Origin of the sequence: Frateuria sp. GZRe12 (assembly GCF_051900535.1) — a bacterium.
Classification (GTDB): domain Bacteria; phylum Pseudomonadota; class Gammaproteobacteria; order Xanthomonadales; family Rhodanobacteraceae; genus Frateuria_A.
The window spans coordinates 111666-166457 of the sequence record NZ_JBHZGI010000004.1; the positions used below are offsets into that span (position 1 = coordinate 111666).

The following is a 54792-nucleotide window of genomic DNA, read 5'->3' on the forward strand; positions in this document are numbered from 1 at the left end:
GAGCGCGGCGAGGGCGAGTTCGTGCCAGCCCCCGGGGGTGAGGCTGCCACTGTCGGCCTCGGGATTGAGGAGGGCGAGGGCTTCGGCCGGCTTGCCGTCGCGGCGCAGTACGCGCGCACGCACCACGCGCGCCGCCTGCGGCGCTGCCTGGCCGGCACGGTTGAGGGTTTCCAGCGCGCGCGCGGCTTCACCGCGACGGGAGGCCGCTTCGGCGGAGGCGAGCAGGGCCGGACCGCGCAGCGCGTCCAGCCGGGCGGCCCGCTCCAGGTCGCGCTCGGCTTCGCCGTGGCGACCTTCCATCAGCGCGACCAGGCCGCTGCCCAGCCGCTGTCGGCTGACGCGGCGGTGCCGCCGCGACATCGCGCCGAACGGCCAGCGCGCCAACCGCCACAGCCCGGCGAGGATGGCCCAGGCCAGCAACACGATGACCAGCGCGGCCACCACGGTGGTTTCCACGCGCCAGCCGCGCAGGCGCACCAGCACGTAGCCGGGATCTTCGGACACCCAGTGCCAGCCGAACGCGGCCAGCGCCGCGACCACGATCAGCAGCAACAGCCAGCGCCAGAGCTTCACGGCCGGCGCTCCGTGCTGGATGCGCGTGCCGGCGCGTCGACCGCCTTCAGGGCATGCACGGCGCGCAGGTTGCGCAGTTCGGCCAGCGCGGCACCCAGTTGCACCGGCGCGACGGGTTTGATGCTCCCGGCGAGACTCGCCAGTTGGGCCTGCACGTGCGCGACGGCTGTATCGCCGGTATCGAACTGCGCCGCCACGCTGGCCTGGGCACGGGCAATGGCCGCGTGCGCGGCATCGACGTCGGCGGCGAGCAGCGCGGCCTGCGCCTGGGCGAGGTCGAGCGCAGCCAGTTCACGGGCGAAGCGGGCATCGGCCACCGCCAGCGGCGCGCCGTTGTCGCGCTGCACGTTGACCACGCTGCCGAGTGCGTGGCGAATGCGCGCCCACGCGCCGGGATTGGCCGCCTCCGCGGTGGCGTCCTCGCGCTTGAGCGGGAGTGTCTGGAGCGCACCGCGCAATTGCTGCAGGACATCGACCGCCTGGGTGCGCGGCACGCTCTGCTCCAGCGCCTCGCGCTCGGCGGCAAGGCTCTGGCGCACGCCGGAGAACGCGCCATCGTTCACCGCGGCCAGCGCCTGGTCGGCCAGCCCGTAGGCGGCCGCCGCGCCCTGCGCGTCATGGAACAGCACGTAGCGTTGCTGGCCCATGCGCAGCAGCGTCTCGGTTTCATCGAGCAGCATTGCGTCGTGGCCGGAAAGGCTCTTCTCCGACAGCTTGGCGACCGCGTCCTCGAGGTTGCGCACGCGCTCGGACTGGCCCAGCAGTTCCTCGCGCAGGCCGCGGTTGACCTGCTCGGCGTCGCCCAGTCGCTGGCGCAGCGAGGAGCGCTCGTCGCCAAGCGTCGCGAGCGTGTTTTCGAGGTGGCCCACGCGCTGGTCGAGGTTGTCGCTCGCGCTGCCCTGCATCTGCTGCCACTGGCGCCAGGCCACGTAGCCGGCCAGGCCCAGCGCGAGCAGGGCGATCAGCAGCGCGAGGGCGAGCGTGCCGCCACGGCGCGGGGCCGGCCTGGATGCGGGGCGCGGGACGGGGGCGGCGGCCGGAACCGGCGCGTCGGGACGATCGGAAGCGAGGTCGTCTTGGCTCATGCGCGCCATGCTAGCAGCCCGCATGGCGCGGTTCGCATGGTGGGTGTGAAGCCTGCGGCACCCTCCCGCGGGAGCGCACCGGTGCGCGATCACCATGCCTCCCGGCCGCGTACCGGCGCGCTTTTATAAGGGGCCCGCGTGGCATGCATCGCGGTCGCACCCTGAGCCGCTGCTACGAGGTCGCGGCGGCGAGGAGGTCGGCAGGAAGGGCTGACGCGGCGCGGCGCACGTGGCGAAAGCCGGCCGCGCGGGCCGCGGCTTCCAGGCGCTCGCTGCTGGCCACGGCGACGGCGCTGCACAGGCGTGCCCATGCTTCCGGCGGCAGGCCGTCATGCAGGTTGACCAGCGCCTGCGCGCTGGAGAGCAGCACGCGGGCGTTGGCGCGCAATTGCCGCACGGCATCGACATGACGGCGGTCCAGCCGTGGCGCCGTGCGGCGGTAGACCCCTACCTCGCGCAGGCGCGCGCCGCCATCGACCAGGCGTTGCTGCAGCAGGCCGCGGCCGCCGGGGGCGCCGACCAGCGCCACGCCCCGTCCCCGCACGTCGTGCAGCGCGGGCAGGCCGAGCAGGCCTTCGCTGTCCTGCTGCCGCGTGGGCGCCTGCACGATAAGGCCATGGCGGCGCAACGCGGCCGCGGTGCCCTGCCCGACCGCCAGCACCGTGGCGCGGGTGCGCAGCGGCATCAGCGCGGCGGCGAAGCGCACCGCGGCGGGGCTGGTGAACAGCAGCAGGTCGTCCTCGCGCAGGGCCTCGCGCAGTGTCGCGCGCGCATCCGCGTCGCCTGCGCGCAAGGCCAGGCCCGGCAGCAACAGCGGCACGCCGCCGCGGGCACGCACCTGGCGCGCGAAGGCCGAGGCGGTGCCGGCGGGGCGGGTGATGACAATCACGCGTCCGTCGAGATCGCCGGAGATCGAAGCGTGTGGCACCGCGCAGTCCGTGCAGCCGAGACAGGTGGGCAGTGTAAGCCGCTCGCTACACTTGGCGCTTTTCCCGCCCAAGTTTCGCGCCGTGATTGCCGACTCCCGACTGCTCGCCGACGACCTGCTCCGCTTCATCCGCGACAGGATCCCGCTCGCCCGCGCCATGGACCTGCGCCTGCATCACTACGACCAGGACGGCCTGGCGCTGTCCGCGCCGTTGGCGCCGAACGTCAACGACAAGGGTTGCGCCTTCGGTGGCAGCCTCGCCAGCGTGATGACGCTGGCCGGCTGGGCACTGGTGGAGCTGGAGTTGCAGCGGCGTGGCGAAGACTGCGACGTGTTCGTGGGCGACTCGCACGTGCGCTACCTGGAACCGGTGTGGACGGACTTCCGCGCCGAGGCGCGGCTGGCCGAGGGCGCCGATTTCACGACTTTCTTCGCCACGCTGGCCGAGCGCGGCAAGGCGCGCATCGACGTGCGCTGCGAGGTGCCCGGCAGCGGCGAGCGCCCGGCCGCCACGTTGCAGGCGCGCTTCGTCGCCAAGCGGCGGGCTGGGGCACAATGAAGGCCTGTTTCCGGAGGGAATCGCCCATGCGTCGCTACCTGTTTCCGCTGATCGCACTCGTCGCGATGCTGTGTGCCGGCTGCGCCACCGACCAGCGCAACCAGGCGCTGATCACCACGCTCAACGGCTATGCCAACACGCTGCGCTGGGCCGATTTCCAGAGTGCGCAGCAGTTCGTCGATCCGAAAGTGCGCGAGGCCAATCCGCTGACCTCGCTGGACCTGGCGCGCTTCCAGCAGGTGCGCGTGACCGGCTACGACGAGGGCGCAGGACCGGTGCCCGATGGCGAGAACCGGGTACGGCAGGTGGTGCAGATCAGCCTGGTCAACCTGAACACGCAGTCCGAGCGGACGGTGATCGATCGGCAGAGCTGGCGCTATGACCCGCAGACGAAGCGCTGGTGGTTGATGAGCGGGTTGCCGGACATCACGCGGGACTAGCGCTTTGCTCCCTCTCCCCGGAGGGAAAGGGCTTCAGAGCGCGCCACCTTTGCGCCCGTCGCCCCCCTCCCGGATAATCGCCGGTTTGCGCATCCGGCCAGGCCCGCCATGAACGATTTCCTGCACAAGCTTCCCACCTTCGTGGGCAACCACCTCGCGCTGTCGGCGCTGTTCGTGGTGATCCTGATCGCGCTGGTGGCGATGGAGTTCGGCCGCTTGCTGCGCAAGTACAAGGAGCTCACCCCCGGTGGGCTCACCCTGCTGATCAACCGCGAGAGCCCGCTGCTGGTGGATCTTTCCTCGCGCGCGGACTACGAAAAGATGCACGTGCCCGGCGCGCGCCACGTGTTGCCCAGCCAGTTCGACCCCGAGCACAAGGACCTGGCCAAGGCCAAGGACCTGCCGGTGGTGGTGATGGACAAGGACGGCCGCGGCTCGGACAGGGCCGCGCAGCGGCTGGTCAAGGCCGGCTTCACCAAGGTGTACACGCTCGGTGGCGGCGTGCTGGCCTGGCAGCAGGCGCAATTGCCGGTCGCCAAGGGCAACCGCTGAGCCGATCCTGCGGGAGCGCTTATCCGCCGATGCCGGCGCGGCCGGCAAGGATCTGCGCGAGCACGTCCGGGGCATATTCGAACGAGTCGAAGTAGAGCCGTTCGTCCGGCAGGCCGGCCTCGGTGAACATCTGCCGGCCGGCGTCGATCATCGCCGGCGGACCGCTCATGTAGACCTCGTGGCCGGACAGGTCTGGCTGGTCCTCCAGCACCGCCTCGTGCACCAGGCCGGCGCGCAGGCCCGCGGCGGCAGCCTGCTCCGGATCGGACAACACCGCGTGGAAGGCGAGGTTGGGTGTCTCGCGCGCCCAGCGCTCGGCCAGCTCGCGCAGATAGAGGTCGCCCGCGCTGCGCGCGCCCCAGTACAGCGCCATCGGCCGGCGCGTGCCCAGCGCCAGGAAGTGCTCGACGATCGCCTTGACCGGCGCGAAGCCGGTGCCGCCGGCCATGAACACCATCGGCCGCTCCGAATCCTCGCGCGGCACGAAGGTGCCCAGCGGCCCCTCGATGTGCAGCCGCGCGCCGATCGCAAGCCCCTCGTGCACCCACGAGGTGAAGCCGCCGCCGGCGACGTGGCGCACGTGCAGCTCGATGCTGGCGTCCTCCTTCGGCCCGCTGGCGATCGAGAACGGCCGGCGCCTGCCCTCCTCAAGCAGCACGTCCAGGTACTGGCCCGGCAGCCAGTTGAGCGGCACTTCTCCTGCCGCGGGCTGGAGCACCAGGCCGGTGACGTCCGGGGCCAGCGGCTGCTTGCCGATCACCTCCACGGCGAGGCGGCGGCGCGCGACGTCCTCCACCGATGTGACCTCGCGCGCCCCGATCGTCAGATCGCTCGCGGGCACCGCCTGGCACAGCAGGATCGCGTGGCGCGCCATCGCGCTGCCGCTCAACGCGACCGGCGGATTGCGCGGGTAGCCGCACTGGCCGGCCAGCAGCGTCGCCTTGCAGCTGCCGCAGACGCCGGCGCGGCACGAATAGGGCAGCGCGATGCCGGCGCGCTGCGCCGCTTCGAGCACGGTCTCGCCCGGCGCCGCGGTGAAGGTGCGTCCGGAATGCTGGAGGGTGATGGTGAACACCTGCGCATTGTCGCCGCGCGGGCCGTGGACGGACAATGCACGCTTTCCCTTCAGGCGGTCCGACCCATGGCGATCTGGAAGCAGGCACCCGATCTCGAGCGCATCAACGCGTGGAGCGACAACACGCTGATGCAGGTGCTCGGCATCCGCTTCACCGCGATCGGCGAGGACTGGCTCGCAGGCACCATGCCGGTGGATGCGCGCACGCACCAGCCGTTCGGGCTGTTGCACGGCGGCGCTTCGGTGGCGTTGGCCGAGACCCTGGGCAGCACCGGGGCGCTGCTCACGCTCGACCCGGAGCTTGAGGTGGCGGTGGGGCTGGACATCAACGCCAACCACGTGCGGGGCGTGCGCTCCGGCGTCGTCACGGGCACCGCCAAGGCGCTGCACCTGGGGCGCTCGACGCAGGTGTGGGAGATCCGCATCGAGAACGAGGACGACTCGCTGGTCTGCATCTCGCGGTTGACCATGGCGGTCGTGCCGCGGCGGGCGGTGGTGCGATGAGCTTGCTTTTCGCTCCCTCTCCCCGTCGGGGAGAGGGTTGGGGTGAGGGGGCGCTCTTGCGAAAGGCTCTCGCAAGTGCGTGCTGCTGCTTGCAGGCTACGAACAATCCTTCCCGCGAGCCCCGGCCCCTCACCCCGGCCCTCTCCCCAGAGGGGAGAGGGAGCAAGGCACGCGCATGAGCGACGCCCCGTACGCCAATCTCACCCCCGACCTCGTCCTCGACGCGGTCGGCGCCTGCGGACTGTGGCCGGACGGCCGCCTGCTCGCGCTCAACAGCTACGAGAACCGCGTCTGGCAGGTCGGCATCGAGGATGCCGCGCCGGTGATCGCCAAGTTCTACCGGCCCGGCCGCTGGAGCGACGAGGCGATCGCCGAGGAACACGCCTTCGCCTGCGAGCTGGCGGCGGATGAAGTGCCGATGGTCGCGCCCCTCGCGTTCGGCGGACGCACCCTGCTCGAGCACACCGGTTACCGCTACGCCCTCTACCCGCGCCGCGGCGGCCGCGCGCCGTCGCTCGAATCGGCCGAGCAACTGGAGTGGCTGGGACGCCTGATCGCCCGGCTGCATGCGGTCGGCTCGCGGGCGCCGTTCCGGCATCGCGAACGCGTCGACCGTGCCACGCTGATCGAGCGCCCGGCGCAGGCGGTGCTGGCCTCGCCGCTGCTGCCGCCCCACCTCGCCGATGCCTTCCGCGGCGCCATCCGTCGCCTCGACGACGCGGTGGCCGTGCGTCTGGAAGCGGTCGGTCCGGTGCGCCCGTTGCGACTGCACGGCGACTGTCATCCGGGCAACCTGCTATGGACCGATGCCGGCCCGCACTTCGTCGATCTGGACGACGCGCGCACGGGGCCCGCGGTGCAGGACCTGTGGATGCTCGCGCACGATGACACCGCGATGGACGCGCTGCTCGGCGGCTACACCTCGATGCGCGACTTCGACTACGCCGAGCTCGCACTGGTCCCCGCCCTGCGCGCCATGCGCCAGGTCCACCACGCCGGCTGGATCGCCCAGCGCTGGGCGGACCCGGCCTTCCCCGCCGCCTTCCCGTTCGCGGCCGAGCCGCGCTGGTGGGAGCAGCACGTCACCGACCTGCACGAACTGGTCGACGCCCTGGCCTGAAGTCGCAGACGGCGCGCCGCAAACGCGGCACACTCCGCGCTCCCGTCTACCGGAAACTTTGAATGCGCAGCTTCCTCTTCCGCCTGATCGGCGTTCTCGAAATCGCCGGCGGCCTGTACGGCGCCGCGGGCGCGCTGCGCCGCCTGCTGGTGATGGGCTCGACCTACGACACGCTGCACGCGCTGCTGGCGCTGATCGCCTTCGGTTTCGTGCTGCTGGCCGGCGTGTGGCTGGTCGAAGGAAGCGATCGCGGCGTGGCGTTTTCGCGCGTGGCGCAGCTGCTGCAGGTGCCGCTGATCGCCACGCCGGTGTTCAGCTATGCGCTGCATGCGGGGGCGTACCTCAACATCCACACCACCTTCCACCTGGCGCGTCCGTGGCTGGACTGGAGCTTCGGCACGCAGGGCTTCGTGCTCGCGGTGGCCGGGCCGCCGGTGTCGCGCATCGGCGTGAACCTGCTCGCGGTGGCGTCGTGGCTGGTACTGAAGCTGCGCTAGCGATGGCGCTGTAGGAGCTCACCCTGTGCGCGACCGCCATGTCCGTTGTCACGGCGTACATGGGCATGGCGGTCGCGCACCGGTGCGCTCCTGCAAGTTGTATGCGGCAGCGCCGGGTATCATGGCGCGATGAATATTCCCGCCCCGCCCGATCCCGCCGCGCCACCGCGCATCCGCCTCAAATCCGACCGCGCGCCGGGTCACCCGTGGGTGTGGTCGGCGCAGGTGTACAAGCCCGAGCAGCGCCTGCCGCCGGGCAGCGTGGTCGAGGTGGTGGACAGCAAGGACCGTTTCGTCGGCCGCGGCTTCTGGAACGGCCATGCACGCATCGCGCTGCGGCTGCTCACGAACGATCCGGCCGACGCGATCGACGCGGCATGGATCGCCGCACGCATCGCGCGCGCCGTGCAACTGCGCCGCGAGCTGTTGCAACTGGACCGCGCCAGCGACGCCTGGCGCGTCGTGCACAGCGAGGGTGACGGTTTGTCCGGCCTGGTGGTCGACCGCTATGCCGACATCCTGGTGATCGAGTATTTCGCCGCCGGCATGTGGAAGTTCCGCGAGGCGATCCACGCCGCGCTGCTCGAGCACTTCCCCGGCGCGCGGCTGTACTGGTTCGCCGAGAGCCACGTGCAGAAGCAGGAATCCTTCGACTGCCGCAGCCCCGAGCCGCCGGCGCCGGTCCAGGTGCACGAGCACGGGCTGGCCTTCCACGCCGCGCCCGGGCTGGGCCACAAGACCGGCTTCTTCGCCGACCAGCGCGAGAACCGCCGCCGCTTCGCCGAATTCGCACGCGGCCGGCGCGTGCTCGACCTGTGCTGCAACTCCGGCGGCTTCGCCGTGCATGCGATGGCCGCGGGCGCGCGCGAGGCGGTCGGCGTGGACATGGATGCGGGGATCCTGGAGATCGCCCGCGCCAATGCCGCGGCCAACGGCCTGGCCATCGACTTCCAGCAGGCCGACATTTTCGACTGGCTGCGCGAGGCCGCCGCGCGTGGCGAGCAATACGACGCGGTGATCCTGGACCCGGCCAAGCTCACGCGCGACCGCAACAAGGTTTTTGACGCGCTGAAGAAGTACTTCGCCATGAACCGCCTGGCGCTGGACGTGATCCCGCCCGGCGGCCTGCTGTTGACCTGCTCGTGCACCGGCCTGGTCGCCGAGGCGGACTTCCTGGAGATGCTGCGTCGCGTGGCGCTCAACGCCGGCCGCGAGATCCAGGTGCTGCAGGTCGCCGGCGCCGGCGCCGATCATCCCGTGCGCGCCGACGTGCCCGAAGGGCGTTACCTCAAGGCGGTGTTCTGCCGGGTGGAGTGATTTCCGCTACACGGTGGGTGGGCTGCGGCCCGCCGCCGCGTCGCCGCAGCCCTGAGCGTGGGCTGAAACCCGCCTTGGGAAACGCGTCAGGCGGGTTCCGGCGCGTGATCGGACGAGCGCCGCACCACGGGTCGGGCGCTCTTGTCGAACACCAGCGTGCTGTGTTGCTGGGTTCGCATGGCCTGGGCCTCGCGCGGGTCGACATCCAGCGCCAGGGCTTCCTCGACCAGCGTCACCGCCGCCGGGCCTTGCCGACGCCGGGTGCTGTGCGCGAAGCGGGCCTGGTTGTAATAGGCCCAGCTGGCGAACACCACGGCACAGACCAGTGCGTAGCCGAGGATCGACAGCAGGTCGGAGGTCTGGTTGGCGTAAGCCTCGGCCGACAGCTCCACCCACGCGGTACGCAGGCCGGCCAGCCACGCCACCAGCGTGATCACCGGCAGCCACAGGTAGAGCCAGAGCATCCATGCCACAAGCGTGACGAAGGAGGAGAGCGCCCGCTGCGCCGGCGTGCGCTGGCGCTCGTTCTGGATCACGAAGCCTTCGGCTTTCATCGCAGTCCCCGGTCCGGGCTGACCCACACCGCGCGCACGCCGCGGCGCTTGAGCAGCGCCTTGGGGAACGCGACCACCGTGGTCAGCGTGTTGATCACCCAGTAGGCGATCGGATACCAGATCATCCAGTAGTAGTTGCGCCCGATACGCGCCTCGTAGCGCCGGTCGATCACCAGGCTGAGCAGGAACTGGGTCAGGCAGGTCAGGCCCAGGATGACGCCGTGCCAGCGCGGCAACAGGCTGGGTACCGCCAGTTCGGGCGGCACCGGCATGAACTTGCCCAGCGCCCACAACGCGACCACCGCCAGCATCAGGTAAGCCCACACCAGGCTGAGCACGTACTCCATCGCGACCGGCCACATGCGCCGGCGACGCCAATTGAACAGGCCGCCGGCATAGCGCAGCAGCACCTCGCTGCCGCCCTGCGCCCAGCGCAGGCGCTGGCGCCACAGACCATGCAGGGTTTCCGGCGTGAGCAGCCAGCACAGTGCGTTCGGCTCGTAGCGCACGTCCCAGTGGCGCATCTGCAGGCGCCAGCTCACGTCGATGTCCTCGGTGACCATGTCGACGTTCCAGTAGCCGACGTCAAGCAGCGCGCGTTTGCGGAACGCGGCGATCACGCCCGAGACGGTGAAGATGCGTCCGTACACGCGCTGGGCGCGCTTGATCAGGCCGATGATCGAGGAGAACTCGCCGACCTGCAGCTTGCCCAGCAACGTCGAGCGGTTGCGGATGCGCGGGTTGCCGGTGACCGCGCCCACGCGCGCGCTTTCTAGCAGGTGGCGCATCATCCAGTGGGCGGCGTGCTCGTCCAGCAGGGTGTCGCCGTCGATGCACACCAGGAACTCGTGGCGCGCGGCGAGCGCCGCCATGCGCAGCCCCATCGCCTTGCCCTGGTTGCTGGCGAAGTGGATCACCCGCAACTGCGGCACTTCCCCGGCGAGGGCGTCGAGCTGCGCGCCGGTGTCGTCGGTGGAACCGTCGTTGACCGCAATGATTTCGAACTCGGGCCAGCGCTGGCGCGCCAGCTGCTCGATCGTCTCGCGGATGTGCGTGCCCTCGTTGTGGCAGGGCACCAGGATGCTGATCGGCGGCTGTGCGGGCAGCGGCTGGGGTTCGGTGCGCGGCGGCTGCCGGCGCTCCCAGCGCAGGTAGTAGATGATGCTGCCGCTCATCCACAACATCGACATGATGAGCGGGTAGTAGAAAGCGAAGTCGAGCAGCACCGACAGGGCGTGATGCGTCGTGTCCACGATCAGCGCTCCTTGTACGGGTAGGTGGCCGAGGAGATGCCCGGGCGGATGCGCTCGAGCTGCGGATGGTCGGCAGGGAAGTCGTCCGGGTAGTAGCCCAGGTGCAGCGCGCCGTGGACCTGCAGCAGGCGCATGCGCGCGAGCAACGTGGCGGCGTCGATCGGCTGGCGCGTGCGCCAGTCCTGGGCGGCCAGCTCGAACACGGTCTTCTCGCGCGCGCCCGGCACGGCGGCGACGGCGGCGGCGAGGCGCTCGAACCAGGCCCGGGAAGGCTTGGCCACGTCGAGCTGGGGCATCGCCATCAGGCCCACTTCGTCATAGCCGGCCACTAACGCCGGCAGCGACTGCGCGAACCAGGCCTCGGCCTTGCCGTCGAGCACCGGCGCGGCGAACAGGTTGCGCGCCGTGCGCAGCTGCGGCCGCCAGCGCCGCGCGCGCTCGATCAGCTCGTGCGTGTAGTCGACCAGCCATGCCGTGCGCGCGGCGCCCGCCGGCGGCGCGTCGTGCAGCCGGTCGGTGTCGCGCAACAAGGCATCGTCGGAGAACAGCAGGCCGTCGAACTTGGCGTGGCTGGCCAGATCCTCGTAGAGATCGCCGATCCATGCGCGCACGACCGGCTGCGAAGGATCCAGCCGCGCCACGTCCTTGCCGTCGCCGGCAAGCGCCAGCGACGCCACCGGATCGCCCGCCCGCGGGCGGAACGCCAGCGCCGGCATCCAGGCGTAGACGTGCACGCCGGCGCGGGTCTGCAACTGCCAGGCCACGCGCGAGAACAGGTCCGCGCGCATCGGCAGGTGGCGGTTCGGGAAGTACAGCGCGTCGGCCACGCCGTCGCCGTCCGGATCGGCATAGGCCTGCAGCCAGACCTGGTCGACGTCCATGCGCTTGATGCGGTCGAGCAGCTGCGACAGGTTGCGTTCGCGCTGCGCCGGATCCGGGTCGTAGACGTAGTCGAGGTCGACCTGCACCACGCGGCGCGGCTCGACGTCATGCGTCGGCATCAACTGCCAGGCCAGGTCCGCCACGCCCGGATCACCACCCAGCAGCAGGCGCGGCAGGGTGCGGTCACGGGCGGGGTCGGGCACGGCGTCGGAGAGCGTCAGCGACATCGCCATGCCGAGCGTCGCGGCGATTTCACGCGCGGGACGATTGAAAGCGCCGTAGGGCCAGACGATCGCGTGCGGCGACTGGCCGGTGTGTTCGCGGATCAGCGCCGCGCTGCGCGCGAGGTCCTCGGTGATGCGTTCGCGCCACGCCGCCTCGGTTTCGTAGCTGCCGGCAGCCGGGTCGTAGCGGCGCGTCACCGCCGAAGGCAGCAGGTTGCCCTGCGGGTTGCCGACGATGCCCTCGTGCAGCGCGTCACTATGCGAGGCGATCTCGACCAGGCCCGAGCGTTGCATCTCGCGCACCTGCGCCCAGGTCACGAAGCAGGAGGCGTCGCAGTCACGGCCGTTGTAGTCCAGCCGGTCGCCGGGCGCCGTTTCGATCCAGCCGGTCACCAGCGCCAGCAGCGCGGGGTAGCGGTAAGCCTGCAGCAGCGGATAGACCCGCGTGTAGAAGCTTTCCAGCCCATCGTCGAAGGTCAGCAGGAACGCCTTGTCCGGCAGCGCCGGACCGCCCTGCGCGGCGGACCGCACCTGGGCGGGGCTGACCGCGGTCCAGCCGTTAGCGTGGAGGTACTCCAGGTGCCCGACCAGGTGATCCAGGCTGGTCGCGTCCGGGTCGGTGGTCGGCCCCTGCGCGGGATCGTGGATGTCGTGGTAGCTCAGGATGACCAGGCGGCCGGCATGCGCGGGGACAGCCAGCAGGAGCAACAGGGCGAGCATCAGGTAACGCATGTCACTCCCCCCAATGCAGGGTCAGTTCGAGCGTGGCGCGCGTCTCGCGGCGGCCGTCGTAGGGCTGGCTGTGCCAGCCCAGCCGCCAGCCGAAGCCGAGCCCCTCGTGCGGTTGCCAGGCCTGCCCATAGCCGACGTCGGCGACCCAGCCGGCGGACTGGCCCTGTTGCGCGTAGCTGCCGACGGCGAGGTCGACCAGCTGGTGCCAGGTACGCCCATAACGCTCGGCCAGCACGTGGTCCAGGTGCGCGGTGACGGTGGCGGCACCGTCGCGGCGCGGATTGAAGTAGGCGGTGTCGTCCCGCGTGTTGTGCGAGGCGTACAGGTCCGCGCCCAGGTCCAGTTGCAGGCGCGGACGGGTCAGCACGCGCCCGGTGACGCCCACGTCCGCCGCGCGGCGGCGGTTGCCGTCGCTGAAGTTGGCCGCCTGCACGCCCAGCCGCGCGGCGAGCAGCTCGTTCGCGCGCCACTGGACCGTGCTGTCCAGCGTGCTGCCGTGGACGCCGTAGTAGCGGGCGCGCAGCGGGATGTCGGCGCCGGAGCTGCTGGCGTCGGTGCTCCACGCCCAGTGATCGCTGATCGCCCAGTCGAAACCCGCTTCCACCGCGGTCGGGTCGTCGCCGGTGCCGCGCGTGGGCAGCGCCTGCAGGTAGGCCTGCACGCCGCGCCACTGGCCGCGCACGCCCAGCCCGGCGTCCGTGCGGTGGGCGTCGCCCTCGGGCAGCGAGGCCTGCGCGTGGCGGGCGATGGCGTAGATGCGCCAATGATCGGCCAGCAACGGCGAGGCGAGCGTGGCGAGGGTGTCCTGGTCGCGGTCGCCGTAGTCCGGCGTATTGCCACGGCCAAAGGTCTGCGCGGCGTCGAACTGCCAGCCGCGCTGGCGATCCCAGGCGCGGCGCGCGCGCTGTACCTGTGCGTCGCGCGGGTAATGCGCCTCGAGGTTTTCGAGGCCGGGTTCGACGCTGTCGAAATCGCCCAGGTCACGGCGGGTTTCCAGCTGGCCGAGGCGCACGCCGATGTCCTGCGGATCCAGCCCGCGGGCGATCGCCAGGTCCGCCCCGGCGCGGCGCGGCCAGCCGCGGCTGCGTTCGTTGTTGCCCAGTTCGCGCCGCCAGTTCGCGCTGGCCGGCGCTTCGTGCACGCCCGCGGCCAGGCGTGCGTTGGCGTCGGCCAGCAGGCCGGCGTAGCCGCGCAGCAACGCGGCGTTGAGGTCGTCCTCGCTGCGGTGCGGGTTGGCCGCCGGCCCGGATTGGCCCGGCTTGCGCAGCCACACCGGCTGCGCCGCGGCGGCGCTGTCGATGGTCTGCTCCGCCTTCGCGTATTGGCCAGCTTCGCTGTAGGCGTACATCAGCACGATCGCCGGATCGGATTCGCCTTCGGGAATGGTCTCCGGGGTCGCCGGACCCGCGCGCCCGAGCAGGCGCGCGGCTTCTTCCGGCCGCTGGCGGTCGAGCATGGCCTCGGCCAGCGGACGCAGTACGTAGGCCGGCAAGGTGTCGCGTTCGGCGGGGCCCATCGCGTCGTAGGCGCCAACCGCTTCGGCACTGCGACCGGCGGCCTGCAGGGCGACCAGGCGGTCGAGGCGGGCGCGGTGGACAACGGACGGATCATTGCCGTGGCGGGCGATCACCGCGTCGAGCTGGCGCACCGCTGCATCGGCCGCGGCGTACGGGTCGGCGTCGGGCGGGACCGGATCGCGCACGGCGCGGCGGGCGCGCTGGGCCGCCACGTCGGCATCCAGCCGGGCCAGGAGCACGGGATCCGCCGGCAGGCGCTGCGCCAGCTCGCGCGCGCGGCTGACCGCGCCGGCATCGGCCAGGATCAGCACCTGTCGGCGCAGCAGCGCCTCGTCGCCGGGGTGGTCGCGCAGTGCGTCCTCGCACAGCGCCAGCGCGCGGATCCAATGGCCTGCCTGGCGCAACTGGTCGATGTTCGCGACGGCGGCACCCGTGGCGCTCCCGCCTGCGATGGCGGGAGCGGCCGCCAGCGCCGTCCACACTGCGGCGGCGAGCGCGACACGCAGGCCGCCCACCGGAATGGGGCCTCGAATGGGCATTGCCGTTTTTCCCCCTGCTCCTGTCCGGCGCCGGCCTCACTGGCCGCTAACCGAAGGCGGATCGATCTGTTGGCGCGCTTTTGTGAACTCTATCACGCTAGTGCGATTTCCCAGCGTGTATTTGGCCATCCAGACTTCTGCTGCCCGGGAGACCGGCCGGATGCGTGCCCGGCCCGCGGCTCAACCGTCGTGGGGGATGCGTCCGCGCAGCGATGGGGGCTCCCAGGGCCCGGCCTGCGCGATGAGCTCGCGCGCGGCATCGACCTGGCCCCACACGTTCCACAGCAGCACCCCGCGCACGCGCCCGCCGTCCAGGTAATAGACCACACCCTTGCGATGCGGCTCGCTCCAGTCCTCGACCAGGTGCAGGCGCGCGTCGAGCAGGCCGACCGCCTCGTAGCCGAGGTCGAACAGGTCCGAGTAAAAATACGGCAGGGTCGCGTAGTCGCCGCCGGCGTCGGCCATCGCGCGGCCGGCATGCGTGCCCATCTCGACGGCGGCGTTCTCGTGCTCCACGCGCAGCCGGCGCCCGAGCGACGGGTTGTAGAAATTGGCCATGTCGCCGGCCGCCCAGATGTACGGATCGCTGGTGCGCAATTGCGCATCGACGACCACGCCGTCGTCGACCGTGAGGCCTGCCTGCGTGGCCAGCGCGATGTCCGGCGTCACGCCCAGGCCCGCGACGACCGCATCCACGCGCAGGCGCCGGCCATCGGACAGCACCAGTTCGACACCGTCCTCGCCCGCGCTGCCCTCGACTACCCTGGCCCCCGACAGCAGCTGCACCCCATGCTCGCGGTAGTAGTCGTCCAGGAACGCCGCCAGCGTCGGCGGATACCTGCCGCCGCCGATCGAGGCGCCCGGAAAAATCATCGTGACCTTGCAACCGGCGCCACTGAGCGAGGCGGCCAGCTCGCTGCCGATGAAGCCACCACCGGCCACCGCGATGTGTGCACCGGCCACGGCGAGACGGCGCAGGCGCCGGTAGTCGTCGGCCGTGCGAAAGGCAACGACCCGGTCGCCTGCAAAGGGCAATTGCCGCGGCGTGGCGCCGGTGGCCAGCAGCAGACGGTCATAGCGGTAGTGGTCGCCGTGGTCGTCGCTCGCGCGGCGGCTGGCCGGATCGATCGCCTGCACGTGGCGCCCCAGATGCAGCTGCGCGCCGGTGGCTGCGGTGCCCAGGTCGATCGATTCGAGCGATTTGTCGCCCTTCCACAGCGCCTTGGACAACGGTGGCCGCTCGTAAGGCGGCGAGGTTTCCGCACTGACCAGGCCGATGCTCGCCGAGGCGTCAGCGGCGCGGATCGCCTTGGCCGCCGCATCGCCGGCCATGCCGCCACCGATGATCAGGTAGTCGTACGCGTGCTCCATCGTGCGTCCCCGTGGCCCGTCGTCTTCCCATCATGCGCCCGTTGCGGCGGCGCGGGCAGAGCCATGGTGCAAAGCCCGCGTGCACACCGCCTTGATCGATGCGCCCGCCACACTGCGGCAGATGAACACGCGCCCCAGCGAACCCGATCCGGCCCTGCGCGCCGAGGTGCGTGCGGCTGGCCTGGTCTACGTCAGCGATGCGCAGCCGGGCATCCGCCGGCTGCGCCGGGGCAAGGGCTTCGGCTACCGCGACGCCGACGGCCAGCCGGTCACCGACCGGGCCGAACTGGCGCGCATCCGTGCGCTGGCCATCCCGCCGGCCTACGAGGACGTGTGGATCTGCGCCAATCCCGACGGCCACCTGCAGGCGACCGGCCGCGACGCACGCGGTCGCAAGCAGTACCGCTACCACCCGAACTGGCGCGAATTGCGCGATCACGGCAAGTTCGACCGCATCCTCGCCTTCGGTGCCGCGTTGCCGCGGCTGCGCCGGCGCGCCCGCAAGGACCTCGCGCTGGCCGGCCTTCCGCGCGAGAAGGTGCTGGCGCTGCTGGTGCGGCTGCTGGACGAGACACTGATCCGTGTCGGCAACGAGAGCTACGCGCGCGACAACAAGAGCTACGGCCTGACCACCCTGCGCTCGCGCCACGTGCGCGTGGCGCGTGGCCGGCTTCGCTTCTGTTTCCATGGCAAGAGCGGCCAGGAGCACGAGATCGAACTGGACGACCGGCGCCTGACGCGGATCGTCCGCCGCGTGCAGCAGCTGCCCGGTCAGCGGCTGTTCCAGTACATGGACGACGCGGGCGAACGCCAGCCGGTCGATTCGGGCATGGTCAACGATTACCTGCACGACGCCTGCGGCGAAGCCTTCAGCGCCAAGGATTTCCGCACATGGGGCGGCACCGCCCACGCCGCCGGCGTACTGGCCTGCACGCCGCTGCCAGAAAAGGGCGGCGAGCGTGCCCGACGCCATGCGCTGGTGGAGGCGATCAAGCAGGTGGCCGAGATCCTGGGCAACACGCCGACGGTCTGCCGCAAGTCCTACATCCATCCGGAGGTGTTCGAGGGCTGGCGCGACGGCAGCCTGCACCGTGCGATCAGCGAGGCCTGCGCGGCAAAGCCGCGCGAACTGGAAAAGGCGACCCTGCGCTTCCTGCGGCAGCGGTTGAAGCCGAAGCGTCGCGGCAGTTGAGACGGGTGCGCGTAAACTTGGCTCCGTAGCTTGCCGGAACCTGCCATGCCCCTCGCCGACGTACTCTTCGCCCTCTTGCTTCTGGTCGCCCTCGCCATCCTTGCGTTGCAGGTGGTGCTGTTGCGCCGCGGCCGTACCGATGACGGCCTCGCCATCCGCCTGGACGCGCTCAGGAGCGACGGCGAGCGCCTCGAACGCGTGCTGCGCGAAGAGCAGCGCGCCGGGCGCGAGGAACTGCAGCAGGGCTTCGACCGCTTCCGCGGCCACGTCGCGGAGCAGCTGGCCGACGTGTCCCGCCAGCAGGCCGAGCGCATCGATGGGTTCGGCCAGCGCCTGGAAGGCCTCACCGTGCGCACCGACGCCGGCCTGCAGGGGCTGGCGCAGCGGCTCACCGAGGACGCCCGCAAGAGCCGCGAGGAAGTGGGCCTTACCCTGGCCCGCGCCAGCGAACAGCAACGCCAGCAGCTGGCCGCGCTCACCGCCGACAACGAAAAGCGCATGGGCGAGGTGCGCTCGACGCTGGAGGTCAAGCTCAAGGCGCTGCAGGACGACAACGCCGCCAAGCTCGAGCAGATGCGCGCCACCGTCGACGAGAAACTGCAGAGCACGCTGGAAACACGCCTCGGGCAGTCCTTCCAGCTGGTATCGGAGCGGCTCGAAGCCGTCCAGCGCGGCCTGGGCGAGATGCAGAGCCTGGCCAGCGGCGTCGGCGACCTCAAGCGCGTGCTGAGCAACGTAAAGACCCGCGGCATCCTGGGCGAAGTGCAGCTCGGTGCGCTGCTTGAACAATTGATGACGCCGGAACAGTACGAGTCGAACGTGGCGACCGTGCCGGACAGCAAGGAACGGGTCGAGTTCGCCATTCGCATGCCGGGCCAGCAGGACGGCGGCGTGCTCTACCTTCCGATCGACGCCAAATTTCCTGTCGAGGACTACCAGCGCCTGCTCGATGCCCAGGAAGCGGCGGATGTCGAGGCGGCGGCCGTGGCCGGTCGCGCGCTGGAAATGCGCGTGCGCGAGGAGGCCAAGCGCATCAAGTCCAAATACGTCGCCGCCCCGCATACCACCGATTTCGCCGTTCTGTTCCTGCCCACCGAGGGCCTGTATGCCGAGGTGATCCGCCGTCCCGGGCTGTTCGAGATGCTGCAACGGGAGCACCGTGTGGTGGTCGCCGGTCCGACGACACTGAGCGCGCTGCTCAACAGCTTGCAGATGGGTTTCCGCACGCTGGCGATCGCCCAGCGCAGCTCCGAGGTCTGGAGCATCCTCGGAGCCGTCAAGACGGAATTCGGCAAGTTCGGCGGCATCCTCGAATCGGCGGTCAAGCAGGTGGACACCGTCCGCAACACCTTGCAGAAGGCCTCCGGCAAGACCACGACCATCACGCGCAAGCTACGCGGCGTGGAGACGCTCTCGGGCGAAGTCACCCAGCAGTTGCTTGGCCTGGCGCCCGAACTGGACGACGTCGAGGAAGATGCGGTCTGACACGGTCGGCGCCCTCTTCCCGATGGCGGGCTCCAGGGCGCAGGCAGGCTTTACACATGGTCAGCCGGCATCGCATGGCAGCGGACGTTAAACTGTCTCGTCCGCAAGCCAAGGCAACCGCATGAGCGTTCCGAGCAATCCCAACGACGTCACCCAGGCCCAGGCCGAGGAAGCGGTCCGCACGCTGCTGCGCTGGGCCGGCGACGACCCCACGCGCGAAGGCCTGCTGGACACGCCGCGCCGCGTGGTCAAGGCCTACCGCGACTGGTTCTCCGGTTATTCCGACGATCCGTCCGAGTTCCTCAAGCGCACCTTCAAGGAGGTCGAGGGCTACGACGAGATGGTGGTGCTGCGCGACATCGAGTTCGAGAGCCACTGCGAGCACCACATGGCGCCGATCATCGGCCGCGCCCACGTGGGCTACCTGCCGACCAACCGCGTGGTCGGCATCAGCAAGCTCGCCCGCGTGGTGGAGGGCTACGCGCGCCGCTTCCAGGTGCAGGAAAAGCTCACCGCGCAGATCGCCAACTGCATACAGGAACACCTCAAGCCCGCCGGTGTGGCGGTGGTGATCGACGCCAGCCACGAATGCATGACCACCCGCGGCGTGCACAAGCGCGGCGTGTCGATGGTCACCAGCCAGATGCTCGGCGCCTTCCGCGACGACGCGCGCACCCGCGCGGAGTTCCTGCAGTTCATCGGGATCCACGGCGCGCGCTGATGCGGTGGGCAGCCCTGGCCATGCTGCTGGCGCCGCTCGCGGCGCAGGCGCAGGAGACGCCGGGCGACTACCTGCGCCTGTTCGATGCCGATGGCGATGGGCGCATCGCGGTGCAGGAGTACGTCGACTACCTGGCGAGCGGCTTCCGCGCGATGGACACCAACGGCGACGGGGTGCTCGATGCGAGCGAGCTGCCACCCGGGCCGCGCCGCATGCCGCGCACGCTGGCCGCGTTCCAGGCCGACCTGCGCGCGCAATTCCACCGCTCGGACCGCAACCACGACGGCTTCCTCAGCGCGCGTGAACTGGCGCAACCGCCCGGGTAGCGCACGGCAGAACCCGTCCCCAAGCCCCTGCCTTGAAGGCACGTTGCGGCGGAGCGATTGCGCCCCCCCCTTTCCGGTAGGGTCAGGGATGGGTTTTCCCGCCCTCCCGAACCCTGCATCCACCGCATCCCATCGTTGCCGCGCACGCAGCAATCGGGCCGCACCGATGCGCTATCGTGCGCGCTTCACTCGCCGGCGACCCGCGCATGGATTCGAACCACACCGCACTGAGCGACACGCGCCGCCGCGCGGCGGTGGCCTTCATCTTCGTCACTGTGCTGCTGGACATGCTGGCGTTCGGCATCGTCATTCCGGTGCTGCCGCACCTGATCGAGCAGCTGGCCGGCGGTGGCATCGCCAGGGCCGCCTGGTGGGTGGGCGTGTTCTCCACCGTGTTCGCGGTGGTGCAGTTCGGCTTCTCGCCGGTGCAGGGCGCGTTGTCCGACCGGTTCGGGCGACGGCCGGTCATCCTGATCTCCAACCTGGGTCTGGCCATCGACTTCGTGGTGCTGGCGCTCGCGCCCACGCTGTGGCTGCTGTTCGTCAGCCGCGCGCTGCTGGGCATGACCGCGGCGAGCTTCACCACCGCCAACGCCTACATCGCCGACATCACGCCGAAGGAAAAGCGCGCGGCCGCCTACGGCGTGCTGGGTGGCGCGTTCGGGCTCGGATTCATCGTGGGGCCGGGGCTGGGCGGCTTCCTCGGCGACATTTCGCTGCGACTGCCGTTCTGGGTCGCCGGCGGACTGGCGCTGTGCAATTTCCTGTACGGCCTCTTCATCCTGCCCGAGTCGCTGCCGAAGGAACGGCGCACGCCGCGCTTCGAGTTCCACAGCGCGCATCCGTTGGGCTCGCTCAAGCTGCTGCGTCGCCATCCGCAGGTCCTCGGGCTGGGCGTGGTGATGTTCCTTGTCTACCTCGCCCACTACGTGCTGCAGACCACGTTCGTGCTGTACGCGGACTACCGCTACGGCTGGGGCCCGCAGGCGGTGGGCTTCGTACTGATGCTGGTGGGCGCCTGCGACGGTTCGGTGCAGGCGTTCCTCACCGGCAGGCTGACCCCGCGCTTCGGCGAGCGGCGGGTGCTGCTGGCGGGCCTGGCCTGCGGCATCGGCGCGTTCCTGCTGATGGGCGTGGCGCAACAGGGCTGGCTGTTCCTCGCCGGCATTCCGCTGATGGCGCTGTGGAGCCTGTCCGGGCCGCCGATCCAGGCGATCATGACGCATCAGGTCGATCCGTCCGAGCAAGGGCGGCTGCAGGGCGCGATCACCAGCCTGGGCAGCTTCGCCGGCATTTTCGGGCCGTATTTGTTCGCGCAGGTGTTCGCCTTCTCGATCGCACCTACCTCGCCGCTGCACTTGCCCGGCCTGGCGTTCGTGCTGTCGGCGCTGCTGCTGGTCGCCGGGGCCATCATCGCCGCGCGCGTGACCGCGCATACCGCGCCGCTGGCGCGTGCCGCCGATGCCCATTCCCCTGACGCGGCAGGCGCCCCGGGCGCGCTGCCACACGATCCCACCCACTGACGCAGGAGTTTTCCATGACGCTTTCGATGTACCAGGCCTCCGTTCCCGTGTTCGTGCGCGCGCTGTCCAACCTTGCCCACGTGCTGAAGAAGGGCGAGGCGCATGCCAAGGCCAAGGGCGTGACCGACGAGGTGCTGCTGAACACCCGCCTGATCCCCGACATGCTGCCGCTGGTCAAGCAGGTGCAGATCGCCTGCGACATGGCAGCACGCGGCACCGCCCGGCTGGCCGGCGTGGAACCGGCCTCGTTCGAGGACAACGAGACCACGCTAGAGCAGATCCACGCGCGCATCGGTCGCGTGATCGACTACGTGCAGGGCTTCGACGCAGTCAAGATCGACGGCAGCGAAGGCCGCGAGATCCACCTGAAGATGCGCAACGGCGAGATGGACTTCAAAGGCCAGGATTACCTGTTCGGCTTCATCCTGCCGAACCTCTACTTCCACTGCACCACCACCTACGTGATCCTGCGCGAGGCGGGCGCGGAGCTGGGCAAGACCGACTTCATCGCCGGCGCGCAGCAGTAAGTTTCCACCAGGCGCGACGGCACGCCGTCGCGCCTGGCTGAACGAAGGCGATGCGCCAATTTTCCGGCATGTCGCGAAGCGTGATCGTGTTCACACTCATCATCGGCCCGTGGCGCGAGCCCTGCTTATCCCTGCGCGAGTTTCCACCCTCGAGCAGATCATGGACAGTTTCTACGAATGCATCATTTGCGGCGGCCCGCAGCACGGGCTGGTCTACAAGCGCCCGCTGAACTCCCGCCATTCCACGCCGCTGGCGGTGGTCACCGACGATGGCCAGCTGTGCACGCCCGCGGCGCGCAAGTTCGGCTCGCGCGTGGTGTTGCTGCATCCGCAGGCCACCGGCGAGCAGTTCCGGACCATTCTCGCGGCGTAAGTGGCGTGTTGCGTCACTACCACCCGGCGACGCGACGCCGCCGGTTTGAACGGCTGATGGCACCGGCTGCCGCCCCGCGTCACTCGCGCTCGCCTTGTTCCCACGCACCCGACGCACGGACAATACGCGGCCCGGCGTAAACCCGACCGCATCCGGTCGCGCCCGCCGCCATTCGTGCGAGTCCCATGCTGCGACTGACCGACCTCAAGCTCCCGCTCGACCACGCGCCCGAGGCGCTGGCGAAGGCGGTGCTCGCGCGCCTGGATCTCCCCGCTTCGGCGCTGCGCGGCATCGACGTGTTCCGGCGCGGCTACGACGCGCGCAAGCGTGGCGCCATCGCGCTGGTCTACACGCTGGACGTCGACGTGGCCGACGAGGCGGCGGTGCTGGCGCGCTTCGCCGGCGACCGCCACGTGCAGCCCACGCCGGACACCCGCTACCACCCGGTCGCGCAGGCCCCGGCACGGCTGGAGCACCGGCCGATCGTGGTCGGCTTCGGCCCGTGCGGCATCTTCGCCGCGCTGATCCTGGCGGAGATGGGCTTCCGCCCGATCGTGCTCGACCGCGGCAAGGCGGTGCGCGAGCGCACGAAGGACACCTGGGACTTGTGGCGCAAGCGCAACCTGCATCCGGAATCGAACGTACAGTTCGGCGAGGGCGGTGCCGGCACCTTCTCCGACGGCAAGCTGTACAGCCAGATTTCCGACCCGCACCACCACGGGCGCAAGGTGCTGGTCGAGTTCGTCAAGGCCGGCGCGCCGGAGGAAATCCTTTACGTCAGCAAGCCGCACATCGGCACCTTCCGCCTGGTCACGATGGTGGAAACCATGCGCGGTACGATCCAGTCGCTCGGCGGCGAGATCCGCTTCGACCAGCGCGTGGAAGACCTCCTGGTCGAGACCGCCGCCGACGGCACGCGCCAGGTGCGCGGCGTGCGGCTGGCCGATGGCGGCGAGTTGCGCTCGGACCACGTCGTGCTGGCGGTGGGCCACAGCGCGCGCGACACCTTCGAGATGTTGCATGCGCGCGGCGTGTACCTGGAGGCCAAGCCGTTCTCGATCGGATTCCGCATCGAGCATCCGCAGTCGGTGATCGACCGCGCGCGCTTCGGTCCGCAGGCCGGTCATCCGATCCTCGGCGCGGCCGACTACAAGCTGGTTCACCACGGCAACAAAGCCGGACAAAGCGGGCGCTCGGTCTACAGCTTCTGCATGTGTCCGGGCGGCACCGTGGTGGCAGCGACCTCGGAAGCCGGACGCGTCGTCACCAACGGCATGAGCCAGTACTCGCGCAACGAGCGCAACGCCAACGCGGCGATCGTCTGCGGCATCACGCCGGAGGATTTCGCGCCTTACGGGGAGGGACCGCTGGCGGGCATCGCGCTGCAGCGGCACTGGGAGTCGCACGCGTTCGCCATGGGCGGCGGCGACTACAGCGCGCCGGCGCAGCGCGTGGGCGATTTCCTGGCCGGCCGGCCCACGCGCGAACTGGGCGAGGTGCTGCCCTCCTACAAGCCCGGCGTGCAACTGACCGACCTCGCCACCGCGCTGCCCGACTACGCCATCGGCGCGATCCGCGAGGCACTGCCGATGTTCGAACGGCAGATCCGGGGCTTTGCCATGCACGACGCGATGCTGACCGGCGTGGAAACGCGCACGTCCTCGCCGGTGCGGGTCAAGCGCAACGACGATGACTACCAGAGCCTCAACACGCGCGGGCTGTTTCCGGCCGGCGAGGGCGCGGGGTACGCGGGCGGGATCCTGTCGGCCGCGGTGGACGGCATCCGCGTGGCCGAGGCGGTGGCGCTTGCGATCACCGGATCGGGCCCCCGCGCGACCTGAAGCCACCGCCCCGAAGGGGAGAGAAAGCAGAAGCGTGGGCGCAAACTCAGTCGGCGCAGCCTTGCCCGAGCCACTTCCCGATCGGCGCCGGGTGCCCGAGCAGGTAGCCCTGTCCCAGTTCGCAACCCATGCCCAGCAGCGCCTCGCGCTGCATCGGCGTCTCGATGCCTTCGGCGATCACCTGGATGTCGAGTGCGCGCGCCAGCGCGAGGATCGCGGCGACCACGGTGGTCGCGGTGGTGTGCTCCTCCTCGCCCAGCGCATGCACGAAAGCGCGGTCGATCTTGAGCATGCGCAACGGCAGCGAATGCAGGTAGCTCAGCGAGGAATAGCCGGTGCCGAAGTCGTCCAGCGCCGCGCCCACGCCGATCGCGCGCAGGCGCTCGAGCATCGTGCGGACCTGCTCGGGGTTGTCCAGCAGCGAGCCCTCGGTCACCTCCACGATCAGCCGCCACGGCGGCAGCCCGGTGCGTTCGAGCAGGCGCACCAGGCGTGCGTCGAAGTCGCGGTGGCGCAGGTGCAGTGCCGACACGTTGAAGGTCAGGAAGGTGTCCTTGTCCTCCAGCTTGAGGAACCGCTCGCAGCCGCGCTCGAACAGCCGCCAGTCGATCGATTCGATGTGCCCGCTGTCATGCGCCACCTTGAGGAAATCGGCCGGACCGAGCACGCCGAGCTTCGGATGGTTCCAGCGCAGCAGCGCCTCGTAGCCGACCACCGCGCCATCCTCCAGCCGGCAGAACGGCTGCAGGTACGGCTCGAACTCGTCACGCTGCAACGCCTGGCGCAATTCGCCTTCCATGGTCAGCACGTCGATGACGTTCTTGGCCAGCGTCTCGTCGAACAGTTCGTAGCGCTTGCGGCCCTGGTCCTTGGCGCGGTACAGGGCGATATCCGCGTCGCGCAACACTTCGTCGGCGGTGACGTAGGTGCTGTCGCCGATGGCGATGCCCATGCTGGCCGAGGGCGCCAGCTCGCGCCCGGCGATCTGCATCGGCACGCCCAGCGCATCGAGCACGCGCTGGGCCACCGCCACCGCCGCGGCGGGAATGTCGATGTCCTCCAGCAGGATCGCGAATTCGTCGCCGGAGAGCCGCGCGACCACGTCGGGCTCGCGCACGCAGTCGTGCAGGCGGCGCGCGATCTCCTTGAGGAACGCATCGCCGGCCAGGTGGCCCAGGCTGTCGTTGATGACCTTGAAACGGTCCACGTCCAGGTACAGCAACGCGCAGCGGCGGCCCGGCTCGCGTTGCAGGATGGCCAGCACGCGTTCGAGCCGGTCGCGCAGGAAACCGCGGTTGGGCAGTCCGGTGAGCGCGTCGTGCATCACCTCGTGCTTGAGCTGGCTCTGCACGCGCTCGCGCTCGGTGATCTCCTGGCGCAGTTCGGAGGTGCGCTCGGCCACGCGCTGTTCCAGTTCGGCGTAGGCGCGCTGCAGCGAGACCGCGGCACGGCGGCGGTGGATGCTGTTGGCGATCTGCAGCGCGGCGAAGGTGAGCAGCTCCTGGTCGGCCTGGTCGTAGTCGATCGACGCCGTATAGCTTTGCACCGCGACCAGGCCGATCGCCTCCTCGTCGACGCGCAGCGGCACGCCCAGCCAGCACACCGCCGGGCGTCCCACGCGAACCAGGTCGACTTCATCCCGACGCGCGAGCTCCAGCGTGTCCTCGTGGAAGGCCAGCAACGGCTGCCCCTTGCGCAGCACGTATTCGGACAGGCCGCGGCCCAGCGGACGTTCCTGCGCCTTGCGCACGCCGGCGTCGACGTAATAGGGAAACACCAGTTTCTTGCGATCGTCCGAGAGCAGCGCGATGAAGAAGTTTTCCGCGTTGATCAGCTCGCCGACCACGGCATGCGTGCGTTCGTAGAACTCGTTCTCGTCGATGTCGGCGGTGGCCAGCTGCGCGAGGTGGAACAGCGCTGCCTGCAGCCGTTCGGCACGCTGGCGCTCGAGCACCTCCTGCTGCAGTCCGCGGTTGGCCTCGGCCAGCTCCTGCGTGCGCAGGCGCACGCGCTCCTCCAGTTCGTCCTTGCTCTGCTTGCGCTCAAGCGCCGTGAGCACATGGCTGCCGACGAACTCCAGCAGCGTGCGGTCTTCGTCGGAGAAGCCGATGCCGGCCTGGTAGCTCTGCACCACCAGCGCGCCGTGCACCTGGCCCTCGCGCAGCATCGGCACGCCGAGCCAGTCGACCGCCTCCGGACCGGACGGCGCGAAGGTGCCGGTCACCTGCCGGCTGATCTGGTCCAGGCTGCCCATCAGCGCCTTGCCGCCGGTAAGCAGGTGCCAGGTCAACGAGTTGCGCATGCTTTCCAGCGACACGTCGTGGCTGGTGTCCGGCGCGTCGGTGTCCTCGGCGTCGGCGTAGTAGAGGAACCGCATCGTGCCGTGCTGCGGGTCGCTGCGCACGATGAAGAAGTTCTCCGCGTACATCAGCGTACTGACGATGCCGTGGAGACGCTTGAGCATCTCGGGCATGTCCAGGTCCGAGCCGGCCAGGTCGGAGATGGCGAACAGCGCGCGCTGCAGTACTTCCGAGCGCACCAGTTGCTTGTGCGAGTCCTCCAGGTCGGCCAGCTTCAGCGCGCGCTGCAGGTAGGGTCCGGCCAGCTCCAGGAAAGGCTCGAGCAGGCCGAGCAGCGACTCGGTCGGCTGGGCGCGTTCCAGTTCGAGCATCAGGAACGCGCGCTCCTGGGGCAGCAGGCGCAGCAGCAGCTCCTGTCCCTCGCGTACCGGCGCCCGCCCGTTCGATGCCAGCAGCGCCCGGGCGCGGCCAATGCGCCCGTAATCGGGCAGCCGGCCGCTGCTGCTGTAGGCCCGCGGCAGGCCGCTGCCGGCCCAGGCCACGACGGCGTGGCGACACCCGGCCAGGTGCTGCGCGAAGGCGGCGACGACGGTGGCGACTTCGGCGGGCGTGGTCGCCTCCACCAGCCGGACCAGCCAGGCGGACTCGCCGCCCTGCGAGGGCTCGAGCGGCGTGGGGCGTGGGAAATTCATGCGCACGCCCCACGCCGCGTGGGCCGGTCGCCATCGCCACCGGCCCGTTCGTGCGCCCCTGCCTTGCAACAGCGCCAGTTCATGGGAATGCCGTAACGCCCCCGGTTCCTGCCCATACTCGATGCATACCACAAGATCGACCGGCGCGAACCTATCTTGAGCGGCGTGCATGCGGCGCATCGCGACGGCGGGGGTTGCCCGCGCGGGCTAGAATCACGCAATGCTCACCGATGCCACCAAGGACGCGATCCGCGCCGCCTACGCGCGCCTGAAGGAAGGCCTTCCCGGCTTCCGCCCGCGCGCCGCCCAGGGCCGGATGATTGCCGAGGTGGCCAAGGCGCTGGCGACAGAGGGCGGCGCGGCCGTGGTCGAGGCCCCGACCGGCACCGGCAAGTCGATGGCCTACCTGATCGCCGGCATGGAAGTGGCGCGCGCGCAGAAGAAGAAACTGCTGATCGCGACCGCGACCGTGGCTCTGCAGGAGCAGTTGGTCGAACGCGACATCCCGCTCTATCTCAAGCTCGATGGCAGCGAAGCGAAAGTGGCGCTCGCCAAGGGCCGTGGCCGTTACCTGTGCCCGCGCAACCTGGCGATGGCGCGCCAGAGCATGGGCGCGGAGGCCAGCCAGCTGGGCCTGGGCTTCGATGCAGACCTGGCGCTGTGGTCCAAGCCGCCGGCCGAGCGCGACAAGCAGGCGCTGTCCAAGCTCGCCGGCGCCTTCGAGCGCGGCGAGTGGAGCGGCGACATGGATGCCGCACCGGAGCCGGTCGGTGACTTCCTCAAGCCGATGCTCACCACCAGCGCCGGCGGCTGTACCGGGCGCAAGTGCATCCACTTCCTGCAGTGCCCGTTCTTCGCCGCGCGCCGCGCGGTGGCCGATGCCGACCTGATCGTCGCCAACCAGGACCTCGTGCTCGCCGACCTCACCATGCCCGGCGAGGACGAAGGCTGGGGCGGCGTGATCCTGCCCAAGCCGGCCGAGACGCTGTACGTCTTCGACGAGGCGCATCACGTGCCGGCCAAGGCGATCGACCGCGGCGCGGCCGAAGTCTACCTGGGCGCCAGCGTGCGCCAGTTGAGCCGCCTGGCGCGGCAGGTGCACGCGGCTTATTCGCTGACCGACAAGGAATCGCTGGGCAAGCTCACGCTCGACGCCGGCGATGCGAAGCTGCAGGAGCTGAGCGACGGCCTGGAGGAACTGGAGAAGGCGATCCGCCTGGCCTGGCTGCCCGACCCGGCCGAAAGCGAACCGATGTACCGCGGCTCGCTCGGCCAGTTGCCCGCGGACTGGGTGCTGCACGCGCAGGCACTGCACGCGCAGACGGCCGAGATCCAGCGCTGGCTGACCGCCGTGCGCCGCGCCGTGGTGGAAATGACCGACGGCGGCCCGACCCAGGAAGCGCTCTCGCGCGAGCTGGGCATGGCACTCGAACGGCTGGACCGGCTGGAGCGCACCTGGCGCGCGTGGGCCGGCGACGATGCGGAGAACGCGCCGCCACTGGCGCGCTGGGTGACGCTCGCCGGCGACCAGCAGCTGGTCTGTCATGCCTCCTCCGTTTCCGCCGGTGGCCTGCTGCGGCATGTGCTGTGGAACAACGCCAGCGGCGTGGTGCTGACCTCGGCCACGCTGAGCGCGGGTGGCAACTTCCGCGGTTTCGCCGATGCCACCGGGCTGCCGGACGACGCGGTGACCCTGAGCCTGCCATCGCCATTCGACCTGGCCGCGCAGGCGCGCCTGGAAGTGCCGGCGATCGACGTGTTGCCCGACGCGCGCGAGGCGCACGCGCAGGCGATCTGCGACTGGCTGGCCGCTCATCTGGACTGGAACGCCGGCAACCTGGTGCTGTTCACCTCGCGCGCCAAGCTCGATCGCGTGCTGCAACGGCTGCCGATCGACAAGGTGCGCAAGGTGCGTGCGCAAGGGTCGCTCGGCAAGGCGCAGCTGATCGCCGAGCACATCGCGGACGTCGAGGCGGGCAAGGGCAGCACGCTGTTCGGACTGGCCTCCTTCGGCGAGGGCCTGGACCTGCCCGGCAAGCTGTGCGAGACGGTGGTGATCACGCAGCTGCCGTTCGCCGTGCCGACCGACCCTGTCGGCGCCACCTATGCCGAGTGGCTGGAATCGCGCGGGCGCAATCCGTTCCTGGAAGTGAGCATCCCGGAAGCCACGCGGCTGCTCACGCAGTATTGCGGTCGCCTGATCCGAAGCGAGACCGACCGCGGCCGCATCGTCCTGCTGGACCGGCGCGTGGTCACCAAGCGTTACGGCGCGGGCATGCTGCGCGCGCTGCCGCCGTTCCAGCGGGTGATCGAGCGCGTCGCGTAGGGTGGACTTTAGCCCATCGGGAAGAATCTTCTGCTGGCGCGAGCGCGGCCCGTCGCAGGCGTAGTGATCCTTTTCGCCAGATGGCTTCGATTTCGCTCCGTCACGCTCAAAGCGGACGGCCTTGTTCGAAACCATCCGTGGCGAACGTAGGCGCGCGGCGTCGGCGTCGAAGCACCGCCCGCAAGCTCGCGTCCGGCGCTGGGCGGACGCCCGCCCTACAATGCCGCGATGCCCATCCTCCGCCTGCACGACTGCCCCGCGCGTCCCTGGAAGAACGGCCTTGGCCGCACCCGCGAACTTGCCGTGGAACCGCCCGCCGCCGGCATGGACGACTTCCTCTGGCGGGTGAGCGTGGCCGAGGTCGACAGCGCCGCGCCGTTCTCCGCCTTCGCCGGTGTCGACCGCACCATCGTGCTGCTGGAGGGCGCGGGCTTCGCCATGGCGCTGGACGATGGACGTACGCATGCGCTGACCGAACCGTTCGCACCCTTCGGTTTCCCCGGGGAGGCGCGGGTGACGGTGGCGCTGGCCGGCGGCGCCACCCGCGACTTCAACCTGATGGTGCGACGCGGCCGCGTGCGCGGTCGCGTCGCGATATGGCGCCGGGCCGATGACGTCCGGGTGCTGGCGGAAACGGTGCTGCTTTACTGCGCGCGAGGGCGGCTCGAACTGGACGACGACGTGCTGCAACCTGGCGATGCCTGGTTGCGTTCGGCCACGATTCCGGCGCATTCGCACTTGGCGCCCGGGGGCGTGGTACTGGCGGTGAACGTGTCGCCCGTCGGTTGAGCGGCGCACCGTGCGGTGATGCCTTCGTCACGACAGCACGCCACGGCGCGCCTATGATCGTTCCCCGAACCCGGGGAGAAGCGCGATGCAGCTGATGATCTACGGCCTGTTCGTCTTTCTTGGCATCCACGTGGTGCCGCTGGTCTTTCCGCGCTGGCGCCGTCGGCAGATCGACCGGTTCGGCGAACGGACCTGGAAAGGCGTGTTCGCGCTGGTGGCGCTGGCCGGCCTGGTACTGACCTGCATCGGTTTCGGCCAGGCCAGGCGGCTGCCGCTGGCGCTGTACACGCCACCGCCGTCGATGGATCACCTCAATGCGCTGTTCACCCTGGTCGCCTTCGTGCTGGTCGCGGCCGCGTACGTGCCGCGCAACCACATCAAGGCGGCACTGGGCCACCCGATGCTGCTGGGCGTGGTGGTCTGGGCCTCGGGCCATCTGCTGGCCACCGGCCTGCTGCATGACGTCGTGCTGTTCGGCGCGTTCCTGTCCTGGGCGCTGCCGATGGCCGTCTGGTTGCGCCAGCGCGATCGCCTCGAGGGTGTCGACTATTCTGCCGGTACGCTGCGCGGCGATGCGGTCGCGGTGGTGATCGGCGCGGTCGCATGGGTCGTGTTCGCGTTCTGGCTGCACCGCTGGCTGATCGGCGTCGATCCGATGGCCGGCATGCACTGACGGGTGCCGCCAGTCATCTACGCACCGGCGATCGACCGCGCTAGAGTGCCCCTCTTCCCGCCACCACCCGAGGTCCGGTCATGGTCGGTTTCCTGCTCTGGTTGCTGCTGCTGGTGTTCTGCTGGCCTTTGGCGCTGCTGGCGCTCGTGTTGTGGCCGATCGTGTGGTTGATCTCGCTGCCGTTCCGGCTGGTGGGCATCACCCTGCACGCGGTGTTCGCTTTCCTCGGCGCGCTGCTGATGCTTCCCGCCCGCGTGCTGCGCGGTCGCCCCGCCTGACATGGACAAGCCGTTCGCACCGGCCTGCGAACGCAACCGCGAACCGATCCTGGATGTCCTGCGTGAAGCTTTCGCGCAGTGCACGCGCGTGCTGGAGATCGGCAGCGGCACCGGCCAGCACGCAGTGCACTTTGCCGCCGCCATGCCGTGGTTGAGCTGGCAGTGTTCCGACCGCGTCGACAACCTGCCCGGCATTCGCGCCTGGCTCGACGAGGCCGCGTTGCCGAACACGCCCGCGCCGATCGAGCTGGACGTGGCGGGCGGCTGGCCGTCCGCACGCTACGACGCCGTGTTCAGCGCCAACACGCTGCACATCATGGGCTGGGCCGAGGTTGTGCGTTTCTTCGCACACCTGCCAGGCGTCACCACCGACGACGCCGTGCTGGCGATCTACGGACCATTCAACCAGGACGGGCGCTACACCAGCGAGAGCAATGCCGCCTTCGACCGCTCGCTCAAGCTGCGCGACCCGCGCATGGGCCTGCGTGACGCCGCCGCGGTCGATGCCCTGGCGCAGGCCGCGGGTTTCGCGTTGCGGGAAGACCGCGCGATGCCCGCCAACAACCGTTGCCGCGTGTGGCGCCGGCAAAACGGCGCCGCGCACGATCCCGTGACGGGCGGTTGATGGCGCGCGCTTGACGCGGGGTTGATCGCCGCGCGTGCTTCATGGGCGGGCCTTCGTCGTCCGGGGAGCCCATGCAACAACACACAGGCAGGCGATCGTCGCCACGTCCAGCGCGCGCCGCCGTCACTGCGGCACGTGGCGTCGAGGCGGTGCCGTGGGTGGACCTGGAGCGCTTCATCGGACGTTGGTACGGCGTGGCCTGGCTGCCGCTACCGTTCCAGCGCCGCTGCATGGCTGAACTCACGCTGGAATACGCACCGCGCGACGACGGCCTGGTCGCGGTGGTCAGCGCCTGCCGTGACCAGGACGGCAGGCTGAGCGAAACCCATGGCGTGCTGCGCCAGCCCGAGCCGCTGCGCGAACCGGCCAGGATGCAATTGCGCTTCGCCCCGGCATGGCTGGAACGGCTGGACTTCGTGTGGCACGAGCATTGGGTGATCGGCCTCGACCGCGATTATCGCTGGGCGGTGGTAGGCGAACCACGGCGGCGCTACTTGTGGATCCTCGGCCGCGAACCGCGCATGGACTACCAACTGGCCGAAGAGCTCAAGGCGATGTCGCGTCGCATGGGCTACGAACTGGCTCCACTGCTCGTCTCGCGTCAGCGGTCCGACTGAACCGCCGGCGCGCGTTGCATTTTTTTCTCCAGACGTCAGGATGACCGGAACGTTCTTCCGGTGGACTTCTGCGAAACGTGCGCGCCGTCGACACTCTCACCCCGTGCCCTTGCGGCAACGCCGCCGGTTACGCGCACTGTTGCGGGCCGCTGCACGAAGGCACGCCCGCACCGACCGCCGAGGCACTGATGCGCTCGCGCTACAGCGCCTACGTGCTCAAGCGCGAGGATTACCTGCTGGCCACCTGGCATCCGAGCACGCGCCCGGCGCACCTCAAGCTCGCCGCCCAGCAGCCGGCGCCGAGCTGGCTCGGGTTGTCGGTCAGGCGCCACGACGATGGCGGACTCGAGGCCGTGGTCGAGTTCGTCGCCCGCCTTCGCTATGGCGGCGGGCGCGCGCAACGCCTGCACGAGGTGAGCCGGTTCCTGCGCGAGGACGGGCGCTGGTATTACGTGGACGGCGAGATCCTCGCCTAGGCAGCGCGACGTCGCGGGTTCCTGCTGCGTGCGACAACCTTGCAGGAGCGCACCTGCTAGGTGTTACGGCGGATTCAAAACCCCGCGACGCCCGCCGCATGAAGCCGCGCGGCGAGCCGCCCCACTTCCGGATGACGGAAGAACGCCTGCAACCGCGCGGCTCGACCCGGACCTACGCCCGGTACCTTCTCCCATGCCGCTGCATCCCGCGCCGCCAGCGCGGGCCAATCGGTCAACACGGCATCGCCCGCCGGCGGCACGCCCAGCGCGCGCAGCCAGGCGTCGAAGCCGGCCGCGTGCGTGCCCTCGAACGCCTGCGCCAGATGGGCGGCACGCGCGGTGCCGATGCCCGGCACGGCGGCCAGTTGCGCGGGCGTGAGCGAAAGCCAGTCGATCAGGCCATGCACCAGCCCCGCGTCGACCAGCGCCTGCCAGGTCGTCTCGCCCATGCCGTCGATGCGTAGGCCTTGCGGCCCGCCGAGCCATACCAGCCGGGCCAGGAACTGGCGTTCGCAACCGGCGCCCGGGTGCCAGCAATCCAGCCCGTCGCGCGTGGTATCCGGGGGCACGGCGACGGCGGCGCGTTCGCGGGTGCGCCATACGACGCCGTCGAAGCGGGGGATGGTCAATCCGGCGAGCGAGAGCGCGACCTGGTCGCCCGGTCGCGCGTCAAGTTTGCGCCAACGGTCCAGCGATCCGACGCTGACCCGCCGCACCGTGCGGTCGTCCAGCACCACCGGCTCCAGTTCCAGCACCACGGCGATACGGCCGCGCCGGCCACGGCGGAAATCCACCGCGCGCACCGTCGCCAGTGCCTTGGCAGGTGGGTATTTCCAGGCGACCGCCCAGTCCGGCGGCGCCGGCTGCCAGTCCGTGCCGCGCGGTCGGTGGCCCTGGCGCAGCACGGTACCGTCGGTCGCAAAGGGCAGCGCCTGCTGGTACCAGCGCTCGCGCCAGCGACGGACTTGCGCGAGGCTGGCTACCGGCTGCGTCAGTGCCGCGCTGGCGCCCAAACCCATCGCTTCCAGTCCGGCCAGGCGCGCGCGCATGTCGGCCGGTCCACTGGGCCAGTCCCACACGAACAGCCCGATGTGCGCCGCGGCGTCGGCGTCCAGCGGCTCGCGCGCAAGCGCGCCGGCTACGTCCGCACGCGCTCGCACACCGCCGTCCGTGGCCTGCCGGTGCCCAGGCAGGCGCCAGACCAGTTCGCCCTGGAGCACCACGCGCGGCGGCGCGCGAGGAAGGCGTTTCGGAACAGCCGCGATCCGTCCGACGGCGGCGGTCCAGTCCGATCCGTGCAGGCCGTCGCCACGGCTGACCGCCTGGCGCAGCCGCCCGTCGACATACAGCAGCGTGACGGCTAGGCCATCGGCCTTCGGTTGTACCCACAGGTCGTGGTTGCCGCGCTCACGCATCCATGCCTGCACGGCAACGGCGTCGGGGAGCTTGGCCAGGCCTGTCTGGGCGATGGGCGCGCGCACCGGCCCGGTCGCATCGGCCAGGTGGGCCAGCGCCGGTGGCGCCTGTCCGGGAAAGCAGGCGCGCCAGTTTTCGTAGCGGGCGAGCGCCTGGTCGTAGATCGTATCGTCGACCGGCGAGCGGCCTGCGGTGCGGTAGGCGTGGTTCCAGTGGTCGAGCTGGTCGTGCAAGGCATGCAGCTCGCGCGCGGCGCGCGGCGCGTCCCAGGCTGGGCAGGCGCCCAGGCACGGCCTGACCAGCAGGCAGGCGGCCAATGCCCACCAGCGCCATCCATGTCGCATTGACGGTTCCTTCGTGTGTGGTGAGTCCGACACGGTAGCGGTGCGCCAGTAGTCGGCGCAGTGGCGAGGGGCCGTTCCGTCGCGTAGGACGCGCCCGATCGGCAGGTGGGCGATGCCGCAGGGAGCGGTGAGGGTTCGGGCGAGCCCCGGCCCCTCACCAACCTTTTTTTCTGAGGGGAGAGGGCTTCAGATCGCGCGGGGCTGATGCCCGTAAGGCCGCGGCGCGACCTTCCTGGAAAGGCTCACCAGGCCACGTCGCTTTGGCCGTCCGGACGTCCGTCCGGTCCGAACCGCCGCTCGATGATCCGTCCGGAACCTGCGTGGCCGATCAGCACCACCGTGCTGGCGCGGGTGCCATACGCGGGACCGCGGATGAAGGCGGCCGAGAGCGAGCGTTCGCGCTCGCGGCCGATGCCCGTGTCGGGCAGTTGCTCATCGGACGCCGGTCGTTCGTCCGCCAAGGCTGCAAACAGCGGCGCGACGTCCTCCTTGCCTTCGTCCAGCCAGGCCTGCAGCCGCGCCATCAACTGGCGCGTCTTCGGCCAGGGCGTGTTGAAGTCGGCGTTGGACAGTCCATGCAGGCCCGGCGTCACCGCCTGCACGCGCGGCGCGGGCCGGTTGCCTAGATAGAAGCCGGCGTGCGCGTCGAAGGTGAGCAGGTTGAACGGGCGATAGCCGGCCGCCATTCCGCCCAATGCGCGCGCGTGCGCGGTGGCGTCGGGCTGGCCACGCAACCAGTCGGTCACCAGCAGGCCACGCGAGAGCCCGACCTGCGGCAACCGCGGGTCGCGCACATTGGTGACCACGCCGCAACGCCCGCCCGTGCTCACGCCGAGCCAGGTGCCGCCCGCCTCCAGGTCGCGCCCGGCGATCACCGGCATGTCGTCCCAGCGGGCCAGCGGAGCGCTCGGGCGTGCGTGGTATTCGTCGCGATTGCCCGCCAGCACCAGCCGCCAGCGTGGGTGGACATTCCAGGCGAAGGCGATCAGGCACATGGGACGCTCGCTCGATGACAGGAAACCCATTGTCACCCGATGAAAAAAGACGCGCCGGAAAACCGGCGCGCCCTGTAATGCCCGCATGCGGCCTTACATCTTGTACTTCACGCCCACCGTGTAGAACCGCCCGACCATGCCCATCTGCGACCACGTGGGGTTGTAGTTGATGCCCGCGTAGTTGGCCGGATCGAACGGCGCGCGACGATCGAACGCGTTCAGGACCGACGCGTAGACCGAGAAGTGGTCATTGAAGTCGTAGCTCCCGGTGAGGTCGAACTGCGTCCATGCACCGACGTGGCAGCTCGGCGGGAACGGATCGCCGTTGTCGTCGGTCGAGATGCAGCCCTCGCCCGCATCCGGCGACTCCATGCTGATGCCGCTGGTGTAGTACAGCGTGCCGGTGATCGTGGCCGGCCCGAACATGAAGCTGTTCGACCAGGTCGCGCGGTCACGCGGCGTACCGGCGCCCGAGGACACCGCATACACGCCGTGGGTGCCGACGAAACGCTGCACCGTACCGTCCTGCAAGGTGAGGTTCCATTCGAAGATGCGCGTGGCGCTGAACTCGCTGCGCAGCTTGAGGTTGCCGCCGAAGTCGAAGTTGCCCACCAGGTCCAGGTCCACGCCCTTGGTCTGCAGCGCGTTCTGGTTGACGTAGGGCGCCTGCACCACCACCGGCTTGGGCAGCAGCGTCGGATGCTCCGGGTCGGGCACGTCGGGGATGATTGCCGAGCCCGGGGGCAGCGGCTGGCCCGCGAAGTAGGCGTCCAGCACCGCCTGCGGGTCGAACTGCCCGATCACGCCCGTCTTCTTGATGTCGTAGTAGTCCACCGAAGCGCTGAACTGCTCGGTGGGCTGCCACAGCACGCCGAAGGTCCAGCTCTTGGATTTCTCCGGCTGGATGTCGGGATTGCCGATGGTGTCGAAGGCCAGGCCGTACGGACGGGTGTAGGCGTCGCTGCCATGGGCCGCCACGTAGTCGTCGGGCAGGTTGTAGGTGGCGAAGCCTTCCGATTCGCTCGAACCGTTCTCGGCGAAGCTCGGTGCGCGGAAGCCCTTGGACCAGGTGCCGCGGATCGCCAGCGATTCGATCGGCTTCCACTTGAAGCCAACCTTCGGCGAGAAGTTGCTGCCGAAGTCGGAGTACTTGTCGAAGCGGCCGGACACATCCACTTCCAGCGATTCCAGGAAGGGCGCATCCAGTTCGACGTAGACGCCCTTCACCGTGCGCTTGCCGAACGTGTGAGCCACGCCCAGGCCTTGTGCCGACAGGCCCGGATTGAGGTCGGGATCGGACTGTTTCTCGCGCCGCAGGTCGATGCCGGTGGCCAGGCCCAGCGAGCCGCCGGGCAGGTCGGCCAGCAGGCGCGTGAGGTGGAAGTCCAGCGACTGCAGGTCCGTGGTCGACTTCTTGTGCAGCACCGGCGCGAGCTGGGCCAGCAGCTCGGGCGAGTTCTGCGTCGGGTCGATGAAGTTGTAGGTGCCGTTGTTGACGGCACTGATCAGCGCGGCGTAGTTGAGGAAGCCGTAGTTGTTGACGTCCAGCGAGCTGTGATTGAGCACCAGCGCGCTGTCGTAGTTCCACTCGCCCCAGATGCCGTGGATGCCGCCGACCAGTCGCACGTTGTCGTTGACGGTCTTCGCCCCGCCGGGGATATCGCCGAAGGCGTAGGTGATCAACGCGGGCTGATTGGGGAACGGGTTGTTCGGGTTGTCCGAACCGTCGGGCAGCGTCGCCGGCAGCACGATCGAACGCGTGTTCACCGGCGTGCCAGCGCGGATCTGCGGCGGCGTGGCGGCGGCCTCCACCTTGTTGTGGTAGTAGCTGCCGCTGACGTAGGCCTCGCTGTTGTCGCCCACCTTCACGGTCAACCGGCCGTAGACGCCGGCGCGCTCCTGCTTGGGCGCCAGGTCGATGTAGTCGGCGATCTGGTTCTGTTCGCAACCGCTGCCCAGTTCGTTGGTCACGAGCCTCGAGCCCGGCCCGCACGGGCGCAGTGGCTGCCATAGCGCACCGTCGACCGCGGTCCCGGTCTGTTGGCCCCCGGGGCCGGGAACGCCCGGGACCGCCGGCTGCACCATGCCCCAGATCGAGCCGGTGTTGAAACCGGGCTGGCCCCAGTTGAGGTCGCTGCCGCCGCCGGGGCTGAGGTCCGTGGTGTTGTAGGGATAATCGCGGTCGCGCGCCCAGATGCGGTCGTCCTTCTGCGCCTCGATGCCGCCGTAGGCATTCCAGCCGTTCTTCTGCAGGTCGCCACCACCGAACAGCAGGGTGATGCGCCGGGTGGTGCCGCCGCCGCGCTCGGACGTGCCGATCTCGGCGGTGCCCTCCAGTCCCTTGTAGTTCTGCTTGAGGATGATGTTGACCACGCCGGCGATGGCGTCGGCGCCGTACAGCGAGGACGCGCCGTCCTTCAATACGTCGATGCGCTCGATCGCGTTGACCGGGATCGTGTTGAGGTCGACGAAGGTGCGCTGGCCGTCATCGGCCAGCGGGTAGTTGGTCGAGCGGCGGCCGTCGACCAGCACCAGCGTCGAGTTGACGGTCAGGCCACGCAGGGCGACACCGGCCGAACCGGCGGCAAAGCCCGCGGTGAAGGCGGTCGGGATCGAGCCGCTGTTGTCGGCCGAGATCGCACGCACCACGTCGCTGACGGTCTTCAGGCCGCTGCGCTCGATCTGCGCCGCGGTGATCACGGTGACCGGCGAAGGAGTTTCCACATCGATGCGCGGGATCGCCGAACCGGTGACGGTGATCGTCTGCAGTTGCTGTGCTTGTTGCGGGCTGGCCTGCTGCTGGTCCTGCGGCGGTGGCGCGGGGACGGGCGTGTCGGCAGGCGGGGTGGTCTGTGCGTAAACGGAACCCAGGGGCGTCAGCAGCAAAGCCAACGCCGTAGCGAGCTTGTTCGCTTTCATGACTCAATCCTCGGTTGTGGGGGTGCGCAATGCGCCCGAGGACTGGTGGTGTGTTGCGCACCGCCAGCACTGCAGGCGAGGGGAATTGCGCAGCGGCAGTCTTCCACTTTCCCGTGGCGCTTACAAGCGTTTAACCCGGCCTATCGGTTTTCGACACAAGTGGCCTCCGTTGGCACGCCGTATGCCTGTATGGACGGCCATTTGCAGGCTTCCAGGCGGCTGTGTGCACGGACGTCCATACCGCCAGACGCTCACAGCTCCAGGCGCAGTCCAAGCGACATGCTGCGGCCCGGCGCCGGTTCGTAATAGCGGCCATTGCCGTCGTTGACGATCACGGAGCCGACGATGCGCCGGTCGAACACGTTGTCCACCCGCGCACTCAGGTGCAGCCGCGTGCGTCCCAGCGCCACGCCGAAGCCGAGGTCGACGCCCGTGCGCAGGTAGCCCGGCGCCATGGCGCTGTTGCGGTCGTCCACCGGCACCGCGCCTGCGCCGTCGAGTTCGATGCCGCCACGCCAGCCGAGCTCGCCGCCGTGCTCCAGGCGCAGCGAGCCGTAGCGCCGCGGCACGCCCGGAATGCGCGTACCCGCCGGCACCGGCAGGTCGGGTTCGAGGCAGGGCGTGCCGGCACAGGCGAGGAAGCTGCTGCGGAAGCGCGCGTCCAGCCAGGTCATGCCCAGCCGCAGCCGCCAGCCCGCGCCAAGATCGCCATCGACCGCCAGCTCCGCGCCCTGCCTGCGGCTGCGGCCCACGTTGCGGTAGGTCGCGCGGCCATCGTGGTTGCTGGCCACCGCCAGTTCGTCGCGGCTGTCCGCGCGGAACAGCGCAAATTCGATGGCCGGCCCAGCGTGGGGCTGCCACTTCAGGCCCAGCTCCTCGTTGCGGCTGCGCACCGGCGCCAGGCCGAACGCCAGTCCCGCGCCGCCATCGCGCCGGTAGCCCAGTTCATTGAACGTAGGCGTCTCGAAGCCCGCGCCGTAGCTGGCGTACAGCCGCAGCTGCGCACTGGGCCGGTAGACCACGCCCGCCACCGGCGTGATGGCGCGATAGCGCACCTGGCCGCTGTCGTCCGGATTGGTGGCGATCACGTAACGGTCGCGCGCATGGAAGGCCACTGCGCTGTGGCGCGCGCCGAGCAGCAGCGACCAGTGTTCGGCGACATGCCAGTACAGCTGCGCGTACTGGTCGAATGCCTGCACGCGGTCGCGCTCGTCGCGGCGGAGCGTACCCGCCACGCCGAGGGTGTCGCCGACGAAGTTTTCGTAGCCACGCCGGTGCTGGTCCTGCCCGTCCCAGCTCGCGCCCAGCACCCATTCCAGCGGCCGACCCAGTGCCTGGCCACGGTGGGTCCAGCGCGCGTCGACGCCGCCGTAGCCGCCGGCCAGGTCGATCACGCCGCCGGCGCTGAGCGGGCTTTGCTGCGCGGCGGCTGGAATCGACAGGACCTGCGTCACGGCGCGCTGCCCCGCATAACCCATCAGGCGCACGCCATTGCTCGCGCCCTCGGCGCTCCAGATCGCACCCAACTGTTGCTGTTGCACGCGCTTGCGCGTGTCGAAGGCGAGCGCCGCGTCCACCGCCTGGTGTGGATCGGCGTGCCACTGCGCGCGGGTGAGGCCCAGCGGATCCTGCGCCTGCGGTTGCGCCAGCGTGTTGAGCACCAGGGTCAGCGTGCGGCCGGCGCCCAGGTCGAACCCCAGCCGCGCATTACCGGAGGTGCGTTGCGCGCGGCTGTGCGCGCGGTAGCCGTCGGTACGGAAGTGGCCCAGCGCCACGTTGTAGTCGAACGGCGCGGAGACGCCGCGCGCCTGGGCGCCCAGGCGCAGGCTGGCGTCGGCGCCCGCCCAGGCTTCCAGCGCGCGCACCGGCACCTGCCCGCCCTCGGCGCTCCACACCTGCACCACGCCGCCGGAGGAGTTGCCGTACAGCGCCGAGAACGGCCCGCGCAGCACCTCCACGCGATCGGCCGCGGCCAGCGCGATGTGCGATAGCTGGCCTTGCCCGTCCGGCATCGTCGCGGGTATGCCGTCGACGTACAGCCGCACGCCGCGCACACCGAAGCTGGCGCGCGCGCCGAAACCCCGGATGGAGAGTTGTTCGTCCTGCGCGTAGTTCTGCCGGTCGCGCGCCAGCACGCCGGGCACGCCGACCAGCGCCTCGGAGAGGTTCACGCCCGGCTTGCCGCTGGCGCCGGTGGCCACCGGCACGCGGGACAAGGCGGCGGGCAGATCGAACGGCGGGATGTCCAGCCGCATCGCCTGCACCGGCACCGGCGGCAGCTCGGTCACCGTCTGCGCCGCCAATGCCCACGACCAACTGGCGCCTGCGAGCGCGATCCATGTCCGTCGTTTGCTCATCGCACCGCCTGTCCGCTGACGAACGGCCATGGTAGCGGCCGCCCGTGCAGGCGCTGTCGCCGCGCGGGACGTAGGCGGGAACCGCAGGTGCCCCATCGCGGCCGCCCTACGACGCGTCCGCTTCGGGGATAATCGGTCCCCATGCGCCGACCCGCCCTTCGTGCCCTCGTCCTCCTGTTGACCGTCGTTGCCCTGGCCGCCGTCGTGCCCGCGATGGCGCGGCAATCCTCTCTCCACAAGCAGGCACAGGCCAAGCAGCAACTGGCCGAGCTGCGCAGCCGGATGGAAGCCCTCGCCCGGGAACAGGCGCAGACCGCCGCGCGCCGCGACAGCGCCAACGCCGAACTCGCCCGCCAGGCCGACGCATTGGCCGATGCCGCCCGCGCCCTGCGCGAAGCCGACACCGCGCTGGCCGCCAAGCAGCAGGAACTGGACCAGCTCCAGCAGCAGCGCGCCGAACTCGAACAGCGCCTGGCCGGCCAGCGCGCGGCCATCGCCGACCTGCTCCGCGCCACCTACACGCTTGGCCGCGGCACCGACCTGCGACTGCTGCTGGGCGACCAGGATCTCGCGCAGATCGCGCGCACGCTCGCCTATTCGAAATATTTCCAGCAGGACCGTGCCGCGCGCGTCGCCGCCTTGATGGGCGAGCTCAGCCATCTGCAAGAACTGGAGGCGCAGATCACGGCCGAACAGCAGGCCCTGGCCGCCACCCGCGCCGAACGCGCGGAAAAGGCCCGGACCTTGACCAGCCAGCGCTCCGCGCAGCAGAAGCTGGTGGCCCAGGCCAACGCCAAATACAAGGACGAGACCCAGCGCCTGGCGGCGATGAAGCAGAACGCGCAATCGCTGGACCACCTGGTCGACAAGCTGCAGCGCGCCATCGACGACGCCGCGCGCGAGGCCGCCCGCAGCGATCGCGCAAGCCCCGCCGCACCCAGCCGCGCCGGCGGCAAGGCCGACATCCGCGGCAACCTGCCCTGGCCGGCGACCGGCCCGGTGGTGAGCTACGGCAACGGCGTGCTGATCAAGGCCGACGGCGGCAGCGAAGTGCATGCCGTGGCGCGCGGCCGCGTGGTCTATGCGGCGTTCCTGCGCGGCTACGGGCTGCTGGTCATCCTCAACCATGGCGATGGCTGGCTGAGCATGTACGGCAACAACGAAAGCTTGCTGCACAGCGTCGGCGACCAGGTCGAGGTGGGCGAGGCGATCGGCACCGCCAGTCCGACCACCGGCGTCAACACCGGCGTGTATTTCGAACTGCGTCACAAGAACAAGCCGGTCGACCCGCGCGGCTGGCTGGCCAAGCGGCGTTGACGCCCTTCTTTCCAAGCCACAGGCTAGTTTTGGAACGACCGCGCGATCGCGCGGTCGAAATCCGCCGGATACCCAGGAGTCTTCGCATGCACCCCATCCCCCGTGCCCTGGCCTGCGCCGTGACCGCCGCACTGGCGTTCGCGCCGCTGCACGCACAGCAGGCCCCGGCCGCCGCGGCGAGCACCGCGGTGCCCGCCAGGGCCGCCAGCGCGCCCGATCCGGTCGACCTGGACGACGTGCGCAACTTCAGCCGCGTCTATGAGGTGATCCGCCAAGCTTACGTCGAACGCGTCGACAACAAGACGCTGATGAAGGCGGCGATCAGCGGCATGCTGAGCGGGTTGGACCCGCACAGCGAATACCTGGACAAGCAGGGCCTGCAGCAGCTTTCCGAGGACACCACCGGCCAGTACAGCGGCCTGGGCATCGAAGTGCTGGAAGTGGACGGCACGCTGCGCATCATCGCGCCGATCGACGACACCCCGGCCGCGCGCGCCGGGATCAAGCCCGGCGACACCATCGTCAAGATCGACGGCAAGGCGGTCGATCCGGACAACGTGGACGACATGTTCAAGCGGTTGCGCGGCGAGCCCGGCAGCAAGGTCACGCTCTCCATCCTGCACGAGAACAGCGACCAGCCCGTCGACATGCCGCTGGTGCGCGAGCAGATCTCGGTGACCAGCGTGAAGCTGCGCGAGCTGCAGCCCGGCTACGCCTACATCCGCATCAGCCAGTTCCAGGAAGACACCGCCGACGACCTGGAGCGCAAGTTCGCCGATTACGTGGCCAAGCACGGGCAGCCCAAGGGCGCGGTGCTCGACCTGCGCTCCAACCCCGGCGGGTTGCTCACCTCGGCGGTGGCGATCGGCGACGACTTCCTCGACGCGGGCGCCATCGTCAGCACGCGCGGACGGCTGGCCGATGCCAACATGAAATTCGACGCGCACCCGGGCGACCTGCTGCAGGGCGCGCCGATGGTGCTGCTGGCCGACAACGGCACCGCTTCGGCGGCAGAGATCGTCGCCGGCGCGCTTAAGGACAACCATCGCGCGTTGATCGTGGGCCGGCGCACGTTCGGCAAGGGCGTGGTGCAGACCGTGCTGCCGCTGGATGCCGACCACGCGGTCAAGCTCACCACGGCGCGCTACTACACGCCCAACGGCACCTCGATCCAGGCCGAAGGCATCAAGCCGGACATCGCGCTGGCCGAGCTCACCGTCAACCAGGCCGACAGCGAGCCGGAGCTGATCAGTTCGGAAGCCGACCTCAAGCACCACCTGGCCAACGAGAACACCGCCGCCGCGCAGGACATCGACAACGACGGCAGCGCGGACAATGCCAAGCTCGCTACCCAGGACTACACGCTGGCGCAGGCATTGAACATCCTCAAGGGACTGGCGCTGGGGCATCGCCCCGGCACCGCGCAGTAATGCTTTAGCTCCCTCTCCCCTGCGGGGAGAGGAGCCCTAGTCCGAGGCCTCGCGCGGCTTGACCAGCCAGCGCACCGCCAGCACGCCCAACTCGTAAAGCAGGCACATCGGCACGGCCAGCATGATCATCGAGGTGATGTCCGGCGGCGTGATCACCGCGGCGATCGCGAAAGCGCCCACGATGGTGTAGCGGCGTACGGCGCGCAGCTTGGCCACGTCGACCACACCCACCGCGGCCAGGATCACCACCGCGACCGGCACCTCGAAGCACAGGCCGAAGGCGAAGAACATCAGCATCACGAAATCGAGGTAATGCGTGATGTCGGTCATCATCTCCACGCCCACCGGCGTCACCGCGGTGAGGAAGCGGAACGCCGCCGGCAGCACCAGGAAATAGGCGAACGCGCAACCGACGTAGAACAGCACCAGCGCTGCCAGCAGCAACGGTCGCGCGAGCCGTTTCTCGTGCTTGTACAGGCCGGGGCTCACGAACGCCCACAGCTGATAGAGGATCACCGGCATGCTGATGAACAGCGCGGTGTCGAAGGCCAGCTTCAAGGGCGTGATGAAGGGACTGGCCACCTCGGTGGCGATCAGGTGGGCGCCCCGCGGCAGGTGCGCCACCAGCGGCGCGGCCAGCAGCGTGTAGAGCCGGTTGGCGAACGGAATCAGTGCCAGCAGCACGATCAACACCATCGCGACGGCCTTGAGCAGGCGCGAGCGAAGTTCGATCAGATGCGAAAACAGGCCCTGCTGCAGGTCGACCTGCGGCTCGGGCTCAGGCGATGCCATGCGGATGTTCCTTCACCGGGGCGTGCTCGGGGTCATCGGCGAACAGGTCGCCAGTGCGCGTGTCGCGCTCGGTGGGCGGCTCGTCGGCCGGGTCTGCGGGTTCGCCGGGCAGCCGGGCGTGTGCGGGCTCCGGATCGGCCTCGGTGGTCGGGGTCGGGGTCGGGGCCAGTGCGGCCTTCACCGAACCGACCGCCTCGCGCACCTCGCGCGCGGTCGCGTTCATCTGCGTCTGCGCGGCCTCGGCGCGCGCCGCAGCCTCGCGCGCTGTGCGCTTGATTTCCTCGATCTCGAGCTCGCGCTCGACTTCGGTGCGCACGCTGTCCCAGGTATTGCGCACACGGCGAATCAGCGCGCCGGCGGTGCGCGCCGCGCCAGGGAGCTTCTCCGGGCCGAGCACGAGCAGCGCAATAAGCGCCAGCAGCAGCATCTTGCCGAAGCTGATCTCGATCATCGCCGCGCCACCGCGCGCTTACTTGGTTTCGCTGGTGTCGCGCGCCTTGCTGGCGGTGGCGTCCGAGGCCGGCGGGTCGGCGCGCAGCTGCTCCTGCGCCTTGCGCTTGGCCTCTTCCTCATCGTCCTCGCCCTGCATGGCCTTCTTGAAGCCGCGCACGGCGTTGCCCAGATCCGGGCCCATCTTCGCCAGCTTGCCGGTGCCGAAGATCACCAGCACCACGACGAGCAGGATGATCCAATGCCAAAAACTGTCCAGACCCATGACTTCAAACCTCTGACGGACTGTGCCGAAAACCGTTGGGGTTGCCAGCTGGTATGCCGGCAACAGGATCAACGCGCAGTGTACTCCTCGAGCTGGTCGCGGAAGTCCACGACCGGGCCCGGCACGTTGGCGACGCCGCCTTCGAAGATGCGCCGCGGCGTGATGCCGGAGCCGTACACCGCCTCGTTGGCGTCGTAGTCGATGCGCAGCACCGAGCCGTCCAGCGCCACCCCGGCGAACAGGCCGCGCGAACGCGAGTAGGAATAGATCTCCGCCTTCATCTGCGCATCGGTGGCGGCGCTGGCGGTGCGGCCCACCGGGCCGGCCGCGGCGGCAGCATCGGCGCCGAGGGTGAACTTGCCGTTGACGATCGAGTCCACGCCGCGCTGCGTGCGGAACACCAGCACCACGTCGGTCGAGGACACGCCCGCCTGGAAGCCCACGCTGCCGCCGGTCAGGGTGATGAAGCTGGGATTGGACCAGGTACCGTCCCCGCTGCGTACCGAGATCAGTCCCTCGCCGCGGCGGCCGCCGAAGATGAAGCCGGCCTTGACCATGTCGGGGATCACCGCGATCGCCTTGGCGTTGCCCAGCAGGTCGTTCGGGATCGCCTTGTCCGGCGCCTGCATGATCTCGTGCAGCACGCGCACCGCATTCTGCGCGCGCACCAGCGGCGGGTCCTCCGCGCGGGCGGCCATCGCCGGCAGCAGCAGGGTCAATGCGATCAGCGAGCTACGACGCAATGCCTTGAACATGGAGAACTCCTTGCGCAGGGGGGAACGAGGGGTGTGGCGCGCCGGGGGCGCGTCCGGCGGCTTGTGGCAGACTCCACCGCCTGCACGCCGCCGATGCCTTCGATGCCACAGCGCGACCACTATACCGGCCCTTCAGACCACGCCCCTGACCGAAACGTTCAGCCGGGCGCGACCGGCGTGCTGCTGGTCAACCTCGGCACGCCGGAGGCGCCGACGGCACGTGCGCTCAGGCCCTATTTGGCCGAGTTCCTCTCCGACCGCCGGGTGATCGACTACCCGCGCTGGCTCTGGTGGCCGATCCTCCGGGTGATCCTGGCAATCCGCCCGCGCCGCTCCGCGCATGCCTATGCGCGGATCTGGACCGAGGCCGGCTCGCCGCTGCGCGTGCTGAGCGAATCGCTGGCCAACGCGTTGCAGGCGGAGCTCGGCGGCCAGGCGCGTGTCGCGCTGGCGATGCGCTACGGCGTGCCGTCCGTGGCAACCAGGATCGCCGAGCTGCAGGCTGCCGGGGTGCGCCGGCTGCTGGTGCTGCCGCTGTATCCACAGTATTCGGCCACCTCCACCGGCTCGGTAATCGACGCGGTGGCCGACGCGCTCAAGCAACTGCGCTGGCCGCCGGAACTGCGGGTGGTCAACGACTACCACGACGACCCGGCGCACATCGACGCGCTGGCCACGCGCATCGAGCGCTGGTGGGAAACCAACGGCCGCGGCGAGAAGCTGCTGCTGTCCTTCCACGGCATTCCCGAACGCTACGTGCGCCTTGGCGATCCCTACCTCACCCAGTGCCGTGCCACCGCGTCGCGGCTGCGCGCGCGACTGGGCCTGGACGAAACGCAGCTGCTGCTGAGCTTCCAGTCGCGCGTGGGCCGCGAGCCGTGGCTGCAGCCCTACACCGACGCCACCGTGCGCCAGCTCGCCGCAGACGGCATCAAGCGCCTGGACGTGGCCTGCCCCGGGTTCGCCGTGGACTGCCTGGAGACGCTGGAGGAAATCGCCATGCAGAACCGCGATTTCTTCCTGGCCGCCGGTGGGCAGGAGTTGCGCTACATCCCCGCGCTCAACGACTCACCCGAACAGGTTGCGAGCCTGGCCGCGCTCATCCGACGCCACGTGCAGGGTTGGCCGGGTTTCGCTTCGTAGCGTCCGGCGGGCGAAAGAGCATACCCAAAACACATCCGGAGCCCGCCCCCAGAACGAACGGGCGACGCGTCACCCGTGCGTCTGCTGCAAGCCGAGCCAGTGTTCGATACGCACCAGCACGCCGGCCATCGGCGTGCGCAGCAGCAACGCACCCAGCGCCAGGCCCAGAGCATCGGCGGCCAGGTCCCACACGCTCGCATCCTCGGGATTGTGCGGCCATTGCGCCAGTTCGATCAGCAAGCCGAACAGCAGGCAGGCGGCCGCCACGCCCAGGCGCGGGCGCGGCCGGTGGTAGAGGTTGCCCCACCAGCCCATCAGGGCTGCAAACGCGAGCATGTGCAGCAGCTTGTCGCCCGCGGGCAGGGCCAGCGCCATGGCCGTGAGATGGCGCGTCGCCGGCAGCAGGGCGATGGCCGCCACGGCGACCATCAGCAGCACGCCAAGCACGACCCAGCCGCGATGCCAGCGCAGGGGCGCCACCTCCCGCATCAGTGCGTTCACAGCCGTCCGCCCTGGTCTGCGGCGAGCAGCTCGGCGGCCAGCGGCAGGGCGGGCAATCCGCGCGCGAACAGCATGGCCTGGAAGCGCTCGCCCATCTGCTCGGGCATGGTCAGCCGGCGCACTTGTTGCGCCAGGCGATGGCGGGCGAAGTCGTCGCCGGCCTGTGCGTGCGCATGCTCGAAGACCGACTGCAGGCCGCTGGCCAGCAGGAATTGTGCCTGCGGCAGGTACGCCGCCACGCCGAAGCCGGCGCTGTTGCCGGCCTCGGCCAGCGCGGTGAAATCGACCGATGCGGTCAGATCATTCAGGCCCGGGAAATGGAACGGATCGCCGTGCGCGTGGTGGCGGTAGTGCGCCATCAGCGTGCCGTCGCTGCGTTCGGGCAGGTAATACTCGCGGCGCACGTAACCGTAGTCGACGAACAGCATCAGCCCCATCTCCAGCGTGCCGGCGACCGCCTGCACCCAGTACGGCAGTTGCGGCAGCACTTCGGAGCGGTAGCCGTCCTCGAAGGGGCGCCCCAGGTCGCGTTCCAGGTGGCGCACGGCGCCGGCGACCAGCGCGTCGGCCGGACGGTCGGTCCGCATCAGCCGGCCCTCGCCATCCAGCGCGACGTGTTCCTCGTAGACCTCGCCGGCGCGCAGGGTGAAGCGGGTGGTCGGCAGCGCATCGACCACCTCGTTGGCGAACAGCACGCCGCGCCACGGTTCCTCGGGCGGGCGGTCGAGCCACGCCACGCGGGCATTGAGTTCCGCCGGCAGCGCGGCGGCGAGGCGTTCGCGCTGGCGCTCGCGCAGGTCGGCGCTGGGTTCCAGGATCAGGTAGCGACGCGGCGGCGTGCAGGCCTCGGCGAAAGCGCGCAGCAAGGCTTCGGCGAAGGCGCCGCTGCCGCCACCGAGCTCCAGGAAATCGGCCTGGTCGCCCAGCATCGCCAGTACCGGTTGCACCGCGTTGGCGACGCAGCGCGCGAACAGGTGGCCCAGTTCCGGCGCGGTGACGAAATCGCCCGCCTCGCCGAACTTGGTCTTGCCGGCGCTGTAGTAACCCAGGCCCGGCGCGTAGAGGCAGCGTTCCATGTACTGGGCGAACGGCATCGGCCCGTGCGAGACGATCTGCTCGCGCAGGAGCTGCAACAGGCGGTCGGAGTGCGCGCGCTCGTCGGCGCCGGGATCGGGGAGTCGTGAAGCCATGCGGTCAGGTGCTTGGGTTAAACCGGCAGGGTAGCCGATGCCGTGTCAGTCCAGCGGCAACGCACGTCGGATGGGCGGTCAGAAATCCTTCTGCAGGCTCAGATACACGGCGCGCCGCGGCGCGAACTGCGGCGCGCCCACGCCGATACCGCTGCCGTCGCGCAACTCGTAGCTGCGATCGAGTGCGTTGATCAGCGCCAGCCGGGTGTTGAGGTCACCGAAACGCCCCACCGTGAAGTCGCGCGCCACGCTGAGGTTGAGCTGGAAGTACGCCGGCAGGTGATCGCCGTTGGGCACCGCGCCGTCACGCCGCAGGCCGCTGCCGAACAGGTAGTCCGCGCCGACCTGCGTGCGCTCGCCGAGCGCGTAGCTGATGCCGCCGGAGGAGGCCAGCGTCTGGTCGTGGTCGAGGTGGACGTAATGCTGGGCGATGTAGGCCAGGTCGGCCGGATCGAAGTTGTACTGGCTGGTGATGATGCCCTTGCCCACCGCCCGGCTGGCCGCGAGGTTGAAGTAGGCCGAGACCGGTCCGGCGCTGTAGTCGGCGGTGAATTCGACGCCCTTGACCCGGCCCTTGGCGAGATTGAACGTCGAATAGACCAGCGCCGAGCCGAACTGGCCTTCGTCCTGCAAGCGGTCGACCTTGCGGTAGTAGGCATCCACGCCGAGCGTCCACGGCCCAAGCACCTGCTGCACGCCGGCGTCGAAATAGTCCGAGCGCTCGGCCAGCGGCGTGTTGTTGCCCAGGTCCGGCACCGCGTTGGTGGTGCCGTCGAAGCGGGCAATGTTCTCGCTGGTGATCATCTCGGTGGCCGGCGGCGTGAAGTAGCGCGCGTAGCCGGTGTGCACCACCGTGTCGTCGGTGGCCTGCCAGGCCAGTCCGACGCGTGGGCTGAGCTGGCTCTCGGTACGCTCCAGCCGGTAGCGGTCGCCGCGCAGGCCCAGGTTGAGGGTCCAGGCCTCGCCCAGGCGCCATTCGTCCTGCACGTAGGCGGACCACGTCTTGGCCGTGAGACGATTCGCGTCGAGGATTTCGATCGGCGTGGTGCTGATCTGCCCGCCCTCGGCGTCCGCAGGAAACACCCGGGCGTCGTTGCCGCTGCCGGCGCGTTCGAAGCTGCCGTAGAGGCCGTAGCGCAAGGTATGGACATCGCCCAGCGGCGTGGCGAAGTCCGCTTGCAACGTGCTGGCGCGGTTGCTCCGGGTGACCGCCGAGGCCACGCCGTTGAACATCAGCTCGCCGGCACGGTCCGGCGTGTAGGCCACATCGGTGTAACGCTGGCCGAGCGATACCTGGTAGCCGGTCTGGCCGAGCTTGCCTTGCAACGCGAGCACGCCGAAGCGCGTGTTCTCGCGTTGGCGCGCCTCGAGCAGGGAGGAGTCGAACGTCGTGCGGTCGAGATAGCCGAACTGCGGCCGCTGGCCGGGCACGTTGGGGATTTCGAAGCGGTTGTTGGCGGTACCGAACAGGAAGCTCAACCGCGTGTCGGCGTCGATCAGGTAGCTGACGTCGCCGAAGCTCTTGAGCTGGTTCGTGTGGTCGTGGATCGGTTTGCGGCTGGGGGCCGGGTTCTCGATGCCGGCGTCGCTCTCCAGGTGGTTCGCGGTGAAGAAGGCACTCCAGCGGTCGCTGCTGCCCCACAGCGCGACATACGGGTTGAGCGTGCCGAACGAGCCGCCGGTGACGCCCACGCTTCCGCCGTTGCCGAGCTGGTGGCCGCTCCTGGTGGTGATGTCGACCACCGCCGCGGTGCGCAGCCCGTACTGCGCCGGCAGCGCGCCGTCGAGCAGCTTCATGCTCTGGATCGTTCGCGCATCCAGCGTCTGGCCGAAGCCGGAGATCGACTCGGGAATGATGACCCCGTTGATGCGGTACTGCAGGTTGCCGTGGTCGCCGCGCACGTGCAGGCCGCCGTAGGAGTCCTGCACCACGCCCGGCGCCTGCAGCAGCACCTGGTTGACCGGCGTGGCCGCGCCAAGCGGCAATTGCGCGATGGCCTGCTGGTCGAACACGTACTGGCTGGAGCCGGTATCGGGCGAGAGCGCATTGCGCGACAGGTCCAGCGCCGCACTGACATCGACCGTGCCGAGCTCGCGAACCTGCTGCGGGGCCGGCGGCGCCCCGGCATCGCCGCTCGTGATGTCGCCCGGCGTGGTGGCGGCGAAGGAGGGGCTCAGGGCGCAGGCGAGGCTCAGGGCAAGCAGCGTACGGGGCATCGGCAGTGTTCCGGTGAAGTTGGCGAGTGATGTTATAATGTAACATTTATTGCATCATCCGCCCCGGGCCGGAGGTCATGCCTCATCGCCGCATGCACCATTCACGACCGCTCACCCACACTGGACCTCCCGCCTGCAGGAGTACCCATGGCCGACTCGCCGACCCAGGTTCCCGCCGTGCCCGCGCCGATCGAGCACGGCCGCATTACCGCGGCGATCCTCGATTTCGCCAGCCAGATTCCCGCTAGCCACGTCCACCGGGGCCTGCACCCGGAGGCGAAGGCGCGCGAACTGGCCGCCCAGGCCTCGCGCAAGGCGGCGCTCACGGCCGGCTCGCTGGCCCTGCCGCCGGGGCCGCTCGGCTGGCTGACGGTGTTGCCCGAACTCGTGGCGATCTGGCGCATCCAGGCACAGATGGTCAGCGACATCGCGGCGGCCTTCGGCCAGCACGCCAGCCTGGGCCGCGAGCAGATGCTGTGGTGCCTGTTCCGCCACACCGCGGCGCAGGCGTTCCGCGACCTGGTGGTGCGCATGGGCGACCGGCTGCTGTTCCGCCAGCTTTCGGCCACGCTGGCCGAGCGCGTGGCCAGACGGATCGGCGTGAGCCTGTCCCAGCGCGCGGTCGGCGCCGGCATCTCGCGCTGGTTGCCGGTGATCGGCGCCGCGGGCGTGGGCGCCTACGCCTGGTACGACACCCGCAGCGTGGCGCGTACGGCGATCGACCTGTTCGGCAGCGGCACCCTGGTACGCACCGAGCCGTTGGCGGTGCCGGATGACGGGACCGGGCCGGACGATGTCATCGAACCGGACGTCCCGCCATCGCCGTGACGCCCGGCTCCCTTTGCGGCAAGCTCGCCACATGAGCATCCAGCACCCCCGCCCCGTCGCACTGGTCACCGGTGGTGCCCGCCGCGTCGGCGCCACGATCGCCCGTGCGCTGCACGCGGCCGGTTACGACCTCGCCCTGCACTACCGCCACTCCGCCGACGAGGCTGCCGGGCTGCTGCGGGAACTGGAACGCGCGCGCACCGGCAGCACGCTGGCGGTACAGGCCGACCTTGCCGCGGTCGAGCGCCTGCCTGCGCTGGTGGAACAGGTGCTGGGGCGCTTCGGGCAGCTCGACGCGCTGGTCAACAACGCTTCGGCGTTCTTTCCCACGCCGGTGGGCAGCGCCACGGCAGCGCAGTGGGACGAACTGTTCGCGTCCAACGCACGGGCGCCGTTTTTCCTTGCCCAGGCCGCGTGGCCGGCGTTGCGGGAGTCGCGCGGGGCAATCGTCAACCTGGTGGACATCTATGCCGAGCGCGCGCTGGCCGACCACCCGATCTACGTCATGGCCAAGGCCGCGCTGGCCGCGATGACCCGCACCCTGGCGCAGGACATGGCGCCCGAGGTGCGCGTCAACGGCGTGGCCCCTGGCGCGGTGCTCTGGCCGTCCGAAGGCAAGGACTACGACGACCGCACCGCGATGCTCTCGCGCACGCCGCTCCAGCGCGCTGGCGCGCCGGAGGACGTCGCCTCCGCCGTGCTCTGGCTGCTGCGGGACGCGCCCTTCGTCACCGGACAGATCATCCGCGTCGATGGCGGCCGCACGCTGACGGTGTAGGTACCGTTTTTGGCAGGAGTCCGACGGTAGGCTCCTGCGAGGGGCAAGCGCCTTACTTCTTCGGGCGGAAGGCGCCCTGCAGCAGCGCCGGCTCGAAGCCCGCACCGCTCTCGCCGACTTCGGCATAGCGGTACAGCGCCGCCGCGTAGATGCCCTGCAGCGAAGCCTGCACCAGGCTCAGCAGCACCAGCGCGACCGCCACCACGACCACGGCCACCACCACCGCCGGCATCGAATGCAGTGCGAAGGCGCCGCCGACCAGCAGCGCGCCGACCAGCACGGCGAGGAAAGTCATCAGCCCGAACGCGGCGCCCAGGCCCACGGTGCCGATCAGATTCTCGCCCCAGGTGCGCTTGAGCAGTTCCACGCTGCGCTTGACCGCGTCGACCGGACCGACCGACTGGCTCGCCAGCACCGGCACCACCAGGAAGGTCGCCACCGTCCAGGCCAGGCCGAGCAGTCCGGCCACCAGCCGACCGACCAGGCCCAGTCGCTCCTGCAGCGCGCGCAGGAACAGGCCCACCGTGGCGGCGATCAGCGCATAGCCCAGGATGCTGGCCCAGCGCGAGCCGGCCAGCGCCAGTCCATTGGACAGGCTGGTCGGTTCGCCGCGCAGGTGGCGCAACGCGCTGCCGGCCAGCGCGGTGTTGAAGAACACGATGACGAAGTATTGCACCAGGTAGAAAGCGAACATCAGCAACCAGGTCGCCGCCGACCAGTGGTCGCGATCGAGCGTGCGGCCGTCGCTGGCGATCGCCGCCAGCGCCACCGGCACCAGGAAACTCGCCGCCACCACCAGCGAGCACAGCCCCGACAGCAGGGGAAAGGCCAGCAGGGCCTTGTCCGACCGCAACACCGCGGCGCTCGCCTTCATCAATGCCCAACTGCGCGCAAACTTGCCGGCCATGCATTTCCCCCTTCGATCCGTGAATATTGGGCGCCTTTCTAGCACCGGCTCCACGCGCGCAACAGTGGCTCCAAGCCTGCAGAAGCAACCTTGGAGGCCACCGCGCCCGGCCGGCCGCGCCCAAGGGCGCTCCTACAGGCGAGTCGGCGCGAGCGGTTCGCTTTGCTGCGGGAACGCCGCCCACAGGTCGGCCATGCTGCGTCCGTCCAACGGATGGAGCAGGTCGGGCGCGATGTCCGCCAGGGGCTTGAGCACGAAGGCGTGGCGCAGTTCCTTGCGCGGGATCTGCAGGTGACCGGGACCTTCGAGCACGCGCTGGTCATAGAGCACGATGTCCACGTCCAGCGTGCGGTCGGAATAGCGCGGCACGTCGCGACGGCGGCCGTGGCGATCCTCCAACGCGTGCAGCCAGTCGTTCAGCACCTCGGGTTCCAGCTCGGTGTCCAGCGCCACCGCGAGATTGATGAAATCGTTGCCCTCGAAGCCCACCGCACGGCTGCGGTAGGCCGGCGACACGTCGATCGCGCCGAAGCGCGCGCGCAGTTCGTCCAGCGCGGCATGCAGGTGACGCTCCGGTTCGAGATTGGAACCCAGGCTTAGATAGGCGCGTCCCATCGCTTCGGCTGCCTACTGCGGTCGCGTACCGCGCTCGATGCGCACGCCGACCGAATGGGCGCCGCGGACGGCGCCGGGCTTGGACAGCTTCAGGCGCACCCACGCCACGCCGAACTCCTCGCGGATGGTCGCCGCGCAGCGCTCGGCCAGTGTCTCGACCAGGCCGAAGCTGGAGCTGCCGACGTAATCGATCAGCCGCTTGGAGACGTCCTTGTAGTTGAGCGTGTGCGCGATGTCGTCGCTGGCGGCGGGGATGGTGTTGTCGAACGCCATCTCGATGTCGAACGCGAGCGTCTGGCGCACACGCCGCTCCCAGTCGTAGATGCCGATCACCGCGTCGATGCGCAGGTCTTCGATGAAAACGATGTCCATCGCGCCAGTCTAGGGCATCGCTTTTCGTCCTACACCGGCTGCAGGCTTTCCAGATCCCAGCGCGGCGATACACGGACCGACTCGTCCTGGCCCTGGCCCGCCGCCAGCCGGATGGCGCCCGCCAGGGCGATCATGGCGCCGTTGTCGGTGCAGAACTGCAGCCGCGGGAAGTAGGTGCGGAAACCGTCCTTCTCGCCGGCGGCCGCCAGCGTTTCACGCAGGCGCCTGTTGGCGCCGACGCCGCCGGCGATCACCAGCCGGTGCGTGCCGGTGGCTTCCAGCGCGCGGCGGCACTTGATCACCAGCGTGTCGACGATGGCTTCCTCGAAACCGCGCGCGACGTCGGCGCGGGTCTGATCGGACTGGTCGGACTGCTTCCAGGCCAGCAGCACCTGGGTCTTCAGGCCCGAGAAGCTGAAATCCAGCCCGGGCCGATCGGTCATCGGGCGCGAGAAGCGGAACGCGCCGGGGTGGCCCTGTTCGGCCAGCTTTGCCAGCGCCGGACCGCCCGGATACGGCAGGCCCATCAGCTTGGCGGTCTTGTCGAAGGCTTCGCCGGCGGCATCGTCCAGGGTGTCGCCAAGCAGGCGGTACTGTCCGATCGCGCGCACCTCGACCAGCATCGAATGGCCGCCGGAGACCAGCAGCGCCACGAACGGCGGCTCGGGCGGGTCGGGCTCGAGCAGCGGCGCCAGCAGGTGGCCTTCCATGTGGT

General features: G+C 70.0%; 52 protein-coding genes (2 of these 52 running past the window's edge). 27 read left to right on the forward strand and 25 right to left on the reverse strand.

Annotated elements, in window-relative coordinates; all coding sequences use genetic code 11:
* From ACFWZ4_RS10945 to ACFWZ4_RS10955, 3 genes are all read right to left on the reverse strand, one after another.
* On the reverse strand, nucleotides 1-573 hold the beginning of the coding sequence (locus tag ACFWZ4_RS10945; RefSeq protein ID WP_439704714.1) for a heme biosynthesis HemY N-terminal domain-containing protein. The gene continues 684 nt to the left of window position 1, outside the view; the window shows 573 of its 1257 coding nt (coding positions 1-573); the start codon lies at nucleotides 571-573; its stop codon lies off the left edge, out of view.
* Nucleotides 570-1658, reverse strand: a complete 1089-nt coding sequence (locus ACFWZ4_RS10950) for a uroporphyrinogen-III C-methyltransferase (RefSeq protein WP_439704715.1) — start codon at nucleotides 1656-1658, stop codon at nucleotides 570-572. Before ACFWZ4_RS10950 ends, ACFWZ4_RS10945 begins: the two co-directional genes overlap by 4 nt.
* 172 nt (nucleotides 1659-1830) lie before the next feature.
* On the reverse strand, nucleotides 1831-2586 hold the full coding sequence (locus ACFWZ4_RS10955) for a uroporphyrinogen-III synthase (RefSeq protein ID WP_439704716.1): 756 nt from the start codon (nucleotides 2584-2586) through the stop codon (nucleotides 1831-1833).
* A gap of 82 nt (nucleotides 2587-2668) precedes the next feature.
* On the opposite strand from ACFWZ4_RS10955, the gene ACFWZ4_RS10960 reads away from it, so the two are divergent.
* The 3 genes from ACFWZ4_RS10960 to ACFWZ4_RS10970 all read left to right on the forward strand — a co-directional run bounded on the left by ACFWZ4_RS10960 (nucleotide 2669) and on the right by ACFWZ4_RS10970 (nucleotide 4137).
* Nucleotides 2669-3145, forward strand: a complete 477-nt coding sequence (locus ACFWZ4_RS10960; RefSeq protein WP_439704717.1) for a YiiD C-terminal domain-containing protein — start codon at nucleotides 2669-2671, stop codon at nucleotides 3143-3145.
* A 26-nt stretch (nucleotides 3146-3171) separates the two neighbouring features.
* Nucleotides 3172-3585 carry a hypothetical protein gene (locus ACFWZ4_RS10965; RefSeq protein WP_439704718.1) on the forward strand — a complete coding sequence of 138 codons (414 nt, stop codon included), beginning with the start codon at nucleotides 3172-3174 and terminating at the stop codon, nucleotides 3583-3585.
* A 108-nt stretch (nucleotides 3586-3693) separates the two neighbouring features.
* On the forward strand, nucleotides 3694-4137 hold the full coding sequence (locus ACFWZ4_RS10970; protein ID WP_439704719.1) for a rhodanese-like domain-containing protein: 444 nt from the start codon (nucleotides 3694-3696) through the stop codon (nucleotides 4135-4137).
* 19 nt (nucleotides 4138-4156) lie between these two features.
* On the opposite strand, the gene ACFWZ4_RS10975 is transcribed toward ACFWZ4_RS10970, so the two are convergent.
* Complete coding sequence (locus tag ACFWZ4_RS10975) at nucleotides 4157-5248, reverse strand: 2Fe-2S iron-sulfur cluster-binding protein (protein WP_439704720.1); 1092 nt, start codon at nucleotides 5246-5248, stop codon at nucleotides 4157-4159.
* A 30-nt stretch (nucleotides 5249-5278) separates the two neighbouring features.
* Here ACFWZ4_RS10975 and ACFWZ4_RS10980 point away from each other — a divergent pair, with 30 nt between their 5' ends.
* From ACFWZ4_RS10980 to ACFWZ4_RS10995, 4 genes are all read left to right on the forward strand, one after another.
* Nucleotides 5279-5716, forward strand: coding sequence for a hotdog fold thioesterase (locus ACFWZ4_RS10980; RefSeq protein WP_439704721.1), 438 nt, complete (start codon nucleotides 5279-5281; stop codon nucleotides 5714-5716).
* Between the two features lie 175 nt (nucleotides 5717-5891).
* Nucleotides 5892-6836, forward strand: a complete 945-nt coding sequence (locus tag ACFWZ4_RS10985; RefSeq protein WP_439704722.1) for a serine/threonine protein kinase — start codon at nucleotides 5892-5894, stop codon at nucleotides 6834-6836.
* 62 nt (nucleotides 6837-6898) lie between these two features.
* Nucleotides 6899-7333, forward strand: coding sequence for a hypothetical protein (locus ACFWZ4_RS10990; protein WP_439704723.1), 435 nt, complete (start codon nucleotides 6899-6901; stop codon nucleotides 7331-7333).
* Between the two features lie 129 nt (nucleotides 7334-7462).
* Nucleotides 7463-8650, forward strand: a complete 1188-nt coding sequence (locus tag ACFWZ4_RS10995) for a class I SAM-dependent rRNA methyltransferase (RefSeq protein ID WP_439704724.1) — start codon at nucleotides 7463-7465, stop codon at nucleotides 8648-8650.
* An 86-nt stretch (nucleotides 8651-8736) separates the two neighbouring features.
* Here ACFWZ4_RS10995 and pgaD read toward each other — a convergent pair whose 3' ends face one another.
* From pgaD to ACFWZ4_RS11020, 5 genes are all read right to left on the reverse strand, one after another.
* A complete protein-coding gene (pgaD, locus tag ACFWZ4_RS11000) occupies nucleotides 8737-9204 on the reverse strand; it encodes a poly-beta-1,6-N-acetyl-D-glucosamine biosynthesis protein PgaD (RefSeq protein ID WP_439704725.1) in 468 nt (155 codons plus the stop codon).
* Nucleotides 9201-10457 (reverse strand): poly-beta-1,6-N-acetyl-D-glucosamine synthase, encoded by a 1257-nt coding sequence (gene pgaC, locus ACFWZ4_RS11005; protein ID WP_439704726.1) that lies wholly within the window; start codon nucleotides 10455-10457, stop codon nucleotides 9201-9203. The genes pgaD and pgaC overlap by 4 nt, the downstream gene beginning before the upstream one ends.
* Before the next feature lie 2 nt (nucleotides 10458-10459).
* Nucleotides 10460-12295, reverse strand: a complete 1836-nt coding sequence (gene pgaB / locus ACFWZ4_RS11010; RefSeq protein WP_439704727.1) for a poly-beta-1,6-N-acetyl-D-glucosamine N-deacetylase PgaB — start codon at nucleotides 12293-12295, stop codon at nucleotides 10460-10462.
* A gap of 1 nt (nucleotide 12296) precedes the next feature.
* Nucleotides 12297-14351 (reverse strand): poly-beta-1,6 N-acetyl-D-glucosamine export porin PgaA, encoded by a 2055-nt coding sequence (pgaA, locus tag ACFWZ4_RS11015; protein ID WP_439704728.1) that lies wholly within the window; start codon nucleotides 14349-14351, stop codon nucleotides 12297-12299.
* A 180-nt stretch (nucleotides 14352-14531) separates the two neighbouring features.
* Nucleotides 14532-15722, reverse strand: coding sequence for an NAD(P)/FAD-dependent oxidoreductase (locus tag ACFWZ4_RS11020; protein WP_439704729.1), 1191 nt, complete (start codon nucleotides 15720-15722; stop codon nucleotides 14532-14534).
* Between the two features lie 121 nt (nucleotides 15723-15843).
* Between ACFWZ4_RS11020 and ACFWZ4_RS11025 the strand changes: the two genes are divergently transcribed.
* The 8 genes from ACFWZ4_RS11025 (at nucleotide 15844) to ACFWZ4_RS11060 (ending at nucleotide 23710) form a co-directional block, all read left to right on the forward strand.
* Entirely contained in the window at nucleotides 15844-16914 is a 1071-nt protein-coding gene (locus ACFWZ4_RS11025; RefSeq protein ID WP_439704936.1) for a DNA topoisomerase IB, read from the forward strand.
* 45 nt (nucleotides 16915-16959) lie between these two features.
* Entirely contained in the window at nucleotides 16960-18399 is a 1440-nt protein-coding gene (gene rmuC, locus ACFWZ4_RS11030; protein ID WP_439704730.1) for a DNA recombination protein RmuC, read from the forward strand.
* 121 nt (nucleotides 18400-18520) lie between these two features.
* Nucleotides 18521-19120 (forward strand): GTP cyclohydrolase I FolE, encoded by a 600-nt coding sequence (folE, locus tag ACFWZ4_RS11035; RefSeq protein WP_439704731.1) that lies wholly within the window; start codon nucleotides 18521-18523, stop codon nucleotides 19118-19120.
* On the forward strand, nucleotides 19120-19446 hold the full coding sequence (locus tag ACFWZ4_RS11040; RefSeq protein WP_439704732.1) for an EF-hand domain-containing protein: 327 nt from the start codon (nucleotides 19120-19122) through the stop codon (nucleotides 19444-19446). Before folE ends, ACFWZ4_RS11040 begins: the two co-directional genes overlap by 1 nt.
* A gap of 206 nt (nucleotides 19447-19652) precedes the next feature.
* A complete protein-coding gene (locus ACFWZ4_RS11045; protein ID WP_439704937.1) occupies nucleotides 19653-20969 on the forward strand; it encodes a TCR/Tet family MFS transporter in 1317 nt (438 codons plus the stop codon).
* 14 nt (nucleotides 20970-20983) lie between these two features.
* The gene (locus tag ACFWZ4_RS11050; RefSeq protein ID WP_439704733.1) at nucleotides 20984-21496 is read left to right on the forward strand and encodes a DUF1993 domain-containing protein; all 513 of its coding nucleotides are present in this window, start codon (nucleotides 20984-20986) and stop codon (nucleotides 21494-21496) included.
* Between the two features lie 160 nt (nucleotides 21497-21656).
* Nucleotides 21657-21869, forward strand: coding sequence for a hypothetical protein (locus tag ACFWZ4_RS11055; protein ID WP_439667138.1), 213 nt, complete (start codon nucleotides 21657-21659; stop codon nucleotides 21867-21869).
* Nucleotides 21870-22054: 185 nt separating this feature from the next.
* Nucleotides 22055-23710 (forward strand): NAD(P)/FAD-dependent oxidoreductase, encoded by a 1656-nt coding sequence (locus tag ACFWZ4_RS11060; RefSeq protein ID WP_439704734.1) that lies wholly within the window; start codon nucleotides 22055-22057, stop codon nucleotides 23708-23710.
* Between the two features lie 46 nt (nucleotides 23711-23756).
* Here ACFWZ4_RS11060 and ACFWZ4_RS11065 read toward each other — a convergent pair whose 3' ends face one another.
* A complete protein-coding gene (locus ACFWZ4_RS11065) occupies nucleotides 23757-26702 on the reverse strand; it encodes an EAL domain-containing protein (RefSeq protein ID WP_439704735.1) in 2946 nt (981 codons plus the stop codon).
* 220 nt (nucleotides 26703-26922) lie between these two features.
* Between ACFWZ4_RS11065 and dinG the strand changes: the two genes are divergently transcribed.
* The 7 genes from dinG to ACFWZ4_RS11100 all read left to right on the forward strand — a co-directional run bounded on the left by dinG (nucleotide 26923) and on the right by ACFWZ4_RS11100 (nucleotide 32486).
* On the forward strand, nucleotides 26923-29028 hold the full coding sequence (dinG, locus tag ACFWZ4_RS11070; protein ID WP_439704736.1) for an ATP-dependent DNA helicase DinG: 2106 nt from the start codon (nucleotides 26923-26925) through the stop codon (nucleotides 29026-29028).
* 228 nt (nucleotides 29029-29256) lie between these two features.
* Entirely contained in the window at nucleotides 29257-29817 is a 561-nt protein-coding gene (locus ACFWZ4_RS11075) for a HutD/Ves family protein (RefSeq protein WP_439704737.1), read from the forward strand.
* Between the two features lie 85 nt (nucleotides 29818-29902).
* Entirely contained in the window at nucleotides 29903-30490 is a 588-nt protein-coding gene (locus ACFWZ4_RS11080) for an NnrU family protein (protein WP_439704738.1), read from the forward strand.
* Between the two features lie 80 nt (nucleotides 30491-30570).
* A complete protein-coding gene (locus ACFWZ4_RS11085; RefSeq protein WP_231321914.1) occupies nucleotides 30571-30768 on the forward strand; it encodes a hypothetical protein in 198 nt (65 codons plus the stop codon).
* Between the two features lies 1 nt (nucleotide 30769).
* The gene (locus ACFWZ4_RS11090; protein ID WP_439704739.1) at nucleotides 30770-31393 is read left to right on the forward strand and encodes a DUF938 domain-containing protein; all 624 of its coding nucleotides are present in this window, start codon (nucleotides 30770-30772) and stop codon (nucleotides 31391-31393) included.
* Between the two features lie 71 nt (nucleotides 31394-31464).
* Complete coding sequence (locus ACFWZ4_RS11095; RefSeq protein ID WP_439704740.1) at nucleotides 31465-32010, forward strand: lipocalin family protein; 546 nt, start codon at nucleotides 31465-31467, stop codon at nucleotides 32008-32010.
* 77 nt (nucleotides 32011-32087) lie between these two features.
* Complete coding sequence (locus ACFWZ4_RS11100) at nucleotides 32088-32486, forward strand: YchJ family protein (RefSeq protein WP_439704741.1); 399 nt, start codon at nucleotides 32088-32090, stop codon at nucleotides 32484-32486.
* A 74-nt stretch (nucleotides 32487-32560) separates the two neighbouring features.
* On the opposite strand, the gene ligB is transcribed toward ACFWZ4_RS11100, so the two are convergent.
* The 4 genes from ligB to ACFWZ4_RS11120 form a co-directional block, all read right to left on the reverse strand.
* Nucleotides 32561-34246, reverse strand: a complete 1686-nt coding sequence (gene ligB / locus ACFWZ4_RS11105; protein ID WP_439704742.1) for an NAD-dependent DNA ligase LigB — start codon at nucleotides 34244-34246, stop codon at nucleotides 32561-32563.
* Between the two features lie 242 nt (nucleotides 34247-34488).
* Nucleotides 34489-35241 carry an NRDE family protein gene (locus tag ACFWZ4_RS11110; protein ID WP_439704743.1) on the reverse strand — a complete coding sequence of 251 codons (753 nt, stop codon included), beginning with the start codon at nucleotides 35239-35241 and terminating at the stop codon, nucleotides 34489-34491.
* Nucleotides 35242-35334: 93 nt separating this feature from the next.
* The gene (locus tag ACFWZ4_RS11115) at nucleotides 35335-38160 is read right to left on the reverse strand and encodes a TonB-dependent receptor plug domain-containing protein (protein WP_439704744.1); all 2826 of its coding nucleotides are present in this window, start codon (nucleotides 38158-38160) and stop codon (nucleotides 35335-35337) included.
* Between the two features lie 251 nt (nucleotides 38161-38411).
* The gene (locus ACFWZ4_RS11120; protein WP_439704745.1) at nucleotides 38412-40517 is read right to left on the reverse strand and encodes a TonB-dependent receptor family protein; all 2106 of its coding nucleotides are present in this window, start codon (nucleotides 40515-40517) and stop codon (nucleotides 38412-38414) included.
* Nucleotides 40518-40658: 141 nt separating this feature from the next.
* On the opposite strand from ACFWZ4_RS11120, the gene ACFWZ4_RS11125 reads away from it, so the two are divergent.
* Both ACFWZ4_RS11125 and ACFWZ4_RS11130 read left to right on the forward strand, forming a co-directional pair.
* The gene (locus tag ACFWZ4_RS11125) at nucleotides 40659-41834 is read left to right on the forward strand and encodes a murein hydrolase activator EnvC family protein (RefSeq protein ID WP_439704746.1); all 1176 of its coding nucleotides are present in this window, start codon (nucleotides 40659-40661) and stop codon (nucleotides 41832-41834) included.
* 86 nt (nucleotides 41835-41920) lie between these two features.
* The gene (locus ACFWZ4_RS11130; RefSeq protein ID WP_439704747.1) at nucleotides 41921-43264 is read left to right on the forward strand and encodes a S41 family peptidase; all 1344 of its coding nucleotides are present in this window, start codon (nucleotides 41921-41923) and stop codon (nucleotides 43262-43264) included.
* A gap of 36 nt (nucleotides 43265-43300) precedes the next feature.
* On the opposite strand, the gene tatC is transcribed toward ACFWZ4_RS11130, so the two are convergent.
* The 4 genes from tatC to ACFWZ4_RS11150 all read right to left on the reverse strand — a co-directional run bounded on the left by tatC (nucleotide 43301) and on the right by ACFWZ4_RS11150 (nucleotide 45526).
* The gene (gene tatC, locus ACFWZ4_RS11135; RefSeq protein ID WP_439704748.1) at nucleotides 43301-44056 is read right to left on the reverse strand and encodes a twin-arginine translocase subunit TatC; all 756 of its coding nucleotides are present in this window, start codon (nucleotides 44054-44056) and stop codon (nucleotides 43301-43303) included.
* The gene (tatB, locus tag ACFWZ4_RS11140) at nucleotides 44043-44507 is read right to left on the reverse strand and encodes a Sec-independent protein translocase protein TatB (RefSeq protein WP_439704749.1); all 465 of its coding nucleotides are present in this window, start codon (nucleotides 44505-44507) and stop codon (nucleotides 44043-44045) included. Before tatB ends, tatC begins: the two co-directional genes overlap by 14 nt.
* 18 nt (nucleotides 44508-44525) lie before the next feature.
* Nucleotides 44526-44771, reverse strand: coding sequence for a twin-arginine translocase TatA/TatE family subunit (gene tatA / locus ACFWZ4_RS11145; RefSeq protein WP_439704750.1), 246 nt, complete (start codon nucleotides 44769-44771; stop codon nucleotides 44526-44528).
* Nucleotides 44772-44839: 68 nt separating this feature from the next.
* On the reverse strand, nucleotides 44840-45526 hold the full coding sequence (locus ACFWZ4_RS11150) for a lipid-binding SYLF domain-containing protein (RefSeq protein WP_439704751.1): 687 nt from the start codon (nucleotides 45524-45526) through the stop codon (nucleotides 44840-44842).
* A gap of 102 nt (nucleotides 45527-45628) precedes the next feature.
* Here ACFWZ4_RS11150 and hemH point away from each other — a divergent pair, with 102 nt between their 5' ends.
* Nucleotides 45629-46669, forward strand: coding sequence for a ferrochelatase (hemH, locus tag ACFWZ4_RS11155; RefSeq protein WP_439704752.1), 1041 nt, complete (start codon nucleotides 45629-45631; stop codon nucleotides 46667-46669).
* Between the two features lie 69 nt (nucleotides 46670-46738).
* Here the strand turns inward: hemH and ACFWZ4_RS11160 are convergent, their stop codons facing one another.
* The 3 genes from ACFWZ4_RS11160 to ACFWZ4_RS11170 all read right to left on the reverse strand — a co-directional run bounded on the left by ACFWZ4_RS11160 (nucleotide 46739) and on the right by ACFWZ4_RS11170 (nucleotide 50577).
* Entirely contained in the window at nucleotides 46739-47170 is a 432-nt protein-coding gene (locus ACFWZ4_RS11160; protein ID WP_439704753.1) for a VanZ family protein, read from the reverse strand.
* Nucleotides 47167-48360, reverse strand: coding sequence for a class I SAM-dependent methyltransferase (locus tag ACFWZ4_RS11165; protein WP_439704754.1), 1194 nt, complete (start codon nucleotides 48358-48360; stop codon nucleotides 47167-47169). Before ACFWZ4_RS11165 ends, ACFWZ4_RS11160 begins: the two co-directional genes overlap by 4 nt.
* A gap of 78 nt (nucleotides 48361-48438) precedes the next feature.
* Nucleotides 48439-50577: a TonB-dependent receptor gene (locus ACFWZ4_RS11170; RefSeq protein WP_439704755.1), complete on the reverse strand. Its 2139-nt coding sequence runs from the start codon at nucleotides 50575-50577 to the stop codon at nucleotides 48439-48441.
* Nucleotides 50578-50724: 147 nt separating this feature from the next.
* Between ACFWZ4_RS11170 and ACFWZ4_RS11175 the strand changes: the two genes are divergently transcribed.
* Both ACFWZ4_RS11175 and ACFWZ4_RS11180 read left to right on the forward strand, forming a co-directional pair.
* Nucleotides 50725-51405, forward strand: coding sequence for a hypothetical protein (locus tag ACFWZ4_RS11175; protein WP_439704756.1), 681 nt, complete (start codon nucleotides 50725-50727; stop codon nucleotides 51403-51405).
* Between the two features lie 31 nt (nucleotides 51406-51436).
* Entirely contained in the window at nucleotides 51437-52183 is a 747-nt protein-coding gene (locus ACFWZ4_RS11180; RefSeq protein ID WP_439704757.1) for a pteridine reductase, read from the forward strand.
* Between the two features lie 52 nt (nucleotides 52184-52235).
* Here ACFWZ4_RS11180 and ACFWZ4_RS11185 read toward each other — a convergent pair whose 3' ends face one another.
* The 4 genes from ACFWZ4_RS11185 to tsaD form a co-directional block, all read right to left on the reverse strand.
* On the reverse strand, nucleotides 52236-53090 hold the full coding sequence (locus tag ACFWZ4_RS11185) for a DUF6159 family protein (RefSeq protein WP_439704758.1): 855 nt from the start codon (nucleotides 53088-53090) through the stop codon (nucleotides 52236-52238).
* Nucleotides 53091-53222: 132 nt separating this feature from the next.
* On the reverse strand, nucleotides 53223-53705 hold the full coding sequence (folK, locus tag ACFWZ4_RS11190; protein ID WP_439704759.1) for a 2-amino-4-hydroxy-6-hydroxymethyldihydropteridine diphosphokinase: 483 nt from the start codon (nucleotides 53703-53705) through the stop codon (nucleotides 53223-53225).
* A 12-nt stretch (nucleotides 53706-53717) separates the two neighbouring features.
* Entirely contained in the window at nucleotides 53718-54077 is a 360-nt protein-coding gene (folB, locus tag ACFWZ4_RS11195; RefSeq protein WP_439704760.1) for a dihydroneopterin aldolase, read from the reverse strand.
* 29 nt (nucleotides 54078-54106) lie between these two features.
* Nucleotides 54107-54792: the 3' portion of a tRNA (adenosine(37)-N6)-threonylcarbamoyltransferase complex transferase subunit TsaD gene (gene tsaD / locus ACFWZ4_RS11200; protein ID WP_439704761.1), read on the reverse strand. The gene runs 376 nt beyond the window's last position; the window shows 686 of its 1062 coding nt (coding positions 377-1062); its start codon lies beyond the right edge, outside the window; its stop codon occupies nucleotides 54107-54109.

Bases quoted from the DNA above. Each gene is read 5' to 3' on its own strand.
- pgaB (WP_439704727.1), bottom strand. From the start codon at position 12,295: ATGCGTTACCTGATGCTCGCCCTGTTGCTCCTGCTGGCTGTCCCCGCG.
- ACFWZ4_RS11110 (WP_439704743.1), bottom strand. From the start codon at position 35,241: ATGTGCCTGATCGCCTTCGCCTGGAATGTCCACCCACGCTGGCGGCTG.
- ACFWZ4_RS11175 (WP_439704756.1), top strand. From the start codon at position 50,725: ATGGCCGACTCGCCGACCCAGGTTCCCGCCGTGCCCGCGCCGATCGAG.
- ACFWZ4_RS11180 (WP_439704757.1), top strand. From the start codon at position 51,437: ATGAGCATCCAGCACCCCCGCCCCGTCGCACTGGTCACCGGTGGTGCC.
- ACFWZ4_RS11095 (WP_439704740.1), top strand. From the start codon at position 31,465: ATGCAACAACACACAGGCAGGCGATCGTCGCCACGTCCAGCGCGCGCC.
- ACFWZ4_RS11125 (WP_439704746.1), top strand. From the start codon at position 40,659: ATGCGCCGACCCGCCCTTCGTGCCCTCGTCCTCCTGTTGACCGTCGTT.
- folE (WP_439704731.1), top strand. From the start codon at position 18,521: ATGAGCGTTCCGAGCAATCCCAACGACGTCACCCAGGCCCAGGCCGAG.
- ACFWZ4_RS11115 (WP_439704744.1), bottom strand. From the start codon at position 38,160: ATGAAAGCGAACAAGCTCGCTACGGCGTTGGCTTTGCTGCTGACGCCC.
- ligB (WP_439704742.1), bottom strand. From the start codon at position 34,246: ATGCGACATGGATGGCGCTGGTGGGCATTGGCCGCCTGCCTGCTGGTC.
- ACFWZ4_RS11165 (WP_439704754.1), bottom strand. From the start codon at position 48,360: ATGGCTTCACGACTCCCCGATCCCGGCGCCGACGAGCGCGCGCACTCC.
- ACFWZ4_RS11065 (WP_439704735.1), bottom strand. From the start codon at position 26,702: ATGAATTTCCCACGCCCCACGCCGCTCGAGCCCTCGCAGGGCGGCGAG.
- tatA (WP_439704750.1), bottom strand. From the start codon at position 44,771: ATGGGTCTGGACAGTTTTTGGCATTGGATCATCCTGCTCGTCGTGGTG.
- folK (WP_439704759.1), bottom strand. From the start codon at position 53,705: ATGGGACGCGCCTATCTAAGCCTGGGTTCCAATCTCGAACCGGAGCGT.
- ACFWZ4_RS11085 (WP_231321914.1), top strand. From the start codon at position 30,571: ATGGTCGGTTTCCTGCTCTGGTTGCTGCTGCTGGTGTTCTGCTGGCCT.
- ACFWZ4_RS11170 (WP_439704755.1), bottom strand. From the start codon at position 50,577: ATGCCCCGTACGCTGCTTGCCCTGAGCCTCGCCTGCGCCCTGAGCCCC.
- ACFWZ4_RS11045 (WP_439704937.1), top strand. From the start codon at position 19,653: ATGGATTCGAACCACACCGCACTGAGCGACACGCGCCGCCGCGCGGCG.
- ACFWZ4_RS11040 (WP_439704732.1), top strand. From the start codon at position 19,120: ATGCGGTGGGCAGCCCTGGCCATGCTGCTGGCGCCGCTCGCGGCGCAG.
- pgaA (WP_439704728.1), bottom strand. From the start codon at position 14,351: ATGCCCATTCGAGGCCCCATTCCGGTGGGCGGCCTGCGTGTCGCGCTC.
- ACFWZ4_RS11080 (WP_439704738.1), top strand. From the start codon at position 29,903: ATGCAGCTGATGATCTACGGCCTGTTCGTCTTTCTTGGCATCCACGTG.
- ACFWZ4_RS11130 (WP_439704747.1), top strand. From the start codon at position 41,921: ATGCACCCCATCCCCCGTGCCCTGGCCTGCGCCGTGACCGCCGCACTG.
- rmuC (WP_439704730.1), top strand. From the start codon at position 16,960: ATGCCCCTCGCCGACGTACTCTTCGCCCTCTTGCTTCTGGTCGCCCTC.
- ACFWZ4_RS11150 (WP_439704751.1), bottom strand. From the start codon at position 45,526: ATGTTCAAGGCATTGCGTCGTAGCTCGCTGATCGCATTGACCCTGCTG.
- tatC (WP_439704748.1), bottom strand. From the start codon at position 44,056: ATGGCATCGCCTGAGCCCGAGCCGCAGGTCGACCTGCAGCAGGGCCTG.
- pgaD (WP_439704725.1), bottom strand. From the start codon at position 9,204: ATGAAAGCCGAAGGCTTCGTGATCCAGAACGAGCGCCAGCGCACGCCG.
- folB (WP_439704760.1), bottom strand. From the start codon at position 54,077: ATGGACATCGTTTTCATCGAAGACCTGCGCATCGACGCGGTGATCGGC.
- ACFWZ4_RS10950 (WP_439704715.1), bottom strand. From the start codon at position 1,658: ATGAGCCAAGACGACCTCGCTTCCGATCGTCCCGACGCGCCGGTTCCG.
- hemH (WP_439704752.1), top strand. From the start codon at position 45,629: ATGCCACAGCGCGACCACTATACCGGCCCTTCAGACCACGCCCCTGAC.
- ACFWZ4_RS10995 (WP_439704724.1), top strand. From the start codon at position 7,463: ATGAATATTCCCGCCCCGCCCGATCCCGCCGCGCCACCGCGCATCCGC.
- ACFWZ4_RS10970 (WP_439704719.1), top strand. From the start codon at position 3,694: ATGAACGATTTCCTGCACAAGCTTCCCACCTTCGTGGGCAACCACCTC.
- ACFWZ4_RS11120 (WP_439704745.1), bottom strand. From the start codon at position 40,517: ATGAGCAAACGACGGACATGGATCGCGCTCGCAGGCGCCAGTTGGTCG.
- ACFWZ4_RS11055 (WP_439667138.1), top strand. From the start codon at position 21,657: ATGGACAGTTTCTACGAATGCATCATTTGCGGCGGCCCGCAGCACGGG.
- ACFWZ4_RS11050 (WP_439704733.1), top strand. From the start codon at position 20,984: ATGACGCTTTCGATGTACCAGGCCTCCGTTCCCGTGTTCGTGCGCGCG.
- ACFWZ4_RS11090 (WP_439704739.1), top strand. From the start codon at position 30,770: ATGGACAAGCCGTTCGCACCGGCCTGCGAACGCAACCGCGAACCGATC.
- dinG (WP_439704736.1), top strand. From the start codon at position 26,923: ATGCTCACCGATGCCACCAAGGACGCGATCCGCGCCGCCTACGCGCGC.
- ACFWZ4_RS10985 (WP_439704722.1), top strand. From the start codon at position 5,892: ATGAGCGACGCCCCGTACGCCAATCTCACCCCCGACCTCGTCCTCGAC.
- ACFWZ4_RS11075 (WP_439704737.1), top strand. From the start codon at position 29,257: ATGCCCATCCTCCGCCTGCACGACTGCCCCGCGCGTCCCTGGAAGAAC.
- ACFWZ4_RS11020 (WP_439704729.1), bottom strand. From the start codon at position 15,722: ATGGAGCACGCGTACGACTACCTGATCATCGGTGGCGGCATGGCCGGC.
- ACFWZ4_RS10980 (WP_439704721.1), top strand. From the start codon at position 5,279: ATGGCGATCTGGAAGCAGGCACCCGATCTCGAGCGCATCAACGCGTGG.
- tatB (WP_439704749.1), bottom strand. From the start codon at position 44,507: ATGATCGAGATCAGCTTCGGCAAGATGCTGCTGCTGGCGCTTATTGCG.
- ACFWZ4_RS10965 (WP_439704718.1), top strand. From the start codon at position 3,172: ATGCGTCGCTACCTGTTTCCGCTGATCGCACTCGTCGCGATGCTGTGT.
- ACFWZ4_RS11025 (WP_439704936.1), top strand. From the start codon at position 15,844: ATGAACACGCGCCCCAGCGAACCCGATCCGGCCCTGCGCGCCGAGGTG.
- ACFWZ4_RS10990 (WP_439704723.1), top strand. From the start codon at position 6,899: ATGCGCAGCTTCCTCTTCCGCCTGATCGGCGTTCTCGAAATCGCCGGC.
- ACFWZ4_RS11060 (WP_439704734.1), top strand. From the start codon at position 22,055: ATGCTGCGACTGACCGACCTCAAGCTCCCGCTCGACCACGCGCCCGAG.
- ACFWZ4_RS11185 (WP_439704758.1), bottom strand. From the start codon at position 53,090: ATGGCCGGCAAGTTTGCGCGCAGTTGGGCATTGATGAAGGCGAGCGCC.